The following is a 57,671-nucleotide window of genomic DNA, read 5'->3' on the forward strand; positions in this document are numbered from 1 at the left end:
CAGGCATCAATAAAGAAGAACCCCGGTCCGCAAGGTCCGGGGTTTTTTGCTTGTGACATTATGTAAGATCTCAGACTCCCTCCTGCCAAACTAATCCCCAATCGACTCACATATACGGTAAACTATCGCAGAAATTGCATCAGGATAGCGTCTATGAATCATAACCTTAAGCCCTGGAATACCTTTGGTATTCAAAGAATTGCCGATAACATTGTACGTGCCGAGAATACTCACCAACTTCTTGATGCGTGGAACACGGCGACTGAAAATCATCAACCTGTTCTGATCCTGGGTGAAGGAAGTAACGTCCTTTTTCTTGATGATTTTGCCGGTACAGTCATTATTAACCGCATTATGGGCATTGAGATTAGTGAAACGGATGAGAGCTGGCACCTGCATGTAGGCGCGGGGGAAAACTGGCATAAACTGGTGCAATTCACGCTTGAAAAAGGGATGGCAGGGCTGGAAAACCTGGCGCTGATTCCTGGCTGCGTTGGCTCTTCCCCCATTCAGAATATTGGTGCTTATGGCATTGAACTTAAACATGTTTGTGACTATGTCGACTGCATCGAATTGGCGACCGGAAAAGCGAGCCGCCTGACCGCAGAACAGTGCCATTTTGGTTATCGAGACAGTATTTTCAAGCATGAGTATCAGGATCGCTATGTCATCGTGTCCGTGGGTTTGCGCCTCGCAAAACGCTGGCAGCCAGTATTAACCTACGGTGATTTAACCCGTCTTGATCCGACAAAAGTCACTGCGCGTGAAGTTTTCGACGCTGTATGTCATATGCGGATGACGAAACTTCCCGATCCTAAAGTGAATGGAAATGCCGGTAGTTTCTTCAAAAACCCCGTTATTAGCGGCGAATCGGCAAAAACGTTGCTCGCAGAATGGCCCAACGTACCGCATTACCCGCAGGCAGACGGGGGGGTGAAACTGGCTGCTGGATGGCTTATCGATCGGTGTCAGCTCAAGGGTTCGGTAAAAGGGGGGGCAGCGGTGCATCGTCAGCAGGCTCTGGTGCTGATCAATGAAAATAATGCGACCAGCGAAGATGTCGTCGCTCTGGCCCATTATGTTCGTCAATGTGTTGGCGATAAATTCGGTGTTTGGCTTGAGCCAGAGGTCCGTTTTATCGGGCCTACGGGTGAAGTAAATGCCGTGGAGACGATTGCGTGAGAGATAATACCGTTCCATTAACGCTGATTAGCATTCTTGCTGATGGTGAATTCCACTCGGGCGAACAACTGGGCGAACGCTTGGGCATGAGTCGTGCAGCGATCAATAAGCACATTCAGACCCTGCGCGACTGGGGTGTTGATGTTTTCACTGTACCCGGCAAAGGCTATAGTTTGCCGGAACCTATTCAGCTATTGGATGAAAATGTCATTCGCAGCCAGTTGAAGCAGGGAAAAGTGACCGTACTGCCGGTCATCGACTCCACAAATCAGTATTTGTTAGACCGAATTAATGAACTGAACTCTGGTGATAGCTGCGTCGCTGAATATCAGCAGGCGGGTCGGGGACGTCGAGGACGCAAGTGGTTCTCACCGTTTGGCGCAAATCTCTATCTCTCTATGTTCTGGCGTCTTGAACAAGGTCCGGCTGCCGCCATCGGTTTAAGTCTGGTGATCGGCATCGTGATTGCCGAAGTATTGCACAGTCTGGGCGCGGATAAAGTACGTGTAAAATGGCCTAACGATCTTTATCTCAACGATCGGAAACTTGCAGGTATTTTGGTCGAAATGACGGGAAAAACCGGCGATGCAGCACAGATCGTGATCGGTGCCGGTCTCAATATGGTCATGCGCAACGTGCAGGCGGACGTCGTCAATCAGGGTTGGATAACGCTCCAGGAAGCGGGTGTGACTATTGATCGTAATATTCTTGCTGTGCGTCTAATTAAAGAATTACGTCAATCATTAATGCTTTTTGAACAAGAAGGGCTTTCGCCGTTCCTGGGTCGTTGGGAAAAGCTGGATAATTTTATTCATCGCCCGGTGAAACTGATTATTGGTGATAAGGAAATCTTTGGCACTTCACGTGGCATCGATGCTCAAGGTGCTCTCTTGCTTGAACAGGAGGGTATTTTAAAGCCGTGGGTGGGTGGCGAAATCTCACTGCGAAGCGCAGAATAACCTAAGGGAGCCAACGGCTCCCTTTTTTGTGCGCGCGTATATTACCCCCCCCTAAAGTAGTAGGCCTTGAAAGAATATTAGTAAGAATAAGGAGTTAACGAAAGTCGGCAAAAATTAACGACGAAAAAGTATTTCTAAATATTTCTCAGGGTAACTTTTTATTAAAACAGGAATCACATTAAGTAGATATAAAATCCATTTAACCATTTTTAATCGATATTTAAATCTGGATTTTAACTTATTCGTTGAATTTTAAATCTGTAAATTACCTTTAGTTAAGTTAATGAGCTCACCGTGTTTTTTTCGTTCAAAAACAGTTAGCATGTGTCGAGTCGATGTTTACTGTTAAGTCGTAAATAAACACTCCGGCATTAAACCCATAATTTAAGCATGCCCATAATAAACGTTCAGTTAACTCTGCAACGTCACTGTACACCTACACCTGAATAAAACTCGTCTGTCGATCGTAAATGGCCACGTGAGTCAAACTGTGGTGTGTACATTATGTATTTGTAAATCATGAGTATAACTATGAATCACTATGATGATTTGCAGCGATTTAAGGACAAAACGCGCAATCAGGCGCTCGATTTTAAAGACTTCTCAGGACAAACTCAGGGGAGCGAGCAAGGAAGTTGGGCCATTCTTAATCAACTTCTTCCTGCAACGGAAACAAATGCCCTTGCCGTTGGGGGACACGTCTCTTTACCCATTCCACAACCCGTCACGCCTGAAGCATTTGCACTGACGGATGCTGCCTTCGTGCCCGACAAGGTTGCGATTGAGACGGTGTCTCATGATGCCTCTTCGATATTAAATGACGTTGCCGAGCAGCTTGCCGCAACGCCTGACACACTCTCTGTAGCACCTGCACCTGCACCTGCACCTGCACCTGCACCTGCACCTGCACCAGAATCGGTTCGTGCCGTTATGCCTGCTCCGGCTGAGGTGAATTTCTCGCGTCTGTTTGCACCTGCGACGAACACCCCGACGCCTACCGCTGAAAAAAATCAGCCCCTGAATTCCCTGCTGGAAAGGATCGCCACATGCCGTTAGTTTGCATTTGTTCGCCAAAAGGCGGCGTGGGTAAGACGACCATGACCGCAAATCTGGCTTATGCGCTCGCGCGCTCGGGAAGTAAGGTTTTAGCGCTGGATTTCGATGTGCAAAATGCGTTACGCCTGCATTTTGGTGTGCCGCTTTCTGACACCCGTGGCTACGTTGCCAGAGCAGCAGAATCCTCCGACTGGAGCCAGTTTGTGCTCACAGCCGGTGGAAACTTATTTGTGTTGCCGTACGGCGATGCCACCGAACCGCAACGCATGGCGTTTGAAGAACGACTCACACATGATGAGCATTTCCTCACGCGCGGTTTAAGCACCCTTTTGAATTATCCTGGGTTGATTATTATTGCCGATTTCCCACCGGGACCGTCGCCAGCCTTAAAAGCGATGTCACGCCTGGCGGATCTGCACTTGATTACGCTGATGGCAGACACCGCTTCACTCTCCCTGTTGCCGCAAATTGAAAATCAACGCCTGACGGGCGGCGCGCTCAATCACAAAGCCGGGCACTACTTTATCCTCAATCAAAGCGACAACCGTCGACAGATCAGTCGTGATGTCACAGCCTTTGTTGAAAATAAACTTGGCGACAAATTGCTGGGTGTTGTACACCGCGACGAAAGCGTTGGCGAAGCCAATGCCTCCCAACAGTCCGTATTTGACTTCAGTCCGGCATCCGCCGCGGCCTTCGACATTGAGCTTATTGCCAAAAAAGTCGCGGGTATTCTTGGAGTGAAAGTAGGTGACGGCACTGTTCACACCCTTCCGCGTCATTCCGGGTTTTAAACTCAGGCAGAGCAACCTATGAAAAAGTTTCTATTTATTTTGCTGGCCTTAGCAATGATTCCTGTTGCCTTGCTCATCATCATCACGCCGATGGACAGCCAGAAACAATATATCTTCGGCTTTATCAGTATTGGCCTTCTGTTTTTAATGGGCTTTAGTAAAAGACGCAGCATTTCTGTAATTATGGTGGTGATGTCATTATTGATGTCGACCCGCTATATGTATTTCCGCCTCACGCAAACCCTGCATTTTAATTCTGAGATTGAAACAATACTCGGGATGGGGTTATTTCTGGCGGAAGTCTACGTCTGGGTGCTCTTGCTGCTCAACTATCTGCAAACCATCTGGCCGCTAAAGCGTGAAATTGTCCCGCTGCCCGACGATATGTCGAAATGGCCAACGGTTGACGTCTACATCCCAACCTATAACGAATCGCTGGACGTGGTGCGCGATACGGTGCTGGCCGCGCAGTGTATCGACTACCCGCGCGACAAAATGAAGATTTACCTGCTCGATGACGGGAAGCGCCGCGAGTTTGCCGTCTTCGCGGCAGACGTTGGCGTGGGTTATATCACCCGTAACGACAACTCCCACGCGAAAGCGGGCAACCTGAACCATGCGATGAAACTGACGCAGGGTGAGCTTATCACGGTGTTTGACTGTGACCACGTTGCCACGCGTATTTTCCTGCAAGCTACCGTGGGCGGGTTCCTGAAAGATCCCAAGCTGGCACTGGTGCAAACGCCGCACTATTTCTACTCGCCGGATCCGTTCGAACGTAACCTCTCCGTCGGGCGCAATATCCCGAATGAAGGGACACTGTTCTACGGCCCCATCCAGCAGGGTAACGACAACTGGAACGCCACGTTCTTCTGCGGCTCCTGTGCGGTTATCCGCCGTAGCGCATTGGAAGAGATTGGCGGCTTCGCCGTGGAAACCGTCACCGAAGATGCCCACACCGCGCTGAAAATGCAGCGTCTCGGCTGGAAATCCGCGTTTCTTGATATCCCCCTGGCCGCCGGTCTTGCTACCGAACGTCTGGTGCTGCACGTCATCCAGCGAACCCGCTGGGCACGCGGCATGACGCAAATTTTCCGTCTGGATAACCCGCTGTTAGGCCGTGGGCTGACGATTCAGCAGCGCCTGTGCTACCTCAGCGCCATGCTCTACTATCAGTTCGCGCTGCCGCGTATCGCATTCTTAACCGCGCCGCTGGCCTATCTGCTGTTCAACCTCAACATCATTCACTCGTCGGCGGGTCTGGTGTTTGCCTATGCGCTGCCGCACCTGTTCCTGGCGATTTACCTCAACTCGCGGATGAACGGACGCTATCGCTACAGCTTCTGGGGCGAAATCTACGATTTGGTGCTGGCGTTCCATCTGGTATTGCCAACTGCCGTGACCATGATTTTCCCGAAGCGCGGCAAGTTCAACGTGACGGATAAAGGGGCGCTGCTTAACGTCGGCTACTTCGATTTCCGGGTCGTGCGCCCGCATCTGGTGATCGCCATTTTGCTGGCTATCGGCGTCATCGCCGGTATCGTTCGCGCGTGTGCCCACGACTACTACGGCGTCGATCCCAGCGTTATCGCGCTCAACGTCGGTTGGGGACTTTACAGCCTGATCTTCCTGCTGGCGGCGATTGCCGTCGCCCGTGAAACGCGCCAGACGCGCAAAACCATTCGTATCGACGTCAAAATCCCGGTGCTGATTCACTACGCCAGCGGGATCTCTTCCCGCAGCCAGACGGCGGATTTATCGATGGGCGGTTGCCGCATCGAACTGCCGGATGATCGCCATCTGACGGATGAAATCGAAGAGGTGGAACTGCTGCTGCAATCGGGTGCGATTAGCATTCCGGTGAAAGTGGTCGCTACTGACGAAGAGTATATCCGCCTGATGTTTGAAGATATTCCGCTGGCGCGCCGCCGTGAACTGGTGCGCGTGGTATTGGCTCGCGCTGATGCGTGGATCCAGCCGCCAAAACCGCAGGACAATCCGTTCCGCTCGCTGCTGACCATCGTGCGCTGCGTCTTTGATCTCTTCTGGCTGACGTGGAAAACGCGCCGGGAGAACCGCCGTGCGCAAGCGCAAGTGCAGGAGGACGGCAACGTATGAAGCACCTGACAAAACTCACTCTGCTGGCGGCGTCGTTATTTGCGCTGCCGCTGCATAGCGAAGAAACCTCTGTTGAGGCGCTCTTGCCGGTAGAAATGCCCGCGCCGACCACACCGGTGCTGGCGAATTTTGTGCCGTCCACGGTAAACAGTATCAGCGTGGCGCAGATGGGCCAGCCGCAGGGCCTGGTGCTGAGCGGCGGCCAGTTACAGGGCGGGATGAACTTCACTCTCCCGGTCGATCAGGTCATCACGAATGCGCAACTCTCGTTGAATCTGAAAGTCTCTCCGGCAATGGCAACGCGCAACGCCACCATGCAACTGATGCTCAACGGTCAGCCACTTGGCACCGTGCCGCTGGGGGCGGCAGACAGCGATGTGTCTCGCTTCCAGCTTGATATCCCCGCTGCCCTGTTGGTGTCCAGCAACAGCCTGAGCTTCAAGATTAACGATGGCGATGCGATGCAGTGCCAGCGCGATCTGTCTGAAAAATACCGCGTCACGATCCTACCGGACTCTCGCTTTGATTTGGAAGGCCAGCAGCTCGATATCGGCTCGGATCTCAGCCATTTCCCGCGCCCGTTCTTTGATTCGATGCAGATGACGCCGGCCACCATTGCTTTCGCCTTTGGCCCCACGCTCAGCAGCGATACGCTCAGCGCAGCGGCATCGATCTCCTCCTGGCTCGGCATTCAGGCAGATTATCGCGGCGTCTCATTTGCCGCGCTGCACGACACGCTGCCAGAGAAAAACGGCATTCTGATTGGCCATCCCGGTGAGAAAATTGGCGGCCTGACGCTGCCGCAGTCTTCTCAGCCGATGCTGCAGGTTATCGATAACCCGGCGAACCCGGTTTATAAACTGCTGCTGATCGTCGGTAACGACGACGCGGCGCTGCGCACCGCCGCATGGCGACTGACGCGGGGCAACTTCACGCAGCAAACCGCCAGCATGACGATCCCCACGCAGACGATCCCGGCCAGCAAGCCTTACGACGCGCCGCGCTGGATCCCAACCGATCGGCCGGTGAAGCTCTCTGAGCTGATCCGCAAGGATCAAAGTCTGACCGTCACCGGGATCTGGCATGCGCCGCTGCGCGTAGCCTTCCGCGCCGCGCCGGATCTGTTCCTGTGGGACGGCGAAACCATTCCGCTGCATATCGGCTACCGTTTCCCGACCGAAAGCTGGATCGATGAAAACAAGTCCTGGCTGAGCATGACCATGAATGACACGTTCCTGCACAACCTGCCGGTCAACAAGCAGGGCGCGCTGGAAACGCTGTGGCACAAAGTCGGTGGCGATGCACGGCAGGAGAAATTCGACATGCCGCTTGAGCCGTACATGATTTACGGCGACAACCAGCTGTCGCTCTATTTCAACATCACGGCGAAAGAGAACGCGCCGTGTAGCGTGCTGATGAACAACAACATCAAGAGCCGCATCGACGAAGATTCGTGGATCGATCTGAGCCACACGCGCCACTTCTCGCTTCTGCCGAATCTTTCCTATTTTGTCGGCGCATCCTTCCCGTTCACGCGTCTGGCCGACTATTCGCAAACCGTTCTGCTGCTGCCTGAACAGCCGACCGAAACGCAAATAGCTACGCTGCTGGATATGGCAGCGCGTTCCGGCAATGCCACCGGCACGGCGCTGTATAACAACCGCGTGGTGCTCGGCGTGCCGACAGCCGGTGGCAATCTGGAGCTGCTGCGTACGCGCGATGTTCTGGCGGTCAGCGGCATGGCGCAGCACGACTTTAACCAGGCGCTGTTGAGCGGTTCGCCGTTTACCTCCCATGACAACACGCTGGGCGTTCGCACCCCGTCAACCTGGCAGAAACTGCAACGCTGGCTGGCGGGCGACTGGACCTCCGATGGCGTCGAAGCCGATCGCTATTTCTCCTCGAACGAAGCCTGGCGCGGGTTTGTCAGTTTCCGTTCCCCGTGGAGCAGCGATCGTCTGGTGGTGATGGCGCTCGGCAGTAACGACGAGCAGTTAGCCCGTCTGCATGACGATTTAACCTCCGCGCGCATCAACGCCGGGATTCGCGGTGACGCGGCCATTATCACCAACGAAAACGGCGTACGCAGCTTCCGCGTGGGGTCGCAGTTCCCGAGCGGCGAAATGCCGACCCAGATGATGATTGTCTGGTACGCCAACCAGCACTCGGCGCTGCTGGCGATTCTGGGACTGATCATGAGTACGCTTTGCGGGTTGGGGCTGTATGCCTGGCTGAAAAAGCGCGCGCGTAAGCGTTTGAATCCGGAGACGGGAAAGTGAAAAAAATAACCATTAAATCGGCAATCTGTCTCTCCGGCGTGCTGGCGTTTGGATCGGCGGCTTATGCGGCGCAAAACGATGCGGCGCTGAAAGCGTTGTTCGACCAGGCCAACTACTGGCACGAAAAATCCCACGATGACTTGGCGAGCGAATCGCTCAAAAAGGTGTTGATGGTTGATGCCAACAACACGCAAGCGCTGTATCTGATGGCCTTGTGGGCGCAGCAAAACGGTGATTTACAGGGCGCGGCGCAGTGGCGTGCGCGGCTGGCAAAAGTCTCGCCGGGCGATGCGAGTTTGCAATCGCTGGATAATGCCAAACAGATGACGCAAGTCCCGCAGGGCACGCTGACGCTGGCGCGTCAGCAGGCGCGGAGCGGTAATATTCCCGCCGCGCTGGCGACCTGGAAAACGCTATTTAGCGGTGACACGCCGCCTGCGAGCCTGGCGCCCGAGTACTACCAGACCATGGGTAGCGATAAATCGCGCTATCCGCAGGCACTCGCGGAATTACAGCGCTTTGCGGCGCAAAACCCGCAGGACAACGCCGCGCGCGTAGCGTTGGGCAAAATGCTGACCTGGCAGGAAAGCACGCGCCGCGACGGGATTACCCAGCTCCAACAGATGGCGAGTGGCAGCAAAGATGCGGATGCAGGCTTGCGTCAGGCGCTGCTGTGGCTGGGACCCAAAGCGGGTGACGAGCAGTTCTACGACACCTGGCTGCAGCGTCATCCGCAGGACAGCGAAGTGCAGGCATACTATCGCAAAAATATTGGCGGTGCCGCGAAAGGTGAAGGGTATACCGCGCTGAACAGCGGCAATACCGATGCGGCAAAACGTCAGTTTGAGCAGGTGCTACAAACCAACCCGCAGGATGCTGACGCGCTGGCAGGAATGGGGTATATCGCTCAGCGCAGCGGTGACTATCAGGCGGCCGCGCAATATCTCGGACGCGCCGCCAGCCAGGGCGGGGACGCATCAACGGAGCGCCAAGCGCAGGCCGACGACGCTGCATTTTACGGTCAACTCGCCCAGGCGCAGCAGGCGCTGAAAGAGGGCAACGTCAGCCAGGCGCTGGCGCTCTCTGCGCCGCTGGTGCAGCAAAGTGGCGAACGTGGAACGGCGGCCAAACTGTTCCGCGCCGATGTGCTGCGCCACAACAAGGATTATCCGCAGGCCGAACAGACGCTGCGTGAGTTGATTAACCAGCAGCCGCAAAACGGCGCGGCGCGGGAAAACCTCTATTACGTTCTGAAAGAGCAGAACAAAACGGAAGACGCACAGGCGATGCTGCGCACGTTGCCAGCGAGTTTGCAGGCGAAGCTCCAGCCGCGTGTGGTGGCGGGTTTGCCGGGCGATCCGATTCGTCGTCAGGCGCAGCAGGCAGCGGCCAGCGGCAATACCGAACAGGCCATCGGCATTCTGCGTCAGGGCATTGCGCGTTTACCGGATGACCCATGGTTACGTCTCGATCTGGCGCGTTTGCTGCAAAAATCAGGCGCGGATGGCGAAGCGGCGGCGGTGATGCAACCCGCATCCCGTCCGGGGGCTGGCGCAAGTTCCCTGTACGCGGCGGCGTTATTTGCCAGTGAAAGTGGGGCATGGCAGCAATCACAAACCCTTCTGTCGCGTATTTCTCCTGCAAGCCAGACGCCGCAAATGCGCGAGCTGGCGCAGCGCGTGAATACCAATCTGCAAATGGCGACGGCCGAACGCTATCTGGCGCAGGGGAATTCTGTGGCAGCGGCGAACACGCTTAAAACGCTGTCAGCGCGTCCGCCGGAAAGCCCGGCAGATGCGGGCAAACTGGCGCGAATGCTGGCGCAAAGCGGCGATCTCACTACCGCCGTGTCGGTGGTGCGCAGCAATATGCGTGAGGGCGTGCAGGGGAACGCGGGCGATTATGCCGATCAGGTCGCGGTGCTGAATCAGGCCGGATTGAACGGCGAAGCGCAGAGTTTCCTGTCGAATCCTGAATTGCTCTCGCGTAGCACGCCAACGCAGCTTGCGGGCGTGCGTAACGGCTATGTGATCAACGAAGCGGATCAGCTTCGTGAGCAGGGCAACTATGCGGCAGCGTACGACAAGCTGATTCGCGCCCTGCAAAGCGATCCGCAAAATACCGATCTGATGTTTGCGATGGCGCGTCTGTATCAGACCGGCAAAATGAACAAAGAAGCGGGCGTGGTTTACGACTACCTGATGACGCGGGACACGCCAACTCAGGACGCTCGCGTGGGCGCAATCGATGTGGCGCTGGCAGAAGATAATGTGGCCAAAGCGAAACAGCTCGCCAACGGCCTGCAAAGCGATACGTCGCCGCAGCGTCTGATTTTACTGGCACGCCTGGAAGAGGCGCAGGGCAATCATCAGCAGGCGATGACTTATCTGCGCAGCGCGCGCGGCAAGCTGCTGGGGCTGCAATCGACCAACAGCTCTGCGACACCGACTATGGGCGGCCTGCTGCTGGCGGATAATCCGTTCGTCACGACCAGCCGTTCGTCACAGGCGATTGGCGCGACAACGTCCAGCGACAGCGCATTGCCGTGGCAACTGGCGCAAACCGCACGGGAACCGGGCACGACGCTTCCGGGTACGATGCGTACCGATTTGCCGCAGGAGACGGCCCAAAGCCGCGCGCTGCGTCAGGTGGACGACATGATGCAGCGGATGGACGAACAGACCGGCATGTGGCTGCAGGGCGGCGTCGAAGTGCGCGGTCGCGATGGCGAATCGGGCACCAGCAAACTGACCGAAGCCAAAGCCCCGCTGACCTGGTCCAGCTCGCCGTTTGGTGAGTCGCGTTTCGAGTTTACCGCCACACCGGTGACGCTGAGTGCGGGTAGCGCCAGCGGTGACGCGTGGCGTCGCTACGGCACCAATCCGCTGGCGAATGCGCTCAGCAACGTCAGTACGGCGGTGAATGCAGCGCTCAATGACAAGGTTAACGGACCAGCATTTACCGATCTTAGCGCCTATCAAGACGCATCGAATTTCACGCCGTTCACTGAGCCTGGCTATGAGCGTTTCGATCGCTTGCTGAATTCTCCGCAACTCACCGCGCTAAGTCAGTCGACCTACAAGCCCAATTCCGGCGAGAAAATCTCTGAGTCAACCGACTCGCAAAAAGCCAACGGCGTCGAGCTGAATATGGCGTTGAGCGGCAAAGACTACAAGCTGGATATTGGTAGCACACCGCTGGGGCAAGATCTCAGCACGTTGGTGGGGGGCGTGAAATGGTCGCCGAAACTAACGGATTATTTGTCGGTCATTCTGACGGGCGAACGCCGCGCGGTGACCGACAGCCTGCTTTCTTACGTGGGGATGAAAGACAAATATTCTGGCGAAACCTGGGGGCGGGTGACCAAAAACGGCGGCACCGCGCAGCTGAGCTTTGATGACGGCGATGCTGGTTTCTACGTCGGCGGCGGCGGTTACAGCTACCTTGGCGAGAACGTTGCCAGTAACACCAGCATCAACGCCAATGCGGGCGTGTATGTGCGCCCTTATCACGACGATTTCCGTCAGGTTCAAACGGGGATCAGTATCGGCTGGATGGATTTCTCGAAAAACCTCAGCCAGTTCACGATGGGTCAGGGCGGCTATTTCAGCCCGCAAAACTACGTGAGCGTCTCGCTGCCCGTCGATTATTCGCAGAAGTTTGATAACTGGAAGCTGAATCTCGGCGGTTCCGTGGGCTATCAGTCTTACAGCCAGGACAGCAGCGATTACTTCCCGGACAGCCCTGACGCTCAGAAAGCGTTAGAAGTGTTGGCGAATCGTGGGTTTACCAAAGAGGCTCAGTACAAAGGCACTTCCGAAAACGGCATTGGCTATACGATGCGCGCTGGCGTGGATTACAACGTCAACAAAGACATGACCATCGGCGGCAAAGTGGGTTATGACACCTTTGGCAGCTATAACGAAAGTACAGCGGGGCTCTATTTCCGCTACATGCTGGGAGAAAAATAATGACAACGACACTGGAAAACCCTGCGCTATTGGGTTGGTTTCGCGGACAGCAAACGCCGGAAGGGTGGTTTGATCTGCTGGCGCTGATTGTGGACGGCATGGTGCGCAACGTGGGCGAACTGGAGAGCCAGCCGTTCTTACGCCAGATGGGTATCGCGCTGGCCGATCAGTATCCACTCCCGCCATCCGAAACCGTGGGTGAACTCGAAGCGAATATCAACGCGCAACTGGCGCGTTTTGGCTGGGGATGTGTGGAGATCGAAACCAGCGATACCGATCTTACGCTGCGTCATCAGGCCCTGCCGGTGAGCCGGATTGACGAGCAGCAAAGCCGCTGGTGCCATGCCTTCTGTGCAATACTGGAAGGGCTTTATGTTCGCTGGATGCAGGGGCAGGGCGGAAAAGCGCACGTGACGGTGAGTCGCGAGCGTCTTTTTTCCCTTTCAGACGTGCAGTTCCGTTACCACAACCCACAATGAGCTAATTATGCGTAAGCCCGCATGCGCCGCACTGGCGGTCATGATGACTGTGATGTTTTCCCCGTTCTCTCAGGCCGGACAGGCCTGGGAGAGTTATAAAGCGCGCTTTTTGATGCCGGATGGCCGGATTGTCGATACCGGCAACGGCAACGTTTCCCACACCGAAGGGCAAGGCTTTGCCATGCTGATGGCGGTCGCGAGCGACGACAAAACGGCGTTCGACAAGCTTTGGCAGTGGACGGACAGTACGTTGAAAAACAAAAGCAACGGCCTGTTTTATTGGCGCTACAATCCGGTCCTGCCGGACCCGATTCCTGACAAAAATAACGCCTCCGATGGCGACGCGCTGATCGCCTGGGCGTTATTAAAAGCGGACGCGCGCTGGCATGATGCGCGTTACAGTCAGGCATCTGATGCGATCACCAAATCGCTGGTGGCGCGCACGGTTATTCACTATGCGGGCTACCGCGTGATGCTGCCGGGCGCGCAGGGATTCAATCTCAACAGCGAAGTGATTCTGAATCCGTCGTACTTTATTTTCCCAGCCTGGCAGGCCTTCGCCGATCGCAGCCATTTGCAGGTGTGGCGCGAGCTGATTCAGGATGGACACAAGGTGCTGGGCAAAATGGGTACGGGGACGGCGAATTTGCCGACCGACTGGATGTCACTGGCGGCGGGCGGCAAGCTGACCCCCGCCAACGCCTGGCCGCCGCGCATGAGCTATGATGCGATCCGTATTCCGCTGTATATCCACTGGTCGAGTCCGCAAAGTCCGTCACTGACGCCATGGCGCAGCTGGTTTGGACAGTTTAGCCGCGAGAAAACCCCTGCCTGGGTGAATGTCACGACCAATGAATACGCGCCTTACATGATGCAAGGCGGGTTGCTGGCAGTGCGTGATTTAACGATGGGGCAATCCACTGGCGAACCGGATATCACCGCGATGGATGATTATTATTCGGCGAGTCTGAAGATGTTGGTGTGGTTGGCGGAGCAGTAGTAACGTTTTCTCCTCGCGAGGGGGATATGCGGCTCAGTGGATTGTTCCGTTCACTTCCAGTTTCGTGCTTTTCTATCAATCCTGAACCGGTGAACGTGCCAGGGTGGCTCAATCGCCACCACCCTGGCAACCCCGGCTCCCGGCAAGAAAATCGCCGCTACGCGATTCCCTCAGCTTCTCCCTTCAGGCTTTCGGGCCGGGCGCGATCCTGCATCCTTGCAGGTCACGCCCTCGCCGCGCATCCCTGCGCGTCGTCCCGGCCTTACGGAAACGCTTCGGCGATTTACAGCCGGAAAAAGGCATGGCTTTGGTTTTTTTACCCCTATCAGCAAGGAAATCGCTGCACTGACAAACGGCACTGATTGTTCCCTCTCCCTAAATGGAGAGGGCGTTTTTGCAGCAATCGACAGCCATAAGTGGAAAGCGCTTACTGCGGATACGGCACCCAATCCCCGCCATTCAACCGCACGTAGGGTTTATCCTGGTACTGAATCACTACCGCGTTGGCGTTCTCGGACACTTCCGCCGTCTGCGGCAAACCGCTGGTGAGCTGATTCCAGTTCACGCTGTCCTCCACAAACAGCTTTCCGTCCACTGCACGCGCCACCAGTTCTGAAATCGCCAGATAGCTGCTCGGCTGGGTAATCTCAATCGGCGCACCCTGATGCGGTGCTTTCATGCCAAAGAATTTAATCCCGGCCGGCACGTTGGTGATCGACGGGCTTGGAATATCGCGCAGACCAGACACCTGCATTCTGTCGCCTTTCAGCGCGCCGCCATGTTCCGGCACAACGACAACCATCACCTTACGGCCAGATTTTTCCAGCTCGGTAAAGAAGGCATCCAGCTCATCGAAGAACTTCTGCGCGCGCACTTTGTAATCCGCCGTTTTGCTCACGCCCGGATAGTGGTTCCCGTCGTGCAGCGGCAGGGTGTTATAGAATGTCGCGCTGCGGGCGTTATCGTCCTTACCGACCGTTTGCAGCCAGCGTTGCAGCACGGCGGTATCGTCGTATACCGGCGAGCCGTCAAAGCCCAGCAGCGGAACCGGCAGACCTGTTTGATCCATCAGCGGCGCATGCATGCCGCCGTTTTCACGCACTTCTTTCAGGAAGCCGCCGAAAATACCGTTATGACCGAGCATCAGGTGCTGAGAGAAGCCCAGTTTTTCAAGGTTATCGAACAAATAACACTGGTTGCCTGCGGGTTGATACAGGTTCTTATGCGACGGCTGGCCGCAGCTTGCGCGCAGCAAACGAATCGCCGCCGGACCGCTGTACGAGGTGGCCGAGTTGAAGTCTTTGAATTGAATATCGAAATGCGACCACAGCGGATGCGACATCAAACCGGCGGCTTCCACGTCCGCCCACGAAAGGGAGCAGATGTTAATCACCAGCAGTTCAAAAGGCTGCGCATCGGCCGGTAACGCATCCGGGAATTTGGTCTGGCGCTTGGCTTCTGCGTTATAAAAACTGGAAAGCCAGGCATTGAGATTGGTGTTGGTCGGCGGCGCGGTTTGTGACGGGATATCACCAATGACCGGCGTGGCTCCGGCAGTGGCGACGGTAGGTGCTGCCGTACCGCCCGTGGTGGTGACCGTTTCTGTCGCTTGACCGGCTGGCCACAAAGAGAAGCTCGGACCGGCCAGCGTTAACACGTTCAGCCAGATCATTATCGCCACCACAAACACTGTGATGCGCAGCCATTGCGACAGGAAAAGCCACGCAATGAATAGCACGAAAATCGCGCCGATCATTTGCCAGTTAATAAACCGTTCGACCAGATCCTGAATATAGCCCGCGCTAAATCCCGCGACCTGCGAACCCTGGCTCATGATGCTTTCCGGACCTGGCAGCCAGGTATCGTGCCAGAACAGCGCAAAACCAATCGGGATGGCTATCCAGTGACGCAGGCGGTGCAGCTTCAGGTTGGGGATTGGCATCAGCAAAAATGCCATAAACACCAGGTTTAGCAGCGGGTGGAAATTCAGATAGCCCGCCCACAGCAAACCAAACTTCACCAGAAAGTAGAAGTTCCAGCCGGAAAGGCCGCGCCAGTATTGCCAAAGCGGCGAAGGTGCCGAAGCAGTATAAGTAGAATTAGTCATGTTTTCGGTTTGCCTTGACGTGTGTAGCCCGTTTCAGTGTTCCTGCTGGTTTAACGTAGCGAGGTTTTGCAAACAGCAATCTCGTCGTATCACGAATACGGCGCAGCGAATGGCGTGCAAGGTAGCCAAGCGGGAAGAAAATGATCGCACAGACGACCACCAACTGAATGATATCGCTGTTATTCATGATGAAGCTCTCTCTTGGGCATCACTCAACAAACGAAGCGGCTCAGGGGTGCGACGCCAGGCGTGCCCGTCGTGCGTCGCATTCAGCACGGGTTTCGCATCGCTCGCCATCAGCAGCGGTTTGCCCCACTGCTCAGGTTCCAGCATTTGCATCTGCACGATTTCGGCGCTAATCAGATTGTCTTCGAACCAAATCATACGGTTCGAAAAGATATCGCCGGTCGGTAGCGGGAATATGTGGTTTAACGCGGTGTCCAGGTCGTTAACCCGGCAGAAGGATAAAAATAACACCAGACGATTATCGCCAATGGTCATGATATCGCCGGTACGGTTAGGGCGACACAGCGTCAGCGCCTGCTCAATACGAATGCCCGGAACCGGGCGCAGCGCGACCATCACGCCTTTACCATTTTCCGGCAACAGCGTGTTGCTCATCATATTGCTGACCGCTTCGCAGAAGGTGTCCCACTTCTGATAGCCGCGTAATTTCATCGGCTGAGTCATGGAAAGCAGCGTCGAAATGTCCTCCGGGACGTAGCGAGTAAACTGCTGGCCCTGAATACTTTCGATCAGCGTCAAACAGCGCGAAAGGGGCGCGTTCCACGGAATCACCATATTCGCCCCACAGCCAAGGAGCAGACGCTCATCGGTGGCGCGCAGGCTGGTGGTATTCTCACGCACTACGATTTTCAACGCGCTGCCGCGCTGACGGCGCAGGGTATGGATCTGCCGCGCCATCGCCTCAATTTGATTATTCTGAGTGAGAGAAAAAACAATCGTTGCAGCCTGGGTCGTGCGGGCCTCGTTAAACAAACCTTCGTTGGTTTCAAACAGCGACCAATATTCAGAAAGCGCAGGGGCACCTTCTAATACTGCAATGTGACTCAAAATGCGTTTTTCATCATTACGCGGTTGAACGACGGTTTCTTCCTGCCGCGCAACGTGCCACTCGCCATTATTATGCATAAGCGTGAGTTGTTGCCGCGCGCTTACGCCTTTTTCATTACACCAGAAGGCAATATCGTAAACATGGCTGTCGGCCTGATGGCGGATGCTGGCAAGACCAAAGAGAGAGCGATATTCACTCATTAAAAATGAGAACTGCTTATCATTATTACTGCCTGGGCTGATTACCAGCAGCGTACAATTTTGAACCCGCGCCCATTTATTGATCTTTTCCAGCCACAGACGCAATTTTTCTGAAGATATATTCTGCCAAAAATTATTCGTGCATTTGAGAACCACTAAATAATGTTCGGGGTCAATACTGCACTGAATATCGCGGGGCAAAAAGTATAGACCATCTTCTTCATGTGGCATCGAAAACAAGCGCACTTTATCGGGACCGTGCGTTTCATTGAGTCTGATGATTTTTTTAGGGTCTTCACCCATAGTGACAACGGCGACTTTTGCGCCCTTATCTTGTGCTGCAATTGTTTGATTCACCAGACTTATAGCATCGTCATTGCGATCCGTGCTAATCCACCAGACTCCGCCGGCTGGCATGTGGCGCAATTCATCCCACAATGACTGGATACCAACTGAAAATATGGGGTTCACAGTGTCCCTCTTGGCGTTTAATTTACCTGTATCTCAGTTTACTAGCGAAAGCGCAGAAATAAACCTAACATTGAAATTAAAGAGCATCAGATTTAGCATGTAAATGAATTTTCGCTGGCAGGAAGCCTTTCTACGTCCGTAGTTCGTTTGGTTTTAATAAAGGGATGAAACTAAAATGCATAATAATGACCCTGCAACGCCGGTTGATTCTAGCCTGGGGTACACATTCCAAAACGATTTTTTGGCGCTTAGCCAGGCATTTTCATTGCCAGAAATAGATTATACCGATATTTCCCAACGGGAACAGTTGGCGGCGGCGATTAAACGCTGGCCTTTATTAGCTGAATTTGCCCGTCAACAATAAGGGAGCCATTGATGGCCATACTCGGATTACAGGGCATTCGTGGCGGTGTGGGCACGACGTCTATCGCAGCGGCGCTGGGATGGTCATTACAGGTATTAGGTGAATCCGTCCTGGTTATTGATGCCTGCCCTGATAATTTGTTGCGCATGTCTTTTAACGTCGATTATGACGTGTCCGACGGCTGGGCGCGCGCGCTGCTTGATGGCCGCGACTGGCGTGACACCGCGCAACGTTATACCTCGCAGCTTGATATCTTGCCTTTTGGTCAACTGACCGTGAGCGAGATGGAATCGCTGCACACCCGTTTTGGTACGCTGGGATATTTTGCGGATGCCCTGCAACTGCTGCAGGAAAAAAGCCACTATCAGTGGATTTTGCTGGATCTGCCAAACGGCTTTTCGCCGCTGACTCGCCAGTTAATCGAACACTGCGACCATATGCTGACCATCGTCAATGCCGATGCCAATTGCCATATTCGCCTGCACCAACAGGCGCTGCCGGCGGGCGCACATATTCTGATCAATGATTTACGTATCGGCAGCCAAATTCAGGATGATTTGTATCAGGTGTGGCTGCAAAGCCAGCGCCGTCTGCTGCCGATGGCCATCCATCGTGACGAAGGGATGGCGGAATGTCTGGCATCAAAACAACCGTTGGGTGAATATCGCGGCGACTCGCTGGCAGCCGAAGAGATCCTTACGCTGGCCAACTGGTGTCTGCTGCACTATACCGGACTTCCTGAACCGGGCAGGAGCCATCCATGAGCCGCGTGTCCGCCTGGTTACTCATCCCGCCGGTTAGCGCCCGTTTAAGCGAGCGTTACCGGAATTACCGCCGTCATGGCGCGTCGTCTTTTAGCGCCGCGCTCGGCTGTTTCTGGATGGTCCTGGCCTGGATTTTTATCCCGCTCGAACACCCGCGCTGGCAGCATATTCGCGCACGCCATCGCGAACTGTATCCGCATCTCAATCCTGACCGGCCAAGGCCGTTAGATCCTGCGCGTTACGCGATTCAGGCCCTTTGGCTGATTGCCACGTCGGCTAAGAAAGAAAAAACAGAACCACGCTGGCGCGGTACGGGCGGGTTTAAGAATCTGCGTGGCCGTTACCATCAATGGCTCGAAAATCTGCCAGACCGCGTCAGAAATCAGACCCGTCATCTTGAGAGCGAAAAAGAGCTGGGGCATCTGCATCCCGGATTACGGCGCTTTATCCTGGGCGTTATCGTCGTTTTCTCGCTGATTCTGGCGCTGGTCTGCATCACCCAGCCGTTTAACCCGCTGGCGCAGTTTATCTTCCTGATACTGCTGTGGGGCGTGGCGCTGCTGGTGCGCCGCATTCCGGGGCGATTCTCGGCGATGATGCTGATTGTCCTGTCGCTGACTGTTTCCTGCCGCTACATCTGGTGGCGTTACACCTCCACGCTGAACTGGGACGATCCGGTAAGTCTGGTGTGTGGCCTGGTGCTGCTGTTTGCTGAAACCTACGCGTGGATTGTCCTGATTTTAGGGTATTTCCAGGTCGTATGGCCGCTGAATCGCCAGCCGGTTCCACTGCCGAAAGACACGCGTGTGTGGCCGACCGTCGATATTTTTGTTCCGACGTATAACGAAGATTTGAGCGTGGTGAAAAACACCATTTATGCTTCGCTGGGCATCGACTGGCCGAAAGACAAACTCAAAATCTGGCTCCTCGACGACGGCGGTCGCGAAGAGTTTCGCCACTTTGCGCAGAGCGTCGGGGTGGAATATATCGCCCGTACCACGCACGAGCATGCCAAAGCCGGGAACATCAACAATGCGCTGAAATACGCCACGGGTGAATTTGTCTCTATCTTCGACTGCGACCACGTCCCGACGCGCTCATTCCTGCAAATGACGATGGGATGGTTCCTGAAAGAGAAACAGCTGGCGATGATGCAGACGCCGCACCACTTCTTCTCTCCCGATCCGTTTGAACGCAATCTGGGGCGTTTTCGCAAAACGCCGAACGAAGGGACGCTTTTCTACGGGTTGGTGCAGGACGGTAACGACATGTGGGATGCCACGTTCTTCTGCGGCTCCTGCGCGGTGATTCGACGTGCTCCGCTGGACGAAATCGGCGGCATCGCGGTCGAAACCGTCACCGAAGATGCGCACACTTCGCTGCGTCTGCACCGTCGCGGCTATACCTCCGCGTATATGCGTATTCCGCAGGCGGCGGGGCTGGCGACCGAATCGCTGTCGGCGCACATTGGTCAACGTATTCGCTGGGCACGCGGGATGGTACAGATTTTCCGTCTCGATAACCCGCTGTTTGGCAAAGGGCTGAAGATGGCGCAGCGCCTGTGTTATCTCAACGCTATGTTCCATTTCTTATCCGGTATTCCGCGGCTGATCTTCCTGACCGCGCCGCTGGCCTTCCTGCTGCTGCATGCTTACATCATCTTCGCCCCGGCGTTGATGATCGCGCTGTTCGTGCTGCCGCACATGATCCACGCCAGCCTGACGAACTCAAAAATTCAGGGAAAATATCGCCATTCGTTCTGGAGTGAAATCTACGAAACGGTGCTGGCGTGGTACATCGCACCGCCGACGCTGGTGGCGCTGATCAACCCGCACAAAGGCAAATTTAACGTTACCGCCAAAGGTGGCCTGGTAGAGGAAGAGTACGTCGACTGGGTGATCTCCCGTCCGTACATTTTCCTCGTGCTGCTGAATATTGTCGGCGTGCTGGTGGGGATCTGGCGCTACTTCTACGGACCGGAAAGCGAAATGCTGACCGTGATCGTGAGCCTCGCGTGGGTCTTCTACAACCTGATTATCCTTGGCGGCGCGGTGGCGGTATCTGTGGAGAGTAAACAGGTGCGCCGCGCGCATCGCGTCGAAATCTCCATGCCTGCGGCGATTGCCCGCGAAGATGGGCATCTTTTCTCCTGCACCGTTCAGGACTTCTCGGACGGCGGTTTGGGCATCAAGATCAACGGCCAGGCAAAAGTGCTGGAGGGGCAAAAAGTGAAATTGCTGCTCAAGCGCGGCCAGCAGGAATATGTCTTCCCGACGCAGGTGGTCCGCGTTTTGGGGGATGAAGTTGGGCTGCAATTGATGCCGCTCACTAAGAAGCAACATATCGATTTTGTGCAGTGTACGTTTGCACGCGCGGATACGTGGGCGCTCTGGCAGGACAGCTTCCCGGAAGATAAACCACTGGAAAGTCTGCTGGATATTCTGAAGTTGGGGTTCCGTGGTTATCGCCACCTTGCAGAATTTGCTCCGCCGTCAGTGAAAATAATTTTCCGGTCACTTACCTCGCTGGTTTCCTGGGTGGTGTCGTTTATCCCTCGTCGTCCTGAGCGAGACGAGGCGATACAGCAACCGGACCCGGTTATGGCTCAACAATGATGATAACGCGATGAAAAGAAAACTTTCCTGGATATGTGCTGTGGCGGTTGGGATGAGTGCGCTGCCCGCGATGATGGCTCAAGCGGCGCCTGAAAATACGGCGGCAACGCCTGCACCGACCGTGCCTGTCGTCGCGCAAGCGACCGATCCGGTGGTCACCGCAGCGCCAACGCAAACTGAAAACCTGGTGCCAAATCAGCCAACCGAAAGCAATACCCTTCCGGCGACGCCGACAGGTGCGCAGGCGGTTGGGCAGGTGATGCCGGGCGTTAACGGGGCGAATGCGCCTATTGTGGCTGAAAACACCCCGTCGCGTGACGTGAAGCTGACGTTTGCACAGATCGCGCCGCCGCCGGGCAGCATGATTTTGCGCGGTATCAACCCGAATGGCGGCGTTGAGTTTGGGATGCGCAGCGATGAAGTGGTGTCGAATGCCCTGCTGAATCTCGAATACACGCCATCACCGTCTCTGCTGCCGGTTCAGTCCCAGTTGAAGGTCTATCTCAATGATGAGCTGATGGGCGTTCTGCCGGTCACGAAAGAGCAACTGGGCAAGAAAACGCTGGCGCAGGTGCCGATCAATCCGCTGTTTATCACCGATTTTAACCGCGTACGTCTGGAGTTTGTCGGTCACTATCGCGACGTGTGCGAAAACCCGGCCAGCAGCACGCTGTGGATGGATGTGAGCCGCAATTCCTCGCTGAGCATGACTTACCAGACGCTGGCGGTGAAAAACGATCTCTCTGCGTTCCCGGTGCCGTTCTTCGATCCGCGTGACAATCGCGAGCTGAATCTGCCGGTGGTATTCGCCGGTTCGCCGGATATTACCCAGCAGCAGGCGGCCACCATCGTCACCTCGTGGTTTGGCTCCCGTTCAGGCTGGCGCGGGCAAAGCTTCCCGGTCCTGTTCGACAAACTGCCGGACCGCAACGCCATTGTGTTTGCCACCAATGAGAAGCGTCCCTCTTTCCTGCGCGACCATCCTGATGTGAAAGGGCCAATGGTCGAAATGGTGAATCATCCGGATAAACCGTATGTGAAGCTGTTGGTGGTCTTTGGCCGCAACGATAAAGATTTGGTGCAAGCCGCGAAAGGCATTGCGCAGGGCAACGTCCTGTTCCGTGGCAATAGCGTTGCCATTGGCGAAGTCAAACCGCTGCTGGCGCGTAAACCGTACGATGCGCCGAACTGGATCCGCACCGACCGTGCGGTCACCTTTGGCGAGCTGAAAACCTATGAAGAGCAGCTTCAGTCAACGGGGCTTGAGCCGTCAGCGATTAACGTCCCGCTGAATCTGCCGCCGGATATGTACCTGCTGCGCAGTAACGGGATTGATATTGCGCTGAACTATCGCTACACCGCGCCGCCAACCAAAGACAGCTCGCGGATGGATATCAGCCTGAACAACCAGTTCCTGCAATCCTTCCCGCTGACCAGCAGCCAGGACACCAACAAACTGCTGCTGCGTCTGCCAGTATTGCAAGGCCTGCTGGACGGCAAAACGGACGTTTCGATTCCGGCCCTGAAGCTCGGCGCGGTGAACCAGCTGCGCTTCGATTTCCAGTACATGAACCCGATGCCGGGTGGCTCGGTGGATAACTGTATTACCTTCCAGCCGGTGCAGAATCATGTGGTCATCGGCGACGATTCGACTATCGACTTCTCGAAGTACTATCACTTCATTGCGCTGCCGGATCTGCGCGCGTTTGCGAATGCCAGCTTCCCGTTCAGCCGGATGGCCGATCTGTCTGAATCCATAGTGGTGATGCCTAAAACGCCAAACGAAGGGCAGATCGCTACGCTGCTGGATGCCATGGCCGCCGTGGGCGCGCAAACGGGGTTGCCCGCTATTAACGTCACGTTGACCGATGATGGCAGCCAGATCCAGAACAAAGACGCCGACATTATGGTGATCGGTAACATCCCGGAAAAACTGAAAGACGACAAACGTATCGACCTGCTGGTTCAGGCGACGGAATCCTGGGTCAATACGCCGCTGCGCCAGACGACGTTCCCGAGCATCATGCCGGATAATGCGGATCGCGAAGCGAGCGTGCAGACGAATGTCAGCTCGCAAGGCCCGATGGCGGCGATTGTCGGGTTCCAGTCACCGTACAACGAACAGCGCAGCGTCATCGCACTGCTGGCGGACAGTCCACGCGGGTATGAGTTGCTGAACATGGCGATGAATGACAGCGGCAAACGCGCGGCGATGTTTGGTTCCGTGGCGGTGATTCGTGAGTCTGGCGTCAACAGCCTGCGCGTGGGCGATGTTTACTACGTCGGCCATCTGCCGTGGTTTGAGCGAATCTGGTATGCGCTGTCCAATCACCCGGTTCTGCTGGCGGTGTTTGCAGCCATCAGCGTGGTGTTGCTGGCGTGGGTGATGTGGCGTCTGCTGCGAATCATCAGTCGTCGTCGTCTCCATTCGGATAACGAGTAACGGACGATGAACGCGCTTCGTGGGTGGATGATCGTCGCGCTGGTTCTGGCGGCAACGAATGCGCGTGCAGCCTGTAGCTGGCCTGCGTGGGAGCAGTTTAAACAGGACTACATCAGCGATGGCGGGCGCGTCATTGATCCCAGTGACGCGCGGAAAATCAGCACCTCAGAAGGGCAAAGCTATGCGCTGTTCTTTGCCCTTGCTGCTAACGACCGCAAGGCCTTCGATTTGCTGCTGAACTGGACGAGCGACAATCTCGCCCAGGGGTCTCTCAGTCAACATCTGCCTGCCTGGTTGTGGGGAAAAAAGGATGCGGATACCTGGGCGGTGATCGACAAAAACTCTGCCTCTGATGCTGATATCTGGATAGCCTGGTCGTTGCTGGAGGCGGGGCGTTTGTGGAAAGCGCCGCAATACACCGCCACCGGCAAAGCGCTGCTAAAACGCATCGCCAGCGAAGAAGTCATTAAAGTGCCGGGTTTAGGCCTGATGCTCCTGCCCGGCAACGTCGGCTTTACCGAGGAGAAAGCCTGGCGCTTTAACCCCAGCTATCTCCCGCCGCAACTGGCGAATTATTTCACCCGCTTTGGCGCGCCGTGGACAACGCTTCGCGAGACAAATCTGCGTTTGCTGCTGGAAACCGCGCCAAAAGGATTTTCACCCAACTGGGTGCAGTATCAGCAAAATAAAGGCTGGCAACAGCAGCCAGAAAAAAACGTTATTGGCAGTTACGACGCGATTCGCGTGTATCTCTGGACGGGCATGATGCACGACCGCGATCCGCAAAAAGCCCGACTGCTGGCACGTTTTAAACCGATGGCGACGCTCACAACAAAAAATGGTGTCCCGCCGGAGAAGGTCGATGTCACAAGCGGTAAACCCACGGGCGATGGCCCGGTAGGCTTCTCCGCCTCGCTGCTGCCGTTTTTACAGGACCGCGATGCACAAGCGGTGCAACGCCAGCGCGTCGCCGACCATTTCCCCGGCAATGATGCCTATTACAGCTACGTGCTGACCCTGTTCGGACAAGGATGGGATCAGCACCGTTTTCGCTTTACCGCAAAGGGTGAATTACACCCTGACTGGGGCCAGGAATGCGCAAGTTCTCATTAAGTTTACTCAGTTTATCGCTTGGCTTAACGCTGATGCCGCTGGCGCAGGCCGCCAACTCTCCACAGCAAAAACAGTTGCTGGAACAGGTTCGGCTCGGCGAAGCGACGCAGCGCGAAGATCTGGTCCGCCAGTCGCTCTATCGCCTGGAGCTCATCGACCCGAATAATCCGGATGTGATCGCCGCGCGATTCCGCTATCTGCTGCGTCAGGGCGATAATGCGGGCGCGCAAAAAGAGTTGGATCGCCTGAAAGGTATCGCGCCGAGTTCGAGTGCTTATCTGTCTTCACAAAACGCCATGTTGCTCTCGACGCCAGAAGGGCGCCAGGCATTACAGCAGGCGCGTTTATTGGCGACCACTGGACATACGCAGGAAGCGATTGACGCATACGAGAAAATCTTCTCAGGCAATCCGCCAAACGATGCGCTGGCGACGGAATACTGGACCGTTGTTGCGAAGAACCCTGCGCGTCGCGTTGAAGCGATCAATCAGCTCAAAAAAATTAATCTCACCAGCCCCGGCGATACGCAGCTGCAAAACACGCTGGCGCAGCTTCTGTTCCAGAGCGGGCGCAGCGACGAAGGCTTTGCGGTGCTGCGGCAAATGGCGAAATCCAACGCCGGACGCGATGCGGCTTCCGATCTCTGGTATCAGCAGATCAAAGACGCACCGGTGAGTGCCGCCAGCGTGAAAGCCCTGCAGGATTATTTGCAGGTGTTCAGCACGGGCGATAACGTCACCGCTGCCCGCTCGCAGCTTGATGACCAGCAAAAACGCTTAGCCGATCCGGCTTTCCGTGCCAAGGCCGAAGGGCTGGCAGCGGTGGAAGCGGGACAGGGCGGCAAAGCCGTTGCCGAGCTACAGCAGGCGGTTAGCGCCAATCATGCCGACAGCGAAGCCGTGGGCGCGCTGGGGCAAGCGTATTCCCAGCGCGGCGATCGTGCGCGTGCGGTCACTCAGTTTGAAAAGGCGATCGCGCTTGATCCACAAAGCGATAACCGCGGGAAATGGGACAGCCTGCTGAAGGTCAACCGCTACTGGCTGTTGATTCAGCAGGGTGATGCCGCGCTAAAAGCCAATAATGTCAGCCAGGCGGAACATCATTATCAGCAGGCGCGTAACATCGATAATACCGACAGTTACGCGGTGCTGGGTCTGGGCGATGCGGCCGTTGCACGCAAAGATACGGCCGCCGCCGAGCGTTTTTATCGTCAGGCACTGCGCATGGACAGCGGCAACAGCAACGCGGTGCGCGGGTTGGCCAATATTTATCGCGCAGAATCACCGGAAAAAGCCGACCAGTTTATCCAGTCACTTTCCGCCAGCCAGCGTCGCAGCATTGATGATATCGAACGCAGTCTGAATAACGACCGGCTCGCGCAGCAGGCGGAACAGCTTGAAAATCAGGGCCGTTTTGCTCAGGCGGCTGAAATTCAGCGCCGTCGGCTGGCGCTCGATCCGGGCAACGTATGGATCACCTATCGTCTGTCACGCGATCTCTACAGCGCCGGGCAGCGCAGCCAGGCGGATGCGCTGATGCGCCAGCTGGCGAGCCAAAAACCGGGCGATCCGGAACAGGTTTACGCCTACGGTTTGTATCTTTCCGGTAACAACCAGGATCGCGCCGCGCTGGCCCATCTCAATACGCTCTCACGCGATAAATGGAACGGCAATATTCAGGAGCTGGCTGACCGACTGCAAGGCGATCAGGTGCTGGAAACGGCCAATCGCCTGCGTGACAGCGGCCAGGAGCGCGAGGCGGAAACGCTATTACGCCAGCAGCCGCAGTCTACGCGTATCGATTTAACGCTGGCAGACTGGGCGCAGCAGCGGGGCGATCGTACCGCTGCCAAAGCCGCTTACAGCACCGTTTTGCAGCGGGAACCGCAAAATACCGATGCGATTCTCGGCCTGACGGAAGTCTATCTTTCTGAAGGCGATAAAGACGCTGCTCGTACGCAGCTGGCGATGCTGCCCGCCGGGCAAAATAACGAGCCGCCGTCGGTGAATATGCAGCGTCGCATTGCGCTGGCGCAGGCTGAGCTGGGCGATACCGCCGCCGCAGAGCAGACGTTCAGCATACTGGTTCCGCAGGCAAAATCGCAGCCGCCGTCCATGGACAGCGCGCTGGTGCTGCGTGATGCAGCACGCTTCCAGGCCAGTAACGGCCAGCCGCAACAGGCGCTCGAAAGCTATAAAGATGCGATGGTCGCGTCCGGCATCACCCCGACGCGCCCTGAAGATAACGACAGTTTTACGCGTCTGACGCGCAATGACGAAAAAGATGACTGGCTGAAACGCGGCGTGCGCAGTGATGCAGGCGAGCTATATCAACAGCAGGATCTCAACGTCACGCTGCAGCATGACTACTGGGGCTCCAGCGGGACTGGCGGGTATTCCGACCTGAAAGCGCATACCACCATGCTGCATGTCGATGCGCCGCTGTCCGACGGACGGATGTTCTTCCGCAGCGATCTGGTGAATATGAATGCCGGTTCCTTTGAGACCAAAAACGGCACCTACGATCCTAAATGGGGTACCTGCGCCGGTACGCCGTGTTACGGCAGCACCAATCAAAGCGCGAACGGCGCGAGTGTGGCGGTGGGCTGGGAAAACAAAACCTGGGCCATGGACATCGGCACCACGCCAATGGGCTTTGACGTTGTCGACGTGGTGGGTGGCCTAAGTTACAGCAATGATTTAGGGCCGATTGGCTATACCGTGAATGCCCATCGCCGTCCGATCTCCAGCTCCATGCTGGCGTTTGCCGGGCAAAAAGATCCTAACACGGGCACGACATGGGGCGGCGTGCGTGCCACCGGTGGCGGTGCGAGCATCAGTTATGACAAAGGCGAAGCCAATGGCATCTGGTCGAGTCTGAACATGGACGCGCTTGAGGGCAAAAACGTTGAGGATAACTGGCGCATCCGCTGGATGACCGGCTACTACTACAAAATCATCAACAAAAACAACGAGCGTCTGACAGTTGGGCTGTCGAATATGCTCTGGCATTACGACAAAGATTTGAGTTCCTATTCGCTGGGTCAGGGCGGCTATTACAGCCCGCAGGAGTATGTTTCCTTCGCGGTGCCTGTGACCTGGCGTAAACGTACCGAAAACTGGTCCTGGGAGCTGGGCGGTTCTGTTTCCTGGTCGCATTCTAAGACCAAAGACGGAATGCGCTATCCGATTCAGGGGTTGATCCCGACGAATGAACCGGGACGATACGGCGACAGAAACGAACCTGAAGAGGGCAGCAGTTCGTCCGGAACCGGTTATACCGCGCGGGCGATTGTGGAACGTCGCGTGACGTCAAACTGGTTTGTCGGTATGGGCGTCGATATTCAGCAAGCGAAGGACTATACCCCGAGCCATGCGCTGCTTTATGTGCGCTACTCTGCCGCAGGCTGGCAGGGCGATATGGATTTACCGCCGGAACCGCTCACACCTTACGCGGACTGGTAACCGGAATTATCCTTAATAGAAATCTTAGGCTCTCTCAAATTCGTTGCGATCGGGTATACTCTGGCGGCAATAGGGTAACGTTTTGTTACTCTATGCTTTGGGTTTGTGGAGAGTCAAATTGCGTGTCAGCCGTTCTTTAACGATCAAACAAATGGCGATGGTGTCAGCCGTCACTATGGTGTTTGTTTTCATATTTTGCGTTATTTTGCTGTTTCATTCCGTACAGCAGAATCGCTACAACACGGCTTCGCAACTGGAAAGTATCGCCCGCTCGGTTCGTTTACCGCTCTCGGCCGCCATTCTGAAAGGGGATATCCCCGAAGCAGAAACCATTTTACAGCGCATTCAGCCCGCGGGCATTGTCAGCCGGGCGGATGTGGTGCTGCCCAATCAATTCCAGGCGTTGCGGATGAGCTTTATTCCCGAGCGTCCGGTTCCGATGATGATCATGCGCTTGTTTGAGCTGCCGGTGCAGATTTCGCTCCCGCTTTATTCCCTTGAACGCCCTGCCAATCCGCAGCCGCTAGCCTATTTGGTTTTACAGGCGGATGCGTATCGGATGCACAAGTTCGTGATGAGCTGGATCTCTACGTTAGTAACTACTTACTTACTTTTAACGCTGATCCTGAGCGTGGCCCTGACCTGGTGTATCAATCGGTTGATTGTCCATCCGCTGCGCAAAATAGCCCGTGAGCTGGATAATCTCTCGCCGCAGGACCAGGTGGGACACCAGCTTTCACTGCCGCGCCTGCATCATGACGATGAAATCGGCATGCTGGTGCGCAGTTACAACATCAACCAGCAGCGCTTGCTGCGCCATCATGATGAGCTGAACAGTAACGCCACGCGTTTCCCTGTATCTGAACTGCCAAACAAAGCCTTCCTGATGGCGTTACTGGAACAAACCGTCGCGCGGCAACAGACCACGGCGCTGATGGCTATCGCCTGTGAAACCTTGCAGGACACTGCTGGCGTGCTGAAAGAGAGCCAGCGCGAAATGCTGCTTCTAACGCTGGTGGAAAAAATCAAATCGGTGCTCGCGCCGCGAATGGTACTCACCCAGGTGAGCGGCTACGATTTTGTGATTCTCGCCCACGGGGTGAAAGAGCCGTGGCACGCCATAACGTTAGGTCAGCAAGTGCTCACTGTCATAAATGAGCGTCTGCCGGTGCAGGGCATCCAGCTGCGCCCGAGCGCCAGTATCGGTCTGGCGATGTATTACGGCGATCTGACGGCAGAACAGCTCTATCGACGCGCGTTCTCAGCGGCCTTTACCGCCCGTCGCAAAGGTAAAAATCAAATTCAGTTCTTCGAACCGGAGCAGATGGAAAAGGCGCAGCGACGGTTGACGGAAGAGAGCGATATTCTCACGGCGCTGGATAATAATCAGTTCGCGCTGTGGCTCCAGCCGCAGGTTAATCTTGAAACGGGCGAAGTGAAAAGTGCCGAAGCGTTGTTACGCGTGCAACAATCGGATGGTTCGTGGGAGCTGCCCGAAGGGCTGATTGAGCAGATTGAATCCTGCGGGCTGATGGTGACAGTGGGTTATTGGGTGCTGGAAGAGTCATGCCGTCAGCTTTCTGCGTGGCAGGAACGCGGCATCGATATGCCGCTGTCGGTCAACCTTTCCGCCTTACAGCTGATGCATCCGACGATGGTGTCGGAGATGCTTGAGCTGATCAATCGCTACCGGATCAAGCCCGACACGTTGATCCTTGAAGTCACGGAGAGCCGCCGTATTGATGACCCCAATGAGGCGGTGGCGATTCTGAAACCGCTGCGTAATGCCGGTATTCGCATTGCGCTGGATGATTTTGGCATGGGCTACGCGGGGCTGCGCCAGCTCCAGCACATGAAAACGCTGCCCGTTGACGTACTGAAGATCGATAAGACTTTTGTCGACGGTCTGCCAGACGACAGCAGCATGGTTGAGGCCATTATTCAGATGGCGCGCAGCCTTGATTTGCATGTGATTGCTGAAGGTGTCGAAACGGAAGCCCAGCGCGACTGGCTGGCGAAGGCGGGTGTCGAAAGTGGTCAGGGCTTCCTGTTTGCTCGCGCCGTGCCGTCCGATGAATTTGAAAAACGGTATCTCACCGCCGAAAACACTCCCGCAAAAGTGTAAGTTTGTTGCTGGCTTGTTCGAGTCAGCTCTAATTTCTTAACATTTTTGTTTCATTTTTGACGTGTGTTCATTTCTGTCCTGTTTTACGGGTGTTATTTTAAAGCCGCAGGTGAGTCTTACCCATAAAAAACCTGTGGTTTTTCTTCCCAAGGACAACCTATGAAAACCTCACTCTTTAAAAGTCTCTACTTTCAGGTCCTGACAGCGATTGCCATTGGTATTCTCCTTGGCCATTTCTATCCTGAACTGGGCGCTCAAATGAAACCGCTTGGCGACGCGTTCGTGAAGCTCATCAAAATGATCATCGCGCCCGTTATCTTCTGTACCGTAGTGACCGGAATCGCTGGCATGGAAAGCATGAAGGCAGTCGGTCGTACCGGTGCGGTTGCCCTACTGTATTTCGAAGTCGTTAGTACCATTGCGTTAATTATCGGCCTCATTATCGTGAACGTGGTGCAACCGGGCGCGGGGATGAACGTTGATCCTTCCACGCTGGATGCCAAAGCGGTCGCGATTTATGCCGAGCAGGCCAAAGATCAGGGTATCGTCGCGTTCCTGCTGGATATTATTCCCGGCAGCGTGATTGGTGCCTTTGCCAGCGGCAACATTTTGCAGGTGCTGCTGTTCGCCGTGCTGTTTGGTTTTGCCCTGCATCGCCTGGGCAGTAAAGGCCAGCTGATTTTCAACGTGATTGAAAGCTTCTCGCAGGTCATTTTCGGCATCATCAATATGATCATGCGCCTGGCGCCCATTGGTGCGTTCGGGGCGATGGCCTTCACGATCGGTAAATATGGCGTGGGCACGCTGATTCAGCTCGGCCAGCTGATCATCTGCTTCTATATCACCTGTATTCTGTTTGTGGTGGTGGTGCTGGGTTCAATTGCGCGCGCGACCGGTTTCAGCATCTTCAAATTCATCCGTTACATCCGCGAAGAGCTGCTGATTGTGCTCGGTACGTCCTCGTCTGAATCTGCGTTGCCGCGCATGCTCGATAAGATGGAGAAGCTTGGCTGTCGTAAATCGGTCGTGGGGCTGGTGATACCGACCGGCTACTCATTCAACCTCGACGGAACGTCGATTTATCTGACCATGGCCGCCGTGTTTATCGCCCAGGCGACAAACAGCCATATGGATATTTTCCATCAGATAACCCTGCTGGTGGTGCTTCTGTTGTCTTCAAAAGGGGCGGCGGGCGTTACGGGCAGCGGGTTTATCGTCCTGGCGGCCACCATTTCGGCCGTAGGACACCTGCCAATTGCGGGTCTGGCGTTGATTCTCGGTATCGACCGCTTTATGTCTGAAGCCCGTGCCCTGACCAACCTAATTGGTAACGGCGTTGCCACCGTGGTGGTAGCGAAATGGGTCAAAGAGCTGGACCATAAAAAACTCGACGATACGCTGAATAATCGCGTGCCAGATAGCAAAACCCAAGGTTTATCCTCATAAAATCAGCACTTATGCCCGCTTACCCTTGTCGGGGGGCGGGCTCCTGCGCATAATAACGACTCATATCTGTCATACTTCGACAAGATTTTTTTCGGGAATTTTTCACTTCATGCCGTGACGTTTCACCCTTCACGCGGTCTAATCGAAGTGTTTGAAAGTTTTTTACAGAGTGCTCGAGGCAGTGAGACACTCTTTTTAACCAGGATTGTTGATCAGGGGTTTACATGCAGGGCACAAAAATTCGACTCTTAACCGGCGGTTTGCTGATGATGGCAGCAGCCAGTTATGTGCAGGCAGATACTCTCCAGCCCGACCCGGCCTGGCAACAGGGAACACTGGCGAATGGTTTTCAGTGGCAAGTTTTAGCCACGCCGCAGCGTCCCAGCGATCGCATTGAAATTCGCCTTTCTGTTAACACCGGTTCACTGACTGAAAGCTCTCAGCAGAGCGGGTTCAGCCATTTTATTCCTCGACTGGCGCTGACCCAAAGCGGCAGTTTGCAAGCCGTGCAGGTGCGTTCACTGTGGCAGCAGGGCATTGACCCGAAGCGTCCACTTCCGCCTGCCGTTGTCTCTTACGACTACACCATGTTTAACCTCAGCCTGCCGAATAACCGTAACGATCTGCTGAAAGAATCGCTGACCTGGTTGGGTGATACCGCTGGCAAAGTGGCGATCACGCCGGATACGGTCAACTATGCGCTAAGCAACAGTGACATGGTGGCGACCTGGCCCGCGGACACCAAAGACAGCTGGTGGCGCTATCGCCTGAAAGGCTCCACGCTGCTGGGACATGACCCGGCAGAGCCGGTCAAACAGCCGGTCGATATCGAGCAAGTTAAGTCGTTTTATCAGAAATGGTACACTCCGGATGCGATGACGCTGATCGTGGTGGGTAACGTAGATAGCCGTTCAGTGATCGAGCAGATCGGCAAAGCGTTTGGCGATCTCAAAGGCAAACGTGATGTGCCAGCGCCGGTTCCAACGCTGTCGCCGCTGCGCCCAGAGCCAGTGAGCATTATGACCGACGCCGTGCGCCAGGATCGTCTGGCGTTGATGTGGGACACGCCGTGGCAGCCGATTCGTGAATCTGCGGCGCTGCTGCGTTACTGGCGCGCTGATTTAGCGCGTGAAGCACTGTTCTGGCATGTTCAGCAAACGCTCAGCAAAAACAATGCGAAAGATATCGGCATTGGCTTCGACTGCCGCGTGCTGTTCCAGCGTGCCCAGTGCGCGATTAACGTTGAATCCCCGAGCGATAAGCTGAACGCCAATCTCAGCGTGGTCGCGAAAGAGCTGGCAAAAGTGCGTAAAGACGGCCTGTCGAAAGAGGAGTTCGATGCGCTGGTGGCACAGAAAGGCCTCGAGCTGCAAAAACTGTTCGCCACTTATGCCCGCACGGATACTGACGTTCTGATCAGTCAGCGTATTCGTTCCCTGCAAAACCAGGTGGTGGATATCGCGCCAGAGCAGTATCAGAAGCTTCGCCAGGATTTCCTGAATAGCCTGACCGTTGAGATGATTAATCAGGATCTTCGTCAGCAATTATCTCAGGACATGGCGCTGGTGCTGCTGCAGCCGAAAGGTGAACCGGAATTTAACATGAAGGATTTGCAGGCCACCTGGAATGAGATCATGAGGCCGGAAGCCGCGCTTGCTGCACAGCCAGCGGTAGATGATTTACATCAGGATGCGTCAGATATTCCGCGCACGCAGTAATGTGCGGGCGGATGCCCTGATTCTTGCCCTCTCCTACGGGAGGGGGCAAGGTCATCATCAAAACCCTCACAGAAAACAGAATTGTTCCGTCTACTCTCCATTTATCGGGTTTGTTGTTCCTGCTTTTTCTTCATCCATGCGTCATCATATTTAATATTGCCCCTGACATAATTCCATTCAATCGCCCGGAATCTCAGCCCCACAACCTCATGCATATTCGGCGCGGTACTGCCCGGATAATAAACATGAGTAAAATCTAAGGACGAGATAACCACGCTTTCCAGCGTGATGCGGTAGATCTCAACTTCAATTCCCGCCTCGACAATCTCATAATATTTAATGACCGCTTTCTGTAATCGTCGTGATTCACTAATTACATTAGCAAGATACGGACTGACTTTATCGAGTTGTTTATGAATGACAACGGGATCATGCTGTCGGGTTCCTGTCAGGTTTCCGGTATGGCTATCGACACCTGTTCGTATGCCATAGCTACTGTTCATCACCTCAATGGCACCCTCTCGGCCTGGCGAAATACAATCCCCGGTGACTTGCATTCCGTTTTCATCGTATAAAAATAAATAGGCGGGCAGTGACATTCTTATTACCTCAATTCCCTTAGTTGTCCATTGTTATTAATAAAGAACTCATGAATATAATTTTTACCATTCAAACCGTATGAAACAGCATAGCTATAACCATATTTCCATTTTATGTTAATGCAGTCGTCGGGATAAGAGAGATTCAGATTTTCATCATATTTTATTGTTGAAAATCCTTTCTCCTGATCTGATTCAATAAGGTAGTAATTCAAAACATCTTTTTTATCTACGCTGAAACAAAGTCTTTCATTACTGATGTAAGTGTATCTGGCTTCTGGTGCAGGCATTCCTCCGGGACAACCAGACAGCAGGAATATTAGAGGAATCATAACGAGTCTTTTCATCCAGGAAATCCTTTTAACACGGCTTTATATTTTTTAATCAATGAGTAAATAGATTCATCAGGGCTATAATCACGATATACATTAAAGCCACCATATCCATTGAAAGCATGGTTGAGCAGCAGCCAGTAATCACTCGCTAATGATGCTTGTTGTTCTAATCCATAATGCAGAAAATCGGCTTTATCTAAGCTATAACTGTAATCAGCGAAACGAGAAAATAGCAGTATCAGAAACTTCGCCAGGATTTCCTGAATAGCCTGACCGTTGAGATGATTAATCAAGATCTTCGTCAGCAATTGTCTCAGGACATGGCGCTGGTGCTGCTGCAGCCGAAAGGTGAACCGGAATTTAACATGAAGGATTTGCAGGCCACCTGGAATGAGATCATGATGCCGGAAGCCGCGCTTGCTGCACAGCCAGCGGTAGATGATTTACATCAGGATGCGTCAGATATTCCGCGCACGCAGTAATGTGCGGGCGGATGCCCTGATTCTTGCCCTCTCCTACGGGAGGGGGCAAGGTCATCATCAAAACCCTCCCAGAAAACAGTATTGTTCCGTCTACTCTCCATTTATCGGGTCTGTTGTTCCTGCTTTTTCTTCATCCATGCGTCATCATATTTAATATTGCCCCTGACATAATTCCATTCAATCGCCCGGAATCTCAGCCCCACAACCTCATGCATATTTGGCGCGGTACTGCCCGGATAATAGACATGAGTAAAATCTAAGGACGAGATAACCACGCTTTCCAGCGTGATGCGGTAGATCTCAACTTCAATTCCCGCCTCGATAATCTCATAATATTTAATGACAGCTTTCTGTAATCGTCGTGATTCACTAATTACATTAGCAAGATAAGGACTGACTTTATCGAGTTGTTTATGAATAATGACGGGATCATGCTGTCGGGTTCCTGTCAGGTTTCCGGTATGGCTATCGACACCTGTTCGTATGCCATAGCTACTGTTCATCACCTCTATGGCACCCTCTCGGCCTTGTGCCATACATTCCCCGGTGACTTGCATTCCGTTTTCATCGTATAAAAATAAATAGGCGGGCAGTGACATAATTAGCGATTCCCATCATTATCAATAAAGAATTCATCTGAATAATATTTTCCATTCAGGCCATAATAGATGTAGTAAAAATAGCCGTGCTTAAGTTTAACGGTAATGCAGGTGTCAGGATAAGATAAGTTAACATTACTCGTTGCTTTAACGACGGTATATTTTCTGTGAGGCTCATAGTAGATGTTATAAAAATCTAATGTATCTTTTTTATCTATGCTAAAGCAAATGACATCATTGTGCATAAATACGCCACGCTGCTCAGGTGATGGCTTGCCTCCGCCGGGACAACCAGTAAGCAGGAATACTAGTGGAATAAACAATGCGTTTTTCATGCTGGAAATCCTTTTAATACTGATTTATATTTTTGAACTAGATTATCAACGGACTCATTTGGGGAATAATCACGATAATCATACAAAGCGTCATTGCCTTCAAAACCATAATGAAGCAGTAGCCAGTAATCACTCGCTAATGATGCTTGTTGTTCTAATCCATAATGCAGAAAATCGGCTTTATCTAAGCTATAACTATAATCAGCGAAACGAGAAAATAAGCCCCGTGTTCTGACAAACATACCCTTTTGTGCTTGCCAGGCGTGAACCATCTCATGCATAAATCTGTGTTTTTTTCCTATGAGCTCTAAAGAGAAATCGTGTGAATAGGTTTCTTCTCTAAACCACAGTTCACCGTTGGGCGTCATCGCAACATCGATAGGCTGTAGGTTAAAGGGGAGATAGCTTTCTCGGTGTACCCATATTTTACTGTAAATGAGACTTCCCCCGAACAGTGTTTTAGCAAGAGCGATTTCTCCTATAGTAAGGAGTCTCAATCCATCGGGCTTTATCCGGGTTCCTGATGTTGGATCAATATCTTCGTTAACGGGCATTCAATAACCCTCTCATCCTTGTTGGTATTGATCACTTATCCTACAACCAGAAAATAGATGAAAGAAGCGATATTTTTCGAGATATTCACTGAACAATAATATTCACGAATAAATTACATCAACGCATTTCTTAAAATAATTAATGTAATTCGACACCATGCAATTACATTCGAAAATTAGATGCTCCTTCCAGTAATAACCATTTTAAAAATAACGTTCTCACCGTATTATTTTTACGCACCTGCAATAACAGGTGTCGGGATTAGCCTCCTGAATTAACTTGTTGGCGACTCAGTGGCGTAAATATGTCATTTTGAGTCACTCGTACGGCTACGCTACAATGGCGGGCCGGGCGGGGGCGTCGCAAGACGCGCCGGTTGCCAACAAGGCCGGTAAGGCTAACCCCGTCCGGTTCTGCCACCCGGAAGATTAGCCTCTCCGATGGCGGAAATGATTGTTGTTTTGTTGGAGATGTTCTTATGAATAACATTTTTTCCCCCGAGCACGACTTATTCACTGTCCCCTTCAGCGCCGCGACAGATTTCACCGATCTCGCCGACTGCTGCGATCGCTTTGCCGAAACGCTGATGGAATGCCATGAACCTGTCGAGAAAATGGCGCTGCTTGGCCGCATCGGCGCTTGTCTCGCGCTGCTACGCCCGACTCTCAGCGAGCCGATCCCGCCGCACCTGATCGGGCGTTTTACCGTCGATACGCTGCCCGAAACGGCTCCGTATTTTGAGCCGGATGCCGAAGCCCTGTGCGATTACTGCCAGTCGCTGACGCTGGTGCTCTGCGGACAATCGCTACTGCCGGAAACGGAAAAAACGCTGAAAGCGCTGCTGTGTGAGCTGATGTGGATGTTTGCAGGAGATCTCAAAGCGCCGCGCTGGTCTTGAGACCAGACCGCGCACTGATGAAGGGCGTTTAGCGCAGATTGAGCAGGCAACGGGAAAGACGGGGCAATCGCATCAGCAGATTGCCCCATAGCCTTCCCGGCTAAGACAGTTGTTTGCTACGTTTACTCAGGCATCGCATCACGTGGAATAATCGCCCCGCGATACTGAATCACGGTGCTTGCCGTCAGATGGCCGCGTTTGGCGGCGTCTTCAGGCGTGCCGCCCGTCAAACGCACGGCCAGATAGCCCGCGCTGAATGAATCGCCTGCCGCCGTGGTATCGACCACTTTGTCTTTGGCTAATTTCACCGCAGGGACGTCAATCACGGCTTCACCTGCCACCGAGACCAGACAAGAATCTGCGCCGCGCTTAATCACAACTTCGGAAACACCCGCATCATGCGTGCGAGCAATTACCTCTTCAACCGGCTTTTCACCCCATAACGCATTTTCGTCATCGAGGGTTAAGAACGCGATATCGGTACAGTGCAGCATCTGCTGGTAAACCTGCTGCGTCTCTTCGCGGCTGGCCCACAAACGTGGACGGTAGTTGTTATCGAAAATCACTTTGCCACCATTTGCACGGCACTCGTGCATCAGGGAGAGTAATTTTTCACGGCTGGACGGGCTTAAAATGGCCAGGCTAATGCCGCTCAGATAGAGATAATCAAACGTCGCCAGCTCTTCGCAAATAGCCGCAGAATCTTCGCTCTCCAGCCAGAATTTGGCGGCAGCTTCGTTGCGCCAGTAATAGAAAGTACGTTCGCCGGTGCTGTCGGTTTCAATGTAATACAGCCCTGGCAGGCGGTTTTCCATGCGCTGAATCAGCGAGGTTTGTACGTTTTCACTCTGCCAGGCTTCCAGCATCTGCTGGCTAAAGCTGTCGGTACCCAGCGCAGTGACGTAATTGACGGCAAGCGCTTCAGGAGCGACCTGGCGCGCAATGTAAACCGAAGTATTCAACGTGTCGCCACCAAAGCCTCGGCTAACTTCTGCGCCTTTCTGTGACAACTCAATCATGCATTCGCCAATCACGGCAATTTTTTTAGACATAGTCGTGAACCTGAACAGATAAATTAAAGTGAGTGTGCGCTGTGAGAAATTTATGGTCAACTATATTAAAACGTCGTTCCATAATTTTTTTTGAGCCAGCGCGTGTTCCGGAAAGTTTCTGTCATCTTAATTTCATTTTCCCGGCCAATTGAACATAAAGTTCTCACCTCGTAGGCCGATAACTCTTTGACGAGTCCAGACAGGTCATCTCTTTTCAACAGGACATCTGAAATGAAGTCAGAGCAGGTTATCCAGCGGCTATGCACCACTCCAGAAGCTAGTATCGAAAGCTTGCAGGAGCATCGCTATTGGCTGCAATGTGAGCGTGCTTATACTTATCAGCCTATCTACCGTATCAACGGCAGACTCATGGCAGTTGAGATTTTAACCGTCGTGACGCATCCATCCGATCCCACGCAACGTATTGCCCCTGACCGCTATTTTGCGGAGGTCAGCGTGCGCCAGCGTCTTGATGTTCTGGAAGAGCAGCTGGAAATGCTGGCGACGAAAGAAGCCTTTTTCATGCGCAATGACATCCTGGCGTCGGTCAACGTTGATGGCCCCACGCTTATCGCCCTGCGCCAGAATCCAGGACTGCAAAAACTCGTCGCCTCGCTGCCGTGGATGCGTTTTGAACTGGTTGAACATGTGCAGTTACCGCAGGACTCTTCGTTTGCCTCGATGTGCGAATTTGGCCCGCTGTGGCTGGATGACTTCGGCACGGGTATGGCGAATTTCTCGGCGCTGAGCGAAGTCCGTTACGACTACATCAAAGTCGCGCGCGACCTGTTCATCATGCTGCGCCAGACCCCGGAAGGCCGAAATCTGTTTACCTTGTTGCTGCAACTGATGAACCGCTATTGCCAGGGCGTGATTGTCGAAGGCGTAGAAACGCTCGAAGAGTGGCGCGATGTCCAGAATTCGCCAGCGGCAGCGGCTCAGGGCTATTTCCTGTCTCGCCCCGTACCAATGGATACACTCGAGAACGTAATTATCACCTTGTAACGCTTGCTGTTTCCCACAATAGCGCGTCAGTAAAACGCGCTATTGCCGGAAGCAGCAAATCCCCATTTCGCTTTGCCTGAACTATATTCATGAAAGGCAAGGTGATAAAGAAAGGGGACAGTGATGACAAAAACGACCAGGATCGTCACCTGGGTGGCAGGGATTTTCTTGTTGTTGATTGTGGTAGCAATCATCATTATTGCGACGTTCGACTGGAATCGTCTCAAGCCGACCATCAACCAGAAAGTCTCAACCGAACTTAACCGACCCTTCGCCATTCGCGGCGATCTTGGCGTGGTGTGGGAGCGTCAGAAAGACGAAACCGGCTGGCGCAGCTGGGTTCCCTGGCCGCACGTACACGCTAACGACATTATTCTCGGCAATCCGCCGGACATTCCTGAAGTCACCATGGTACATCTGCCACGCGTAGAAGCCACGCTTGCGCCATTGGCGCTGCTGACGAAAACGGTTTATCTGCCGTGGATCAAACTGCAACAGCCCGATGCGCGGCTGATTCGTCTTTCAGAGAAAAACGACAACTGGACGTTTAACCTGGCCGGCAGCGATGAAGAAAAAGATCCCAACGCGCAGCCATCAGCCTGGTCATTCCGTCTGGATAATATTCTGTTTGATCGCGGGCGGATCGCGATTGATGACAAGGTCAGCAAAGCGGATGTGGAGATCTTTGTTGATCCGCTCGGCAAACCGCTGCCGTTCAGCGAAGTCACCGGTAACAAAGGCAAAAACGATACTCACAACGTGGGCGATTACGTTTTCGGCCTGAAAGCGACAGGGCGTTACAACGGCCAGCCGTTAACCGGCACGGGCAAGATCGGCGGCGTGCTGGCGCTGCGAAGCGCAGGTACACCGTTCCCTGTGCAGGCGGATTTCCGCTCCGGTAACTCCCGCGTGGCGTTTGTCGGCACGGTCAACGATCCGATGAAAATGGGCGGCGTCGATGTGCAGCTTAAATTCTCCGGCGACTCGCTGGGCGAACTTTATGATTTAACGGGCGTGCTCCTGCCGGATACTCCGCCGTTTGAGACGGACGGGCGTCTGGTGGCAAAAATCGATACCGAAAAATCCTCGGTGTTTGATTATCGCAATTTCAACGGACGTATCGGCGACAGCGACATTCGCGGCTCGCTCACGTATACCACCGGAAAACCACGGCCAAAACTGGAAGGCGATCTCGAATCCCGCCAGTTGCGGCTGGCCGATCTCGGCCCGCTGATCGGCGTTGATTCCGGTAAAGGCGCGCAGAAGGCAAAAAGCGCCGAGCAGAAAAAGGGCGAGAAAGATATCCAGCCGGCGGGCAAAGTGCTGCCCTACGATCGCTTTGAAACCGACAAATGGGATGTAATGGACGCCGATGTGCGCTTCAAAGGCCGCAAAATCGAGCACGGCAGCACGTTGCCAATCAGCGACCTTTCAACGCACATCATCCTGAAAAATTCAGACTTGCACCTGCAGCCGCTGAAATTCGGTCTGGCGGGAGGAACCATCTCGTCGAATATTCATCTCGACGGCGACAAAAAACCGATGCAGGGACGGGCGGATATTCAGGCGCGCAGGCTGAAGCTGAAAGAGCTGATGCCAAACGTTGAGCTGATGCAGAAAACCCTCGGTGAGATGAACGGCGATGCGGAAATCCGCGGTGTGGGTAACTCGATTGCTGCGCTGCTGGGCAGCAGTAACGGGAATCTTAAGCTGCTGATGAACGACGGGTTGATCAGCCGTAACCTGATGGAGATTCTGGGGCTGAACGTCGGTAACTTCATCATTGGGCAGATTTTTGGCGATGACGAAGTGCGTGTGAACTGTGCGGCGGCGAATCTGGATCTGGTCAACGGTGTGGCGCGTCCGCAGATTTTTGCCTTCGATACGGAAAACGCGGTGATCAACGTGACGGGCACCGCGAGCATGGCGTCAGAACAGCTGGATTTGACGATTAATCCAGAGAGTAAGGGGTTCCGCATCATTACGCTGCGTTCCCCGCTCTACGTGCGCGGTTCGTTTAAAAATCCGCAAGCCGGTGTCAAACCCGGCCCGCTGATTGCGCGCGGTGCCGTGGCTGCGGCGCTGGCCACATTAGTGACGCCTGCGGCCGCGCTGCTGGCGCTGATTTCGCCATCAGAAGGGGACGCGAATCAGTGCCGCAATATTCTGTCGCAGATGAAGAAATAACGTGGGGAGCCTGGAGGGCGTTATCGCCTCAGCGTGAGGATGGGTAACGCTTTCCCCCTCTCCATTTAGGAAGAGGGGGGGAGAGCGCCTCGGAGGTGATTCCGTTCACTTTCAGATACGTGCTTATTTAACGTTTCGGAACCCGTGAACGTGCCAGGGTGGCTCAATCGCCACCACCCTGGCAACCCGGGCTCCCGGCAAGAAAATCGCCGCTTCGCGGTGCCCTCGCCTTATTTCTTTCGGCTGACGGGGTCGGGCGCGCGTAACGTCCCTGTAAATGCGCCCTCGCCGCGCATCCCTGCGCGTCGCCCCGGCCTCCAGAAAACGGCTCAGCGATTTACAGCCGGATCAGAGCGCTGCTGCATTCCACTCATCACTTAGACGCCGTGTTCGCGGATAGAGAAGCACTCACTGGAAGTGAACGGAATGGAATACCCTCAAAAGCGGTTTAGCGCCTCACTCCAGCCTGCTCCCTAAAGGGAGAAGGCATCCCTTATGCGAATAATCACAAATGCAAATCATCAATAAATCACAACGACCGATCGCGCGTCTCGTGCGTTAACAGCAACGCAATCAGCGTCAGCGCGGCCATTGATGCCAGATAAACCCCCACGTAGAACAGACCGTAATTTGCCTGTAACCAGGTCGCGATATACGGCGCAACGGAAGCACCCAGAATCGATGAAACGTTATAGGAGAACGACGCGCCGGTGTAGCGCACTTCCGTCGGGAACAGCTCCGGCAGCAGCGCGCCCATCGGACCAAACGTCAGTCCCATCAGGCTCAAACCAATCAGCAGATAAACCATCACCAGCGCCGGACTGCCGGAACCCAACAGCGGCGGGAAGACAAACAGCGCGAACAGAATGATAAGCGTTGTAATGACGATCATGCTTGAGCGACGGCCAAATTTATCCGCCAGCAGGCCCGCAATCGGCACCATTACGCCAAAGCCAATCACCGCCATCATCAGCATCCACAGCACTTCATTACGTGGCAGGCCCAGCCCAACCGGTGCCGCAGCGGTGCTGAAGGTCATGGAATACACGGTCATGATGTAAAACAGCGTGTAGGTCGCCAGCATGATGAACGTGCCCAGCACCGTCACGCGGACGTGTTTGGTCAGCAGCGTACCCAGCGGGATTTTGACCTGTTTTTTCGCCGCCGCGACTTTGGCGAAAACGGGCGTTTCGTGCAGAGAAACGCGCACGTACAGGCCAATCAACACCAGCACAGCAGAGAAGATAAACGGAATACGCCAGCCCCAGCTCATGAACTGCTCGTCGGTCAGCAGCCACGACAGCAGCAGGAACGTGCCGTTAGCGAAGAAGAAGCCAATCGGCGCGCCTAACTGCGGGAACGAGCCGTACAGCGCGCGTTTGCGCGGCGGGGCATTTTCCGTCGCCAGTAACGCCGCACCACCCCATTCACCGCCCAGGCCCAAACCCTGACCAAAGCGCGCCAGCGCCAGCAGAATCGGGGCTAAAATACCGATTGTTTCGTAGGTTGGCAGCAGGCCAATCGCGACGGTGGAAATCCCCATGGTCAGCAGCGATGCCACCAGGGTGACCTTGCGGCCAACGCGATCGCCAAAGTGCCCGAAGACAGCCGAACCAATCGGGCGCGCGATAAAGGCGATAGCGAACGTTGCCAGCGATTGTAGCGTTGCCGCCGTAGGATCGCCCTGCGGGAAGAAAATGTGCGGAAAGACAATGACCGCAGCAGTGGCGTAAATGTAGAAATCGAAGAATTCGATGGCGGTGCCAATCAGGGAGGCAACGACGACTTTATTACGCGAGTTGACCGGTGTGCTTTCCGGTTCGGAATCGATGGTAGTGGCTGTGGCTTGCATAAAATTTTCTTATTTTTTGGCGAACGAACGGCCATATTACGCATAGCAAAAGCGACATTTCAATCTGTAACAAACCGGCGAGACGGCGATAAAAGCAGCAAAAAGCGGATAATATTCAGGCCAGCGAAATATCTTCTATGAAATGCTTCACAGATTTTATATATCAGAGGATAAAACTGGTTTTTGGTTAAATAAAAGTTACAGGCTGGATTTATATGCTGAAATGCCGAATCGGGCTGAAATTATGCATGCTTATTCAGCCCGATGGCGGATTTACCGGTGCGTTTTGCCCGGCATTCTTGGGTCGTCTTTGTACTGCGCGGTGGCGATCCACGCGGCGCAGAAGAGCGTCAGGCGAGCAAAGAAGTAGAAGAACGCCATAAGCCCTAACACCGAGCCAAATGCGGCCCCAGACGGTGATTTCACCAGCGCCGGAAGGGTGTACGTCATGACGATTTTAATCACTTCAAAGCCAATCGCCGCGATAAACGTTCCACGAATCAACGCTTTTTTGCGCGGGCGGTGGCGCGGCAATCGCCAGAATATCCAGAAGAAAAGCAGATAGTTGGCAAAAATAGAAATGGCCAGTCCGATAACCCGCCAGGCCGGTTTGAGCCACTCGATGTAATCGAGATACAGCGCGGAGATAATCATCTGCTGCGCTGACCCGGCGACGGAGGTAATCGACAGCGTCACGATCAGCGCAATCAGCAGGCCTATCAGCGAGACGAAATCGCGCAGATATTTAATCCAGATTTTTTCTTCGTCCTGCGGCCTGCGCTCCCACACATCGCGCGACTGGGCGCGAATGGCTTCACGCAGGTTTCCCATCCAGTTAACGCCTGAATAGAGCGCAATCAGCAGCCCGACAATCCCCACGGTGGTTCGTTGCTGAACCGCGGTGTTAATGGTGCTTTTGAGCGTGGCGGCGAGCGTAGGGTCGCTGACGTTCACCAGAATTTTGTTGAAGATGTCCTGTAACAGCGTGGGATGCGAGGCGAGGATAAAACCGGCCGCTGCAAACGACACCATCATAATCGGGATCATGGATAAGAAGGAGAAATAGGTAATCGCTGCCCCAAACTGGTTGCCCATGCGATCGTTAAAGCGCTCGGCGGCGCGTATCAGGTGCGCAACCATTGGGCGGCGCTGAATTTTCTGCGCCGTGTCGGTCACCGTTTCCAGTGCCTTATTCGCTTTGCCAGGAGAGGGCTTTTTTTCTGGCTCCGTTTCCATTTTTTTAATGGGATCGTATTCCAGTTCCTGAGTCGGTCGTTGCTGGTTGTTTTCCGGCGTCACGCGCATTTTCCTTATTCGTTTGACTGGAGGTTACTGAATTATAGCTTGCGACTAGTCAACGTAGGCTTTCATTGTGCCGGTGAGCCACTCCATGAACAGGTGAACGCGTCGGGAGAGGTTGCGACGATGGGGATAAATCAGCGACACGGGCATTGGTTCGGCACGATATTGCGGCAGAATCTCTACCATTTTTTTCGCCCGCAGCGCCTCGCGGACGCCGACGCGCGGCACCTGGATAATACCCAGTCCGGCAAGGCACGCCGCATGATAGGTTTCGGTACTGTTGACCGTTAAAATGCCACCGGTTTTCACCCACACCGTTGCATCACCGTTAAAAAATTCAAAACCCTGCGGGCGCGTGCCCAGATTCACGGCGTAATGAATGACCGCGTGAGACGCGAGATCGTCCAGATTGTCCGGATACCCGAAACGCGCCAGATAATCGGGGCTGGCGCAGTTAATCATCGACAGTTTGCCTAGCGTACGCGCGATCAAGCCAGAATCCTTCAGCGTGCCGACGCGCACCACGCAGTCGAACCCTTCACGAATCACATCCACCAGCCGATCGCTGCTGCTCAATTCCAGCTCAATGCCGGGATATTGCTGTAAGAAGGAGGGCAGTTTCGGGATGACTAAATTTCGCGCAACGGCAACCGGCATATCGACGCGCAATCGTCCGCTGATGCTGGTGGGGTCACTCTGGAAAAGGCCATCCAGTTCGTCGAGGTTGGCGAGCAGATCTTTTGCCCGCTCGTAATAGACCATGCCGTCTTGCGTCAGGCTGACGCGGCGCGTGGTGCGGTGTAAAAGCTGGGTGCCCAACAGGTTTTCCAGCGCCTGAATCTGGCGCGATACGCTACCTTTAGGAAGACCTAACGTGTCCGCGGCGCGAGAAAAACTCTCCAGTTCCGCCACGCGGATAAAGAGCTGCATTGCGTGAATTTTATCCATAGGCTGCGCTCATTATTGTTGTCAGTGAAACAGTGAAGCGTTCTTTGCCGTCTTTATTGATTTTCTATCACCTAATAAGCTCTTACTCAATCTCCATATCAGCCGAAACGAGGTTTTTCATGAGTGAACGTATTGCATTAGTGACGGGTGGGAGTCGCGGACTGGGTAAAAACGCGGCCTTAAAGCTGGCAGCAAAGGGAGCGGGAATCATCCTGACTTACCACAGCAGCCAGAAAGAAGCCTTTGATGTGGTCCATCAGATTGAAGAGAAAGGCGTGAAGGCCGTGGCTTTGCCGCTCAATGTCGGTGACGTCGCCAGCTTTGAGCGTTTTGTGAGCGAGGTGCGCTCACAGCTAAAACATGTCTGGCAGCGTGATTCGTTCGATTATTTATTGAACAATGCTGGAACGGGTTTATACGCCCCGTACGCAGAGACCACGGAAGCGCAATTTGATGATGCGATGAATATCCATTTTAAAGGACCTTTCTTCCTGACGCAGGGCCTCTTGCCTGTCATTAAAGACGGCGGGCGTATTTTGAACGTCTCGAGCGGGTTGGCGCGTTTTGCCCAGCCGGGTTCCAGCGCCTATGCGGCGATGAAAGGGGCAATGGAAGTGCTCACGCGCTACCAGGCAAAAGAGCTGGGCGCGCGCGGTATATCAGTCAATATCATCGCCCCGGGTGCTATCGAAACCGATTTTGGCGGCGGTCGCGTGCGGGACAACGAGCAGTTGAATCAGATGATTGCTTCGCAAACGGCGCTGGGCCGCGTCGGGTTGCCGGACGATATTGGTGACGCGATCGCGGCATTGCTGAGCGATGACCTGGGCTGGATGAACGCGCAGCGCATTGAGGTGTCAGGGGGGATGTTCCTGTAACCCTCAACGCGCTGGAACCACATGCTCGTGTTTGAGCAAGCCAAATACCCAGTCATTATGCCAGCCCCCAGACAGCCAGAAGTTTTCTCGCAGCTCGCCTTCCAGTACAAAGCCTGCTTTTTCCAGCAGGCGCCGGGAGGCGATGTTGCCCGCCGTTACCGTTGCGGTCAGACGACGGATCCCGCCCTGCTCAAACGCGAAATCACACAGCGCGCGTAACGACTCATAGCCATAGCCTTTACCCTGAGCTTCCGGTGCGAATAAAAACCCGACTTCTGCGCAATCATTTTCTCTATGTATATATCCAGTCGCTCCCAGCGGTATCTGGCTGACGGCGTCACGCACAATTAAGCACAGCCAGTGATCGCTGCCAAGCGTCCAGTGCTGAAGACGCGGTTCGAATGCTGCGCGGATCGTCGCAATTGGCCGCTGATTTGCAACAAATTTCATCACCTCCGGGTCTTGCTGGAGCGACAGATAAAACGGCCAGTCTTGCTCTTCGACAGGTGAGCAAATCAGGCGGGGCGTCGTTATCACCGGCATGCATTTTCTCCTATAACAATTTTCAATGATTATAGGGTTATCACTTTATTTCTCCATATTCTCAGTTATGTTTAAGGGCGCATAAATTAAAAAAATTAGCCCGTTGCGGCCGACTTCTCCTTTTTGCAGTACTTAAGGTAAATGATGACATCAAGCACATCACATCACATTCGTGGGCAATTTGAACAATGCATCGGCATTATTCGGCTCGCCTCCGTGGAGATCTTGCTGTTACTTGATCTGCGCGTCTCTGAAGGGAAAGATCCCCGCTGGTTCCTGGAACAACTCGACACGGCCCGCCTGGGTCTGGGCGGATGGGGGCCGGTGGCGAAACGCCTGAATCTCAATGATGCCGAAATGTCCGATTTCACGCTGCAATTGCGGCTACTACAGCAGCGCGTGCCGCAGTATGAAAGCGGTCAGGATGTCAGTGAAAATCAGCTGATCGCTGCCGTGCGTTTTGTTACTTCGCTAGAACATCTGCGGTTGCAACAGCCGCTGCTGGGCTACAACACTGACCTCGCGCCGGGAGATGAATCGCAGCAATTGCAGGCGCATAAGCAGGTGCGTGCCATTGAGCTGATCATCAGATCGTTAATTATGCAGGCCTGGCCCGATCAGGTGCGGCTGAACAACCATCTAAAAACCTTATTCAATGCCGACCGCGTCAGACGCTGGCTGAAACTCGGTGAGCGTAACGATGTCCTGAGCGGCATGATGTTCAGCGAAATGGCGCAGATGCTGGTCGATAAGAAAGAGTTCAGCCGTTATTACTCGCGTCTGTTCAACGATGGCACCAACCTCACCCTGTTGGTTGAACCACGTAAAACGCTGCAGATTTTTCTGGATGATATTCGACAGATCCGTAATGCCCTGACTGTTCAGCAAACCTTAAGCTCCGCACAACTTCTGATGCTGGATAATTACTATGGGCAGATCTCCCGGCCTATCCAACGCGCTTTCGAAGAAGGGCGCACGCGCATTAACCCGACCGGGCTGATGGCGGTCGATGCCAGCGAGCTGCACACCTTCTGGGAAAACGCGCAAAAAATGGACAGGCAGACCGGGGGCGATCTCTTTGAGGTGCGTGACAGTATTGAAAAGCCGACGCAGCGCGCGCCGCGTACTCCGGAGCAACGCGATCAGCTGATCTCCGGCACGCTGTGGGGGGCGGTGGGCGTGATGGTGCTCGCTATCATTGCGGGCGGCGTGTGGTTGGTGGTCAGCGAGATGCCTTCTGCTCCGGCGGCCACCGTGACAGCACAGGTGCAGGCCCCGTTGCCCGAGACGCGTGAAAAGCCGTCTCCGCGAGAAAAGCTGACGCGCATGGGCGTGACATGGGATGAAAACAGTCTTCGTTCCGCCATCGATCGCAACGATACGCAGATGACTCTGCTGTTCCTGCAAAGTGGAATGGACTGGAAACTGTCATGGACCGAGCAGGCGATGGCGTCTAAACATGACGAAGTGCTGGAAGTGCTGATGCGCTATCCACAGAAAATGGTGGAGGAAAAACCGTGCCGCCGCTTCATTAGTACCTTGAGCCATGCGATGTCGAACGGGGAGCCGCTCACGTCGGTGCGTAAACAGTTCCTCTCCGCTTTTTGTACCGTGCCTGCGGTTGTGAAGCGTCAGAAACGTGAAGCCGAGCAAGCGATGCTGCGAGCACAAGCGCAGCCGGATGAAAGCAACAAACGTTGGCAGTCTATCCAGACGGATATCTACAATGTGATTCGCTAAACACGTGCGTTAAACACGTAACACGTACGTTAAACACAAACGCTGAACAGAGGGGAACTACGGTTCCCCATACAGTCCAATCAAACGCCGCACCACACCGTTCGTCCAGCCAAAGCCATCCTGCAACGGATATTCACCCCCGCCACCTTCGCGCGGTGTGCTGCTGGCAATGTGATACTTTTCAATCAGCTTGTGATGCGCTTTGTAGAAGTGATTCACCGTTTGCAGCCAGCTCCAGGCGATCTCATCTCCCAATGAATCATTGCCGTACTGCTTGAATCCCTGGACGGCCATCCATTGCAGCGGTGCCCAGCCGTTGGGTTTATCCCACTGCTCGCCGGTTTCGTGTTCCGTCGCCATAATTCCGCCCGGCGTGAGCAGGCGGGCTTTGACCGTATCTGCCAGGCGGTCGGCCTGTTCATGCGTCGCCATCCCCACATACAGCGGTACGATGCTGGCGGCAGAAAAAAGTGCCATCTCTTCGCGACGCCAGTCGTAATCGCGATAACAGCCGTTTTCGTCATCCCACAGGAATCGGTTCACGGCGGCACGGCGATCGTTGGCTTTCTGACGGAAAAGCTCAGACGTCTCTTTGTCGCCTTTCGATGCCGAAATATTGGCAATCGCACTTTCGAGTTTGAACAAGAACGCGTTCAAATCGATGGGGATAAACTGCGTGGTACGGATGCTGGCGAGCCGCCCGGCATCGCGCAGCCAGCGAGAAGAGTAATCCCAGCCGGACGCCGCGCCAGCGCGGAGATCGCGATACACTTCGTTCGGCGGACGGCCTGAGTGCTTGGCCGTTTCAACGTCTTCTACCCACGACTCATCACGCGGAGTGTCGCGGTCGTCCCAATAGCGGTTGAGCAGCGAGCCATCCGGCATACGCACCGCGTGACGGTAAGCCTGGTTCGGAATCAGCGAATCCGCGCCGTCCATCCAGAATGCGTACTCCATCATCAGGTGATCCAGATAACGCTTCGCGCCGCGCACGCCGTCCTCTTCAAACAGCTCAACCATCAACGCAAATACCGGCGGCTGTGAACGGCTGAGATAATAGGTTCGGTTACCGTTCGGGATATGGCCGTAGCGCTCAATCATCCACGCGAAATTATCCGCCATACACTTGAGCAGATCGTTGCGCCCGCTTTCCGCGAGGCCCAGCATGGTGAAATACGAATCCCAATAGTAGGTTTCGCTAAATCGTCCACCCGGCACGATATACGCCTGCGGCAGCGCCAGCAGTGATGACCATGGGATGTGATCCTGCGGCTCGCGCGTCAGCACCGGCCACAGATTATCAATATGCTCTTTGAGCGACAGACTGGGGTCGGAGACATATTCAGTTGTCAGGTTTTCCGGCATCCAGAAGTGATTCTCAACGAAGCGTTGCAAATCAAAGTCGCGATGACGGCGAACCTTACGGTAGCGAATCAGAATATCCAACGGATCCATCTTCGGCGCGCAGTCAGGGAACGTTTTGCTGTCCGCAAATAGGCGCGTCGATTGCACGTGCTCAAAAAGTTCCAGATAACGATCGGCAGGGGTGAGCGCATCGGATGCAGGCAGCCCCTCGATCATTTCTGGTTCCGGCTCCGCCTCGATCATCTCATCCAGTTTCAATTCGCAGGGATCGGTCTCATAGCGCAGCTCTTCTGCGATTTCGAACTCGATAATGTCTGCAGCATGTAATTTCTGGTTGAACATGGTGGTTAGGACCTCCGGTTTGCATTGTCACAAATACGGGTGTTTCCCGGACATAGAATAAGCTTAGACACTCGCTTCGGTCTGTGGGGTGCGAAGTGTGCGGTAGATCACATATCATTAGTGGATATTAAGACCCCTAAAATCGCGTAACAGATTGATTTAAAGTATTTTACTCGCAATTTCTGCAGTATGGACGATGAGTGAAATTCAGAGCATTCGTTTTGCAACGATTTATGTATGTTAACGCGAACTCTGCTTCATAAGAGGGCAACGGGTGTAAAACAACGTTCGTACCGCCTCCCTTATTGTGTTGTCGTGATATTTGCGAAGGTTTAATAATGCGCATTGAACATATCACCTGGCGTTTTGAATTCTTACGGCGTTCTTATGATATTTAATTGTATATTTTTAGTTTGCTTATGTTAATTATGTGTTGATCAGAATGAATGAATTATAGTCGCGCATGGCAGATATTTTTTAAATTTTAAACTGATGATACATTTTAAAATTAGCGTAAATGTAATTTCAGGATGTATATATTTAAGCTGATTAAAATACAAAACGAGACAATACAATAGAGTCATTTATTCTTTTTTCCTGTAATTTAATCGGCATAATCTGAAATCTGAAGGACAAAGATAGCTCCCTTTTTAATGGCATTTTCAGCTGACGCATTATTCATAAAAATGAATGCATTGTGAGTGAGCAATCCTTTTTTCTTATAGCGTTGTGAAAATGAAGATAATGACGTGATCGCGTTGCGAACACGGCTAAGATAACGTCATCCTTATTTGATATTAACCTCTACATGCGACGTGCGCTGGGCGAGCTTGATGCGGTACGCATTGTATTAGATTTTATGGAGAAAATATGTCGATAGTGTTAATAAAAAATGAAGCGAAAGAAAATAAGTGAATGAAGCGTGTTCACAATGAGGGAATATCATTTTTGTGGAGGTTAATGCCGCCTAATAAATGATGTTTCTTATGGGCAGCTATTCACGACCAGATTCTGGTTTACAGGCAGATTTGACCTGCACACCTGTTTTTAATTCTACACAATAAAGGGAGATAATAACGTATGAATGTCCCCCATACCGTAAAACCTGAAGCGGCAATCCGTGGCCCCGTACTGACCTTTACAGGAGATCCTTTCAAACAAGCACCTGATGAAGTGATGGTATACGAACCCGATGGGATCGTCGCATTTGGCGGCGGAAAAATCACCCATTTCGGCCCCGCAGAGGTGATTGAAAAGCAGCTTCCGCCTGACATTGAGATTACGAATTATGGTCCCGACTCGCTAATCTCGGCAGGGTTTCTTGATAGTCACGTCCATTTTCCTCAAACGCCCATGATCGGCGCCTTCGGTGAGCAACTGCTCGACTGGCTTAATACATACACCTTCCCGATGGAGAGGCGATATGCCGATAAGACGTTCGCCAGCGCGGTGGCGAAAATGTTTCTTAACGAGTGTCTGAAAAACGGAATCACCACCAGCTGCGTGTATTGCACCGTTTACCCGCAGTCGGTTGATGCGCTTTTTGAAGAAGCAGACCGTCTCGGTATGCGGATCGCCGGGGGTAAGGTGATGATGGACCGCAACGCGCCGGACTACCTGCTCGACACCGCCCAGACCAGCTACGAGGAGTCAAAAGCCCTCATCGAAAAATGGCATGGTCACAATCGCATCATGTACGCCATTACGCCACGTTTCGCGCCTACCAGCTCACCTGAACAGCTTGCCGTTGCTGGCGCACTCTGGGACGAATACCCGGATTGCTACATGCAGACGCACATTGCAGAAAACCTCGAGGAGATCGAGTGGGTTAAGTCGTTATTTCCGGAACGAAAAGGGTATCTCGACGTTTACGATCATTATGGATTGTGCCGCCCGCGCGCGGTATTCGGTCACGGCATCCATTTAACTGAAGATGAATTATGCACGATGCATCAAACGGGTTCGGCTATCGCGCATTGTCCAACCTCGAATTTCTTCCTGGGGAGCGGTTTTTTCAACGCCAGACGCGCGATGCAGGAAGAACGCCCTGTTCGCGTGGGGATCGGGACCGATCTTGGCGCCGGAACATCGTTCTCCATGTTAACCACGCTCAATGAAGCTTATAAAGCCGCACAGCTCAATGATTACGCGCTTACTGCCGCGCAGGCGTACTACATGGCAACGCGGGGTACCGCACATGCAATGTATATCGACGACAAGGTCGGCAGCATCGCCCCCGGAATGGAGGCAGACATCGTTGTACTCGACATGAAATCGACGCCAATTATCGATTATCGCATGCAGTTCGTGAAGGACATCCACGAGGCGTTGTTTGTACAAATGACGCTGGGGGATGACCGGGCAATTCAGGCGACGTATATCGCCGGCATTAAACGCTATAGCAGAGGCTAAAGCGATTTCAAAAATGACAAATATCTCATCCAGGATGGAGTCCGGATAAGGTGCATACCTCAAGGGGAGACTGGAAATGAAAAATGTAATATCCAGCCAGACAGCACGATGTGACGAGCAGCCCGTGGGCGGCGCAAAAGCCTGGTGGATTTGGGCTCTGGGGGTCACTTTCGTCGTATTTCTCTTCAGCTTCCAGACGGGCTATTCCGCGTCTAACCTCCGCGTTCAGCAGGATATCGGACTCACCATCGCACAGGTCAGTATGGTGGCGGCGGTTTACACGTGGGTCTTCGCGGTAGGGCAGTTTTTCAGCGGAGCATTACTGGACAGGCTGGGCGCCGGGCGAGTCACGCCAGTCGCGATCTCACTGGTGACCGTCGGGATTTTCATTTTTGCCAATGCGCAAAGTTTTGAAATGTTGCTGGTGGCGCAGTTCGTCATTGCCTGCGGCGCCTGTTGCGGCTTTGTCGGCGCCGGATTTATTGGCGGGCAATGGTTTGGGTTGGCTAAATACAGCGTGATGTTCGGCCTGGTTCAGGTGGTGGCCTCGACGGGGTCTTCCTTCTCACAAAACCTGATCAACATCGGGCTGGATCAAATGCACTGGCGCATTTTCTTCAACAGCTATGCCGTCTTTGGGGTGCTGTTGGCGATACTGGCTTTTGTGTTTGTCCGCAACCGCACGCCGGCGACAGGAATGGGTCAGGACGGGACAGGCGTTTTCCTGAAATCGGTAGTGAAGAACATCATCACCGTGGGAAAAATGCCGCACATCATCGTCGTGTCGATCATGAGCGCCACCACGTTCGCGACATGGCTGTCGATGGGGATTATCTGGGCGCGCCGTCTTCTTCAGTCAGTTCACGGCTTCGATCCGGGATGGGCCAATTTCGGCGGCTCACTCATCTTCCTTGGTATGGCGGTAGGCTCGGCCATTGTCCCGCGAATCTCGGATATCACTCAGAAGCGCAAACCGTTGATGATTGCGGGAGCGGCTATTCAGCTGGTTACGCTGCTGGCGCTGCTCTATGTACCAAACCCGGGTTTACTCTTTGCTCTGGTAACGTGTTTCCTGTTCGGGCTCGGCTCTTCCGGTTCAATGTTGCCGTTCAGTTCTGCCGCTGACGTCGTGAAGCCAGATCAGGTCGGTACTTCAGCCGCTATCGTTAACGGTGTGTCGTTTATCCTCGCGGGCTTCATGATGAGCCGCCCTGGCGTGATCATCGAGCGAGGCATGGCAGCGGGTACAGATATGGGTCTGTTTGATATCGCGCAGGCTGCGGCGATGCCACTTCTGTTCTGTGCCGCTATTCCGGTGGTGCTGGGGTTCTTTATGAAAGAATCCTACCCGACGCAACGGTCGGCGTGAGCGGAGCGTTAGGGCTATGGTCACCCTCATTGAAATACCGCTTCTTGTTTCCATGACGGTAGCGATCCTGTCCCTGTATCTGGGGATAAGGATCAACCAGGCCCTGAAGGCGTTTCACACCTGGGGGATCCCAAACGTAGTCACTGGCGGCCTGGTGGTCGCCAGTGTTTGCGGTCTGTTGTATACGTTGACGAATATCCACCTTAGTTTTGATCTCTGTGCGCGCGATATTTTACTCCTGTATTTTTTCACCAGCATTGGACTCAATATTCGATTATCCGATGTGTCGCGCGGGGGAAAGTCCCTGTGCATTCTTTTTTGCCTGACCAGTGGACTCATGGTTCTTCAAAATCTGGTTTCCAGCTCCGTCGTGTCTGCCTTTTCGCTACCTCCATCGCTAAGCATACTGCTGGGATCGCTTGCGTTAACAGGAGGACATGGAACAGCCATTGCCTGGGCACCGATGATTGATGCGCATTATGGTATTGAAAATGCGCATGAGATTGGAATTGCCGTTGCCACGCTTGGGTTGATTGCAGGGAGCCTGATCGGAGGGCCGCTCGCGCACCGGCTTATTTCGCGCTTTCGCTTAAAAGCGACCGGCGCATCGCTTCCCGTTGTTGGTCTTCCTGAAGCCCTGGGCAGTGATGGCGCAAACGATATAAACCATTTCGTTCTGTTGCGGACGATCGCCTTTATCCATATTGCCATTTTATCGGGTTATGGCATGGACGCAGTGCTGCAATATATGGGCATCAAAATGCCGCTGTTTGTCTCTGCCCTGGTCATGGCGATGGTCATTGCAAATGGCGTCCCCCGGCTATTTCCGCGCATCGCCATGCCGGCCAGGACGCGTGCGCTGGCGCTGATCTCAGATTTGTCGCTTGAACTTTTTCTGGCACTTTCGCTGATCGGCATGCAGCTCTGGCAGCTCGCGGACGTCGGATTGGCCGTTCTGGTCCTGTTCTTGCTTCACGTTGTTATCGCTGTGCTGTATATCCTTCTGATTGTTTTTCCGCTGATGGGCAGAGACTACGATTCCGCCGTCATCGCCTCCGGTTTTGCGGGGATCGCGCTAGGCTCGACTGCAACAGCCTTTACCAATATGTCGACGACAACAGCAATGCATGGCTCCTCACCAAAAGCGTTTATCCTTTTGTCGCTGGTAGCCGCGCTCTTCCTGGATATTGCCAACTCCTCGCTGGTTGCGCTGCTGATGAGATAGAAGCAAACCTTCAGAAGGTGATTATTTTCGACGTATATTCATTCTGTGATAGCAACCGTGATATCACCACGGATAAGAGAAAAACAAGTACCAGCGAGTGCAGCGTTATCCCCAGATTAAAGAGTTCATATACTCTGACCAGAATATAATAAATGCTGTAATGAATAATGTAGACACCCACCATCGTTGGACCCATAAAGTTTATCGTCTTTTTAATGGCCTTCGATTTTATGGCTGTGCGATTGAAGATAATAAATAAAATAGTGCATAGAATGAATAATTGAGAATGCTCAAGCAGAAGCCATGGGCTCACATAAACGGTTTGATGATTTACCAGATACAGTTCGCTGAAATAGAGACTCATTAAGGCAGGGAATAACAGGATTTTTGCCAGTTTAGTAATGGCTGGGTTGTTCATAAAACGTCTGAATGGCTTGCCAGCAAACACATGGCCAAGAATGTAATACCCGGGCCAAACCCATACTGAGGTATAATCTGCAAAAAGATCGATACCCGCGTCAGGCGTAGAGGCACGTAATACGTCAAACGTTAGCAGTCCCAAAAAACCTACCAGCACCAGCAATATCAACACGTTCAGCTTATCCTTTCCTTTTACAAGGAAGGGGTAGAGAAAATAGATCGCCGCCATGTTGATGAGTATCCCGCTTTGCAGTAAATAACTCGCCTCAAGGCTTCTTGAACTCAGCAAGGTCAGCACACCACTCCAGAAAATGAGAATGCCTAAAACCGATCTGACTTTCGCAAAAAATTGTGCGGGGGATAAATGATCAAGCTCATCGATATAACCCATTATGATGAAAAATAGCGGTTTGGACACCATGGAGATCAAATAAAAAATATTGACGACATTGGGTTCAAACAAACATTCCGATGTGCAGGCCTGACTGGTTGAAAAAAATGTCACTGCGGCAAAACAGCTCAATGTTTTAAGTGAATGTAATCCTGAACTTCCCGTCATTTTCACCTGCTTTCATGTCTGTTGTCTGCCTGTAAAAGAGAGGAGTCTTACAAGATAATTAAATTAGAACGTTGAGTGTATCGTCATTTATTACGATCATCTATCAGTTATCATTAACTATTAATTACGTGACAAATATATGGAAAAAGGAAACGAGATCTTAAAAAACTGACGATAATAAGCAGCCGGAATTAAAATAATGACATTTTCAACAGCAAGGAGTGAACGGGTATTGAGTGATGAGTCGATATATTGCACATCGACAGACGAAAAAACTGGCCTGTTACAGCCAGTTTTTCGTGAAGTTGCATTAACGCATGGTGACAAATTCTTCTGCGGCGGTAGGGTGAATCGCCACGGTATTGTCGAAGTCTTTCTTCGTTGCACCCATTTTCAGCGCCACCGCAAAGCCTTGCAGGATCTCGTCCATACCAAAGCCAATGCCATGAATGCCGACGATTTTTTCTTCCGGCCCCACGCAAACCAGCTTCATACGGCATGGCTGGCGATGCGAAGTCACGGCGGTATACATCGCGGTGAACGACGATTTGTACACTTTCACCTGGTCGTCTCCATACTGCTCACGCGCCTGCGGCTCGGTTAAACCGACGGTGCCGATTGGCGGATGGCTGAAGACCACGGTTGGAATGTTGCTGTAATCCAGATGCTCGTCCGGCTTGTTATTGAACAAACGTTCTGACAAACGACGACCCGCTGCCACGGCGACAGGCGTCAGCTCAACGGCACCGGTGTTATCACCGACCGCATAAATGCCCGGAACGCTGGTGTTCTGGAATTTATCGACGTCGATATACCCTTTCTCGTTCGTTTTAACGCCTGTGACTGCCAGGTTGAAATTGTCGTTAGCCGGTTCGCGACCAATCGCCCAAATCAGGCAGTCAACGGTCTGACTGCGGCCGTCTTCT

General features: G+C 53.6%; 43 protein-coding genes and 1 pseudogene (1 of these 44 running past the window's edge). 27 read left to right on the top strand and 17 right to left on the bottom strand.

The annotated features are described in order from the left end of the window. Window positions 1–153 precede the first annotated feature (153 nt). The 9 genes from murB (at window position 154) to AC0LWE_RS19570 (ending at window position 13,838) form a co-directional block, all read left to right on the top strand. On the top strand, window positions 154–1,182 hold the full coding sequence (gene murB, locus AC0LWE_RS19530; protein ID WP_219347271.1) for a UDP-N-acetylmuramate dehydrogenase: 1,029 nt from the start codon (window positions 154–156) through the stop codon (window positions 1,180–1,182). Then, window positions 1,179–2,141, top strand: coding sequence for a bifunctional biotin--[acetyl-CoA-carboxylase] ligase/biotin operon repressor BirA (birA, locus tag AC0LWE_RS19535; RefSeq protein WP_219347272.1), 963 nt, complete (start codon window positions 1,179–1,181; stop codon window positions 2,139–2,141). Before murB ends, birA begins: the two co-directional genes overlap by 4 nt. A 531-nt stretch (window positions 2,142–2,672) precedes the next feature. Then, the gene (gene bcsO / locus AC0LWE_RS19540; protein WP_245004265.1) at window positions 2,673–3,197 is read left to right on the top strand and encodes a cellulose biosynthesis protein BcsO; all 525 of its coding nucleotides are present in this window, start codon (window positions 2,673–2,675) and stop codon (window positions 3,195–3,197) included. After that, on the top strand, window positions 3,188–3,991 hold the full coding sequence (bcsQ, locus tag AC0LWE_RS19545) for a cellulose biosynthesis protein BcsQ (protein WP_015960901.1): 804 nt from the start codon (window positions 3,188–3,190) through the stop codon (window positions 3,989–3,991). The genes bcsO and bcsQ (AC0LWE_RS19545) overlap by 10 nt, the downstream gene beginning before the upstream one ends. 18 nt (window positions 3,992–4,009) lie before the next feature. Next, the gene (gene bcsA / locus AC0LWE_RS19550; protein WP_059180400.1) at window positions 4,010–6,109 is read left to right on the top strand and encodes a UDP-forming cellulose synthase catalytic subunit; all 2,100 of its coding nucleotides are present in this window, start codon (window positions 4,010–4,012) and stop codon (window positions 6,107–6,109) included. Beyond that, window positions 6,106–8,388: a cellulose biosynthesis cyclic di-GMP-binding regulatory protein BcsB gene (bcsB, locus tag AC0LWE_RS19555; RefSeq protein ID WP_219347274.1), complete on the top strand. Its 2,283-nt coding sequence runs from the start codon at window positions 6,106–6,108 to the stop codon at window positions 8,386–8,388. The genes bcsA (AC0LWE_RS19550) and bcsB (AC0LWE_RS19555) overlap by 4 nt, the downstream gene beginning before the upstream one ends. Further along, the gene (locus tag AC0LWE_RS19560; RefSeq protein ID WP_219347275.1) at window positions 8,385–12,359 is read left to right on the top strand and encodes a cellulose biosynthesis protein BcsC; all 3,975 of its coding nucleotides are present in this window, start codon (window positions 8,385–8,387) and stop codon (window positions 12,357–12,359) included. Before bcsB (AC0LWE_RS19555) ends, AC0LWE_RS19560 begins: the two co-directional genes overlap by 4 nt. Beyond that, complete coding sequence (bcsD, locus tag AC0LWE_RS19565) at window positions 12,359–12,838, top strand: cellulose biosynthesis protein BcsD (protein WP_059180397.1); 480 nt, start codon at window positions 12,359–12,361, stop codon at window positions 12,836–12,838. Before AC0LWE_RS19560 ends, bcsD begins: the two co-directional genes overlap by 1 nt. Before the next feature lie 7 nt (window positions 12,839–12,845). Continuing rightward, the gene (locus tag AC0LWE_RS19570) at window positions 12,846–13,838 is read left to right on the top strand and encodes a family 8 glycosyl hydrolase (RefSeq protein WP_131489365.1); all 993 of its coding nucleotides are present in this window, start codon (window positions 12,846–12,848) and stop codon (window positions 13,836–13,838) included. A gap of 427 nt (window positions 13,839–14,265) precedes the next feature. On the opposite strand, the gene bcsG is transcribed toward AC0LWE_RS19570, so the two are convergent. The 3 genes from bcsG to bcsE are packed head-to-tail and all read right to left on the bottom strand — an operon-like array spanning window position 14,266 to window position 17,691. Next, a complete protein-coding gene (gene bcsG / locus AC0LWE_RS19575) occupies window positions 14,266–15,945 on the bottom strand; it encodes a cellulose biosynthesis protein BcsG (protein ID WP_059180395.1) in 1,680 nt (559 codons plus the stop codon). Next, entirely contained in the window at window positions 15,938–16,135 is a 198-nt protein-coding gene (gene bcsF, locus AC0LWE_RS19580; RefSeq protein ID WP_219347672.1) for a cellulose biosynthesis protein BcsF, read from the bottom strand. The genes bcsG and bcsF overlap by 8 nt, the downstream gene beginning before the upstream one ends. Further along, window positions 16,129–17,691 (bottom strand): cellulose biosynthesis c-di-GMP-binding protein BcsE, encoded by a 1,563-nt coding sequence (bcsE, locus tag AC0LWE_RS19585; protein ID WP_174343494.1) that lies wholly within the window; start codon window positions 17,689–17,691, stop codon window positions 16,129–16,131. Before bcsE ends, bcsF begins: the two co-directional genes overlap by 7 nt. Before the next feature lie 175 nt (window positions 17,692–17,866). Here bcsE and bcsR point away from each other — a divergent pair, with 175 nt between their 5' ends. The 9 genes from bcsR (at window position 17,867) to AC0LWE_RS19630 (ending at window position 33,743) form a co-directional block, all read left to right on the top strand. After that, complete coding sequence (bcsR, locus tag AC0LWE_RS19590) at window positions 17,867–18,055, top strand: cellulose biosynthesis protein BcsR (protein WP_059180392.1); 189 nt, start codon at window positions 17,867–17,869, stop codon at window positions 18,053–18,055. 11 nt (window positions 18,056–18,066) lie between these two features. Continuing rightward, window positions 18,067–18,819: a cellulose biosynthesis protein BcsQ gene (bcsQ, locus tag AC0LWE_RS19595; RefSeq protein WP_219347276.1), complete on the top strand. Its 753-nt coding sequence runs from the start codon at window positions 18,067–18,069 to the stop codon at window positions 18,817–18,819. Then, window positions 18,816–21,434, top strand: a complete 2,619-nt coding sequence (bcsA, locus tag AC0LWE_RS19600; protein ID WP_059180390.1) for a UDP-forming cellulose synthase catalytic subunit — start codon at window positions 18,816–18,818, stop codon at window positions 21,432–21,434. Before bcsQ (AC0LWE_RS19595) ends, bcsA (AC0LWE_RS19600) begins: the two co-directional genes overlap by 4 nt. 10 nt (window positions 21,435–21,444) lie before the next feature. After that, window positions 21,445–23,877 carry a cellulose biosynthesis cyclic di-GMP-binding regulatory protein BcsB gene (gene bcsB / locus AC0LWE_RS19605; RefSeq protein ID WP_219347277.1) on the top strand — a complete coding sequence of 811 codons (2,433 nt, stop codon included), beginning with the start codon at window positions 21,445–21,447 and terminating at the stop codon, window positions 23,875–23,877. A 6-nt stretch (window positions 23,878–23,883) separates the two neighbouring features. Further along, a complete protein-coding gene (gene bcsZ, locus AC0LWE_RS19610) occupies window positions 23,884–24,990 on the top strand; it encodes a cellulose synthase complex periplasmic endoglucanase BcsZ (RefSeq protein WP_202668626.1) in 1,107 nt (368 codons plus the stop codon). Next, window positions 24,972–28,454, top strand: a complete 3,483-nt coding sequence (gene bcsC / locus AC0LWE_RS19615) for a cellulose synthase complex outer membrane protein BcsC (RefSeq protein WP_219347278.1) — start codon at window positions 24,972–24,974, stop codon at window positions 28,452–28,454. The genes bcsZ and bcsC overlap by 19 nt, the downstream gene beginning before the upstream one ends. A gap of 118 nt (window positions 28,455–28,572) precedes the next feature. Beyond that, window positions 28,573–30,579: a biofilm formation regulator HmsP gene (gene hmsP / locus AC0LWE_RS19620; protein WP_219347279.1), complete on the top strand. Its 2,007-nt coding sequence runs from the start codon at window positions 28,573–28,575 to the stop codon at window positions 30,577–30,579. 159 nt (window positions 30,580–30,738) lie between these two features. Beyond that, a complete protein-coding gene (locus AC0LWE_RS19625) occupies window positions 30,739–32,025 on the top strand; it encodes a dicarboxylate/amino acid:cation symporter (protein ID WP_059180385.1) in 1,287 nt (428 codons plus the stop codon). Between the two features lie 224 nt (window positions 32,026–32,249). Continuing rightward, window positions 32,250–33,743: a M16 family metallopeptidase gene (locus AC0LWE_RS19630; RefSeq protein ID WP_219347280.1), complete on the top strand. Its 1,494-nt coding sequence runs from the start codon at window positions 32,250–32,252 to the stop codon at window positions 33,741–33,743. 101 nt (window positions 33,744–33,844) lie between these two features. Here the strand turns inward: AC0LWE_RS19630 and AC0LWE_RS19635 are convergent, their stop codons facing one another. From AC0LWE_RS19635 to AC0LWE_RS19645, 3 genes are read right to left on the bottom strand one after another with little or no spacing between them, the layout of a single operon-like run. Further along, on the bottom strand, window positions 33,845–34,342 hold the full coding sequence (locus AC0LWE_RS19635; protein ID WP_219347281.1) for an Hcp family type VI secretion system effector: 498 nt from the start codon (window positions 34,340–34,342) through the stop codon (window positions 33,845–33,847). Window positions 34,343–34,347: 5 nt separating this feature from the next. Next, window positions 34,348–34,689 carry a putative T6SS immunity periplasmic lipoprotein gene (locus AC0LWE_RS19640; RefSeq protein ID WP_202668629.1) on the bottom strand — a complete coding sequence of 114 codons (342 nt, stop codon included), beginning with the start codon at window positions 34,687–34,689 and terminating at the stop codon, window positions 34,348–34,350. Then, window positions 34,686–34,970, bottom strand: coding sequence for a type IV secretion protein Rhs (locus AC0LWE_RS19645; RefSeq protein ID WP_219347282.1), 285 nt, complete (start codon window positions 34,968–34,970; stop codon window positions 34,686–34,688). Before AC0LWE_RS19645 ends, AC0LWE_RS19640 begins: the two co-directional genes overlap by 4 nt. On the opposite strand from AC0LWE_RS19645, the pseudogene AC0LWE_RS19650 reads away from it, so the two are divergent. After that, window positions 34,911–35,159, top strand: a pseudogene (locus AC0LWE_RS19650) (M16 family metallopeptidase); the annotation flags it as partial. The gene AC0LWE_RS19645 and the pseudogene AC0LWE_RS19650 overlap by 60 nt on opposite strands. Before the next feature lie 101 nt (window positions 35,160–35,260). Here AC0LWE_RS19650 and AC0LWE_RS19655 read toward each other — a convergent pair. The 3 genes from AC0LWE_RS19655 to AC0LWE_RS19665 are packed head-to-tail and all read right to left on the bottom strand — an operon-like array spanning window position 35,261 to window position 36,647. After that, entirely contained in the window at window positions 35,261–35,758 is a 498-nt protein-coding gene (locus tag AC0LWE_RS19655; RefSeq protein ID WP_219347283.1) for an Hcp family type VI secretion system effector, read from the bottom strand. A 2-nt stretch (window positions 35,759–35,760) separates the two neighbouring features. After that, window positions 35,761–36,093: a putative T6SS immunity periplasmic lipoprotein gene (locus tag AC0LWE_RS19660; protein WP_202714263.1), complete on the bottom strand. Its 333-nt coding sequence runs from the start codon at window positions 36,091–36,093 to the stop codon at window positions 35,761–35,763. Then, a complete protein-coding gene (locus tag AC0LWE_RS19665; protein WP_219347284.1) occupies window positions 36,090–36,647 on the bottom strand; it encodes an alpha-crystallin domain-containing protein in 558 nt (185 codons plus the stop codon). Before AC0LWE_RS19665 ends, AC0LWE_RS19660 begins: the two co-directional genes overlap by 4 nt. A 479-nt stretch (window positions 36,648–37,126) precedes the next feature. Between AC0LWE_RS19665 and AC0LWE_RS19670 the strand changes: the two genes are divergently transcribed. Continuing rightward, window positions 37,127–37,546, top strand: a complete 420-nt coding sequence (locus AC0LWE_RS19670; protein WP_216980805.1) for a hypothetical protein — start codon at window positions 37,127–37,129, stop codon at window positions 37,544–37,546. Window positions 37,547–37,668: 122 nt separating this feature from the next. On the opposite strand, the gene kdgK is transcribed toward AC0LWE_RS19670, so the two are convergent. Next, entirely contained in the window at window positions 37,669–38,598 is a 930-nt protein-coding gene (gene kdgK / locus AC0LWE_RS19675) for a 2-dehydro-3-deoxygluconokinase (RefSeq protein WP_219347285.1), read from the bottom strand. 231 nt (window positions 38,599–38,829) lie between these two features. Between kdgK and pdeH the strand changes: the two genes are divergently transcribed. Both pdeH and AC0LWE_RS19685 read left to right on the top strand, forming a co-directional pair. Then, window positions 38,830–39,603: a cyclic-guanylate-specific phosphodiesterase gene (gene pdeH, locus AC0LWE_RS19680; protein ID WP_131489353.1), complete on the top strand. Its 774-nt coding sequence runs from the start codon at window positions 38,830–38,832 to the stop codon at window positions 39,601–39,603. Window positions 39,604–39,726: 123 nt separating this feature from the next. After that, a complete protein-coding gene (locus AC0LWE_RS19685; RefSeq protein ID WP_059180377.1) occupies window positions 39,727–41,790 on the top strand; it encodes an AsmA family protein in 2,064 nt (687 codons plus the stop codon). Window positions 41,791–42,319: 529 nt separating this feature from the next. Here the strand turns inward: AC0LWE_RS19685 and AC0LWE_RS19690 are convergent. The 3 genes from AC0LWE_RS19690 to AC0LWE_RS19700 form a co-directional block, all read right to left on the bottom strand. Further along, window positions 42,320–43,642 carry an MFS transporter gene (locus AC0LWE_RS19690; protein WP_059180376.1) on the bottom strand — a complete coding sequence of 441 codons (1,323 nt, stop codon included), beginning with the start codon at window positions 43,640–43,642 and terminating at the stop codon, window positions 42,320–42,322. 273 nt (window positions 43,643–43,915) lie between these two features. Further along, on the bottom strand, window positions 43,916–44,941 hold the full coding sequence (yhjD, locus tag AC0LWE_RS19695) for an inner membrane protein YhjD (RefSeq protein ID WP_202668633.1): 1,026 nt from the start codon (window positions 44,939–44,941) through the stop codon (window positions 43,916–43,918). A gap of 51 nt (window positions 44,942–44,992) precedes the next feature. Continuing rightward, window positions 44,993–45,892, bottom strand: a complete 900-nt coding sequence (locus tag AC0LWE_RS19700; RefSeq protein ID WP_219347286.1) for a LysR family transcriptional regulator — start codon at window positions 45,890–45,892, stop codon at window positions 44,993–44,995. Between the two features lie 119 nt (window positions 45,893–46,011). Between AC0LWE_RS19700 and AC0LWE_RS19705 the strand changes: the two genes are divergently transcribed. Further along, window positions 46,012–46,770: an SDR family NAD(P)-dependent oxidoreductase gene (locus AC0LWE_RS19705; protein ID WP_219347287.1), complete on the top strand. Its 759-nt coding sequence runs from the start codon at window positions 46,012–46,014 to the stop codon at window positions 46,768–46,770. A 3-nt stretch (window positions 46,771–46,773) separates the two neighbouring features. On the opposite strand, the gene AC0LWE_RS19710 is transcribed toward AC0LWE_RS19705, so the two are convergent. Then, window positions 46,774–47,313, bottom strand: coding sequence for a GNAT family N-acetyltransferase (locus AC0LWE_RS19710; protein ID WP_219347288.1), 540 nt, complete (start codon window positions 47,311–47,313; stop codon window positions 46,774–46,776). Window positions 47,314–47,457: 144 nt separating this feature from the next. Between AC0LWE_RS19710 and AC0LWE_RS19715 the strand changes: the two genes are divergently transcribed. Beyond that, on the top strand, window positions 47,458–49,053 hold the full coding sequence (locus tag AC0LWE_RS19715; protein WP_202668657.1) for an STY4199 family HEPN domain-containing protein: 1,596 nt from the start codon (window positions 47,458–47,460) through the stop codon (window positions 49,051–49,053). A 57-nt stretch (window positions 49,054–49,110) separates the two neighbouring features. On the opposite strand, the gene AC0LWE_RS19720 is transcribed toward AC0LWE_RS19715, so the two are convergent. Then, window positions 49,111–50,760, bottom strand: coding sequence for an alpha,alpha-trehalase (locus AC0LWE_RS19720; protein WP_059180371.1), 1,650 nt, complete (start codon window positions 50,758–50,760; stop codon window positions 49,111–49,113). 1,080 nt (window positions 50,761–51,840) lie between these two features. Between AC0LWE_RS19720 and guaD the strand changes: the two genes are divergently transcribed. The 3 genes from guaD to gltS all read left to right on the top strand — a co-directional run bounded on the left by guaD (window position 51,841) and on the right by gltS (window position 55,766). Further along, a complete protein-coding gene (guaD, locus tag AC0LWE_RS19725) occupies window positions 51,841–53,172 on the top strand; it encodes a guanine deaminase (protein ID WP_202714269.1) in 1,332 nt (443 codons plus the stop codon). Window positions 53,173–53,248: 76 nt separating this feature from the next. Further along, complete coding sequence (locus AC0LWE_RS19730; protein WP_219347289.1) at window positions 53,249–54,541, top strand: MFS transporter; 1,293 nt, start codon at window positions 53,249–53,251, stop codon at window positions 54,539–54,541. A 16-nt stretch (window positions 54,542–54,557) separates the two neighbouring features. Next, entirely contained in the window at window positions 54,558–55,766 is a 1,209-nt protein-coding gene (gene gltS, locus AC0LWE_RS19735) for a sodium/glutamate symporter (protein WP_174343510.1), read from the top strand. 10 nt (window positions 55,767–55,776) lie between these two features. Here gltS and AC0LWE_RS19740 read toward each other — a convergent pair whose 3' ends face one another. Together AC0LWE_RS19740 and gorA are read right to left on the bottom strand one after the other, a co-directional pair. Then, the gene (locus AC0LWE_RS19740; RefSeq protein ID WP_219347290.1) at window positions 55,777–56,745 is read right to left on the bottom strand and encodes a hypothetical protein; all 969 of its coding nucleotides are present in this window, start codon (window positions 56,743–56,745) and stop codon (window positions 55,777–55,779) included. A 310-nt stretch (window positions 56,746–57,055) separates the two neighbouring features. After that, window positions 57,056–57,671, bottom strand: partial view of a glutathione-disulfide reductase gene (gorA, locus tag AC0LWE_RS19745; RefSeq protein ID WP_174343512.1) — the 3' end only. Its footprint extends 737 nt past the window's final position; 616 of the gene's 1,353 nt are visible here — the last part of the coding sequence; the start codon falls outside the window, past its right edge; its stop codon occupies window positions 57,056–57,058.

It is taken from the genome of Lelliottia sp. RD5 (genome assembly GCF_056032945.1).

Bases quoted from the DNA above. Each gene is read 5' to 3' on its own strand.
- murB (WP_219347271.1), top strand. From the start codon at position 154: ATGAATCATAACCTTAAGCCCTGGAATACCTTTGGTATTCAAAGAATT.
- bcsO (WP_245004265.1), top strand. From the start codon at position 2,673: ATGAATCACTATGATGATTTGCAGCGATTTAAGGACAAAACGCGCAAT.
- bcsQ (WP_015960901.1), top strand. From the start codon at position 3,188: ATGCCGTTAGTTTGCATTTGTTCGCCAAAAGGCGGCGTGGGTAAGACG.
- bcsA (WP_059180400.1), top strand. From the start codon at position 4,010: ATGAAAAAGTTTCTATTTATTTTGCTGGCCTTAGCAATGATTCCTGTT.
- bcsB (WP_219347274.1), top strand. From the start codon at position 6,106: ATGAAGCACCTGACAAAACTCACTCTGCTGGCGGCGTCGTTATTTGCG.
- bcsD (WP_059180397.1), top strand. From the start codon at position 12,359: ATGACAACGACACTGGAAAACCCTGCGCTATTGGGTTGGTTTCGCGGA.
- AC0LWE_RS19570 (WP_131489365.1), top strand. From the start codon at position 12,846: ATGCGTAAGCCCGCATGCGCCGCACTGGCGGTCATGATGACTGTGATG.
- bcsG (WP_059180395.1), bottom strand. From the start codon at position 15,945: ATGACTAATTCTACTTATACTGCTTCGGCACCTTCGCCGCTTTGGCAA.
- bcsR (WP_059180392.1), top strand. From the start codon at position 17,867: ATGCATAATAATGACCCTGCAACGCCGGTTGATTCTAGCCTGGGGTAC.
- bcsQ (WP_219347276.1), top strand. From the start codon at position 18,067: ATGGCCATACTCGGATTACAGGGCATTCGTGGCGGTGTGGGCACGACG.
- bcsA (WP_059180390.1), top strand. From the start codon at position 18,816: ATGAGCCGCGTGTCCGCCTGGTTACTCATCCCGCCGGTTAGCGCCCGT.
- bcsB (WP_219347277.1), top strand. From the start codon at position 21,445: ATGAAAAGAAAACTTTCCTGGATATGTGCTGTGGCGGTTGGGATGAGT.
- bcsZ (WP_202668626.1), top strand. From the start codon at position 23,884: ATGAACGCGCTTCGTGGGTGGATGATCGTCGCGCTGGTTCTGGCGGCA.
- bcsC (WP_219347278.1), top strand. From the start codon at position 24,972: ATGCGCAAGTTCTCATTAAGTTTACTCAGTTTATCGCTTGGCTTAACG.
- AC0LWE_RS19625 (WP_059180385.1), top strand. From the start codon at position 30,739: ATGAAAACCTCACTCTTTAAAAGTCTCTACTTTCAGGTCCTGACAGCG.
- AC0LWE_RS19630 (WP_219347280.1), top strand. From the start codon at position 32,250: ATGCAGGGCACAAAAATTCGACTCTTAACCGGCGGTTTGCTGATGATG.
- AC0LWE_RS19635 (WP_219347281.1), bottom strand. From the start codon at position 34,342: ATGTCACTGCCCGCCTATTTATTTTTATACGATGAAAACGGAATGCAA.
- AC0LWE_RS19640 (WP_202668629.1), bottom strand. From the start codon at position 34,689: ATGAAAAGACTCGTTATGATTCCTCTAATATTCCTGCTGTCTGGTTGT.
- AC0LWE_RS19655 (WP_219347283.1), bottom strand. From the start codon at position 35,758: ATGTCACTGCCCGCCTATTTATTTTTATACGATGAAAACGGAATGCAA.
- AC0LWE_RS19660 (WP_202714263.1), bottom strand. From the start codon at position 36,093: ATGAAAAACGCATTGTTTATTCCACTAGTATTCCTGCTTACTGGTTGT.
- AC0LWE_RS19665 (WP_219347284.1), bottom strand. From the start codon at position 36,647: ATGCCCGTTAACGAAGATATTGATCCAACATCAGGAACCCGGATAAAG.
- AC0LWE_RS19670 (WP_216980805.1), top strand. From the start codon at position 37,127: ATGAATAACATTTTTTCCCCCGAGCACGACTTATTCACTGTCCCCTTC.
- kdgK (WP_219347285.1), bottom strand. From the start codon at position 38,598: ATGTCTAAAAAAATTGCCGTGATTGGCGAATGCATGATTGAGTTGTCA.
- pdeH (WP_131489353.1), top strand. From the start codon at position 38,830: ATGAAGTCAGAGCAGGTTATCCAGCGGCTATGCACCACTCCAGAAGCT.
- AC0LWE_RS19685 (WP_059180377.1), top strand. From the start codon at position 39,727: ATGACAAAAACGACCAGGATCGTCACCTGGGTGGCAGGGATTTTCTTG.
- AC0LWE_RS19690 (WP_059180376.1), bottom strand. From the start codon at position 43,642: ATGCAAGCCACAGCCACTACCATCGATTCCGAACCGGAAAGCACACCG.
- AC0LWE_RS19700 (WP_219347286.1), bottom strand. From the start codon at position 45,892: ATGGATAAAATTCACGCAATGCAGCTCTTTATCCGCGTGGCGGAACTG.
- AC0LWE_RS19705 (WP_219347287.1), top strand. From the start codon at position 46,012: ATGAGTGAACGTATTGCATTAGTGACGGGTGGGAGTCGCGGACTGGGT.
- AC0LWE_RS19710 (WP_219347288.1), bottom strand. From the start codon at position 47,313: ATGCCGGTGATAACGACGCCCCGCCTGATTTGCTCACCTGTCGAAGAG.
- AC0LWE_RS19715 (WP_202668657.1), top strand. From the start codon at position 47,458: ATGACATCAAGCACATCACATCACATTCGTGGGCAATTTGAACAATGC.
- AC0LWE_RS19720 (WP_059180371.1), bottom strand. From the start codon at position 50,760: ATGTTCAACCAGAAATTACATGCTGCAGACATTATCGAGTTCGAAATC.
- guaD (WP_202714269.1), top strand. From the start codon at position 51,841: ATGAATGTCCCCCATACCGTAAAACCTGAAGCGGCAATCCGTGGCCCC.
- AC0LWE_RS19730 (WP_219347289.1), top strand. From the start codon at position 53,249: ATGAAAAATGTAATATCCAGCCAGACAGCACGATGTGACGAGCAGCCC.
- gltS (WP_174343510.1), top strand. From the start codon at position 54,558: ATGGTCACCCTCATTGAAATACCGCTTCTTGTTTCCATGACGGTAGCG.
- AC0LWE_RS19740 (WP_219347290.1), bottom strand. From the start codon at position 56,745: ATGACGGGAAGTTCAGGATTACATTCACTTAAAACATTGAGCTGTTTT.